A 56,304-nucleotide genomic window follows, 5' to 3' on the forward strand; every position below is an offset into this window, starting at 1 on the left:
GCCGGGGGTCGCGGGTTCGAGTCCCGTCCGCTCCGCCAGTAAATTGAAAGGCCTTCCCCATCGGGAAGGCCTTTTTGCTTTCTGATACCTCAAGTTCATCTGCTCCCATTTCCTCTTTGCCGTATCAATTCGACTTCATTCAAGGGTTCTTGCCGTCCCTTTCTTATCCATCTCAGTAGAACACGCAGAGCCAGACTGTGGTCATGTCGGGGTGAGTCCACTCCACCCTGTGTTTCTGACGGGCGGGAATATTGATGTGATCGCCCGGGCCCAGCTGTACCGATTGTTGCTCCTGGGTCTGCGGATCGATGAACAGCAGGCTGGCCTCTCCCTGCACGACCAGGACCCACTCATGTTCATCCTGATCGTACCACTCTCCCGGCGCCGTCTGATGGCCGTGGGAGAGAATGCGCTCGATCCGCAGGTGGTTGGTGCTGACTAGATCCTGAAAGAGTTCGGTAGGCAGTGGCGAGGGAATATCGTTCAGCAGATTGCGCGTGTGCATGGGGCATCTCCCGTCTGGCAGTGCGAATGGTTCTCTGCAGTATAGAGGCCTGCCTCGTGGACGAAGGTGAGAGCAGCAGCAAGCGGGCATACAGATTTGTGCCCGAACGAGAACGATTCCTGCCATTTTGATGAAAAAGTCAGGGAATTCGCTGCAATTTCGACAAATTCTTGCTATTTTGCGCGCCACAAAAGCAAACGATTTCCTTCACACTTTCAGGATGAGTTATGGCAAAGCAAGATATGGCCGCCCAATCAGGGAACGGCGGCTTTTTGGACTCTTATTTTTCCATTTCTGCGCGCGGCAGTAGTGTGCGCCAGGAGCTGTTGGCCGGGCTGACCACCTTCCTGGCCATGGTCTACAGCATCATAGTGGTGCCGAACATGCTGGGTGCCGCCGGCTTCGAGCAGGGTCCCGTCTTCGTGGCGACCTGCTTGATCGCCGCCTTCGGTTCCCTGCTGATGGGACTCTGGGCCAAGCTGCCCATGGCCATTGGTTGCGCCATCTCCCTCACCGCCTTCACCGCCTTCAGCCTGGTGCTGGGGCAAGGCCTGAGCATCCCGGTGGCCCTCGGCGCCATCTTCCTGATGGGGGTGCTGTTCACCCTGATCAGCGTGACCGGCGTGCGCCAGTGGATCCTGGACAACCTGCCCTCTGGCATCGCCCACGGCACCGGCATAGGTATCGGCCTGTTCCTGCTGCTGATCGCCACCAACGGCGTCGGCATGGTGATCAAGAACGAAGGGGCGGGTCTGCCGGTTCAGCTGGGTGAGGTGACCTCCTTCCCCGTCGTCATGACGGTACTGGGTCTGGCCGCCATCTTCGGCCTGGAGCGTCGCAAGGTGCCGGGCGGCATCCTGATGGTGATCATCGCCATCTCCATCCTCGGCCTCATCTTCGATCCGAACGTGGCCTGGCATGGCTTCTTCGCCATGCCGAGCCTGACTGGCGAGAAGGGCTCTCTGGTTGGCAGCATGGATCTGCTGGGTGCCCTCAACCCAGTGGTCATTCCGACCGTACTGGCGCTGGTGATGACAGCCGTGTTCGACGCCACCGGTACAATCCGTGCCGTAGCGGGTCAGGCGGGTCTCATCAATGAGCGTGGCCACATCATCAGCGGCGGCAAGGCCCTGACTGCCGACTCCGTCAGCAGCATGGTGGCTGGCGTCGTGGGTGGGGCTCCGGCCGCCGTCTACATTGAATCTGCCGCAGGTACCGCGGCCGGTGGCAAGACGGGTCTGACCGCAGCCCTGGTCGGCCTGCTGTTCCTGCTGATGATCTTCCTCTCGCCGCTCAGCTATCTGGTGCCGGCTTACGCCACAGCACCGGCGCTGATGTACGTCGGTCTGCTGATGCTGGGCAACGTCACCAAGCTGGACTTCAGCGACTCTGTCGATGCGTTGGCTGGCATGCTGTGCGCCGTCTTCATCGTGCTCACCTGCAACATAGTGACCGGCATCATGCTGGGCTTCGTGGCGCTGGTCGTGGGTCGCCTGTTTGCCGCCGAGTGGAAGAAACTCAACGTCGGTACCGTCATCATTGCCGTGGCACTGGTGGTCTTCTATGCCGGTGGCTGGGCCATCTAAGGCTGCCGGTTGGCGTGAAGGGCTCCTGCGGGGGCCCTTTTTCATGGTTGTGAGGCCGCCTGCAGTTTCCCTCCCGTTTGCCTCTCGCTGTTTCAGATTGAAACGCCAATGGCCTTTCTCCTGTTTCAAATCCGAACCGAACCGGTCGTCATTTTTATCCCGATTTATCCCGTTAGACTGGCTTCATCAACCATTTGCCCACCCGTGCGGTGGCAAGCCAAGGAGTGAGCCATGAAGAAACTGATCAATGCCGTCGATGCCGTGGTCCGTGAACAACTGATGGGGATGGCAGCCGCCCACCCCGAGCTCAAGGTACGTATCGAACCCCACTACATCACCCGCGCCGACTCTCCCGTGATGGGCAAGGTGGCGCTGGTCTCCGGCGGTGGCAGCGGCCACGAGCCGATGCACGGCGGTCTGGTGGGCAAGGGGATGCTGGATGGCGCCTGCCCCGGCGAAATTTTTACCTCCCCGACCCCGGATCAGATGTACGAGTGTGGTCAGGCGGTCGATGGTGGCGCTGGCGTGCTGTTCCTGGTGAAGAACTACACGGGTGACGTGCTCAACTTCGAAACTGCGGTCGAGCTGCTGCACGGTGACGGGGTCAAGGTCGGCTTCTCGCTGATCGATGACGACGTGGCGGTGAAAGACAGCCTCTACACCGCGGGTCGTCGCGGCGTCGCCACGACTGTGCTGTGCGAGAAGCTGGTCGGTGCCGCCGCCGAGGCGGGCTACGACCTGGCCCGTTGCGAGGCGCTGGCCCGCCGCATCAACAATCAGAGCCGCACCATAGGCGTCGCCATGCACGCCTGTACCGTGCCTGCCGCCGGCAAGCCCTCCTTCACCCTGGCGGACAACGAGATGGAGTTCGGGGTGGGCATCCACGGCGAACCCGGCATAGCGCGCCGCCCCTTCACCGACCTCGACACCCTGGTGGGCGACATGTTCAGCGAGCTGGCGGACAACACCCCCTATGGCCGCACTCTGCGCCACTGGGACAGAGCCTCCGGCAGCTGGCAGGAAGAGCACACCTTCATCGAGGCGCTCAACCGGGGCGATCGTGTCATAGCCCTGGTCAACAGCCTGGGTGGCACCCCGATTTCAGAACTGTATGGCGTCTATGGTCGCCTCGCGGCCCTGTGCGAAGAGGCCGGCATCCATCTGGTGCGCAACCTGATAGGCCCCTACTGCACCGCCCTCGACATGACCGGCATCTCCATCACCTTGCTCAAGGTGGATGACGAGTTGATGACCCTGTGGGATGCCCCCGTTCACACCCCCGCCCTGCGTCGCGGTTGCTAAGGAGCCCTCATTCTCATGCTAAGCAAACATCAAATCGTCAACTGGCTGCTGGATTGCGAGCACATCTTCACCGAGCAGCGTGACTACCTCACGGCACTGGATACCGACATCGGCGATGGCGACCACGGCCTCAACATGCAGCGCGGCTTTACCAAGGTGGCGGAGAAGCTGCCCGCGGTGGCGGACAAGGATATAGGCCAGGTGCTGAAAACCACCGGTATGACGTTGCTCTCCTCGGTCGGCGGCGCCAGCGGCCCGCTCTACGGCACCTTCTTCATTCGGGCGGCGGCCAGCACGGACGCCTGCCAGAGCCTGACCCTGAGCCAGCTTGGCAAGATGCTGGCGGATGGTGTCGAGGGAATCGTCTCTCGCGGCCGCGCCGAGCCGGGCGACAAGACAATGTGCGACGCCTGGTGGCCTGCGCTGGCCGCCCTGCAACAGGCGCAGCAGCAGGAGTTGCCGCTGGCTGAGGCGCTGGACAAGGCGGTGGCTGCCGCGGCGGCCGGCACCGAGGCCACCATACAGATGCAGGCCCGCAAGGGGCGCGCCAGCTATCTGGGCGAGCGCAGCATAGGCCATCAGGATGCCGGAGCCACCTCGACCCTGCTGCTGCTGACCGCCCTGCGTGACAGAGCGAGGTTGTGACATGATAGGTATCGTAGTTGTCTCTCACAGCGCCATGCTGGCGGCCGGATTGAAAGCGCTGGCCGACCAGCTGGGCAGCCCGGCACGGCTGTTGCTGGCGGCCGGGGTCGATGATCCGGACCACCCCATAGGCACAGATGCCATCGCCGTGATGAGTGCGATAGAAGAAGCAGACGACGGCAGCGGCGTGCTGGTGCTGATGGACTTGGGCAGCGCCCTCTTGAGCGCCGAGACCGCCCTCGAGCTGTTGCCCCCTGATTTGAGTTCTCGGGTGCGGCTCTGTCCCGCCCCGCTGGTCGAGGGCACCCTGGCCGCAGTGGTGGCGGCAGGTTCAGGTATGAGCCTCGACGAAGTGGCCGCAGAGGCGCTCGGCGCCCTGGGGCCCAAGCAGGCAATGCTGCCTGGCAGCACTGCGCAGGCCGCCACTGAGACGGCACTGGCAGCCGACGAGGGCTGGCTGCGCTGCGAGGTGGTGGTCGACAACCCCCACGGCCTGCATGTGCGCCCCGCCGCCCGCCTGGTGGCGGCACTCAAGCCCTTTGCCGCCGAACTCAAGCTGCAAAAGGGGGATAAAGAGGCCAATCCCCGCAGCCTGACCCGGCTCACCATGCTCAACGTGCGCCAGGGAGACAGGCTCACCCTGCTGGCACAGGGAGAAGATGCCGAGGCCGCCCTGACCTGCTTCAAGCAACTTGCAGACGAGCGTTTCGGCGACTGATCGCCAACCCGTTTCAAGGCGCAGCGCTGGCTCTGTGTGCCAGTGCTGCGCCACTCAAGACGAAGGACTCCCCGGCATAGCCGCCCCTTCGCCCCGATTCTTAAGAGATAAAAAGAGAGGGATAGAATATGGACCGCATCATCATCAGCCCCAGCAAATATGTGCAAGGCAACGGGGCCCTCGCCAACATAGGCAACTACGTCAAGGCGCTCGGCGCCAAACCGCTCATCCTGGCCGATGCCTTCGTCACCAAGCTGGTTGGTGACACGGTTGCCACCAGCTTCCACGGCGTGGGCATCAAGCCCGAGTTCGACTGCTTCAACGGCGAATGTTCTCGCCCCGAGATCGACCGCCTGCTGGCCCGCTGCAACCAGACGCCGTTCGACGTCATCATCGGCATAGGTGGCGGCAAGACGCTGGATACCGCCAAGTCGGTCGCCTTCTACCAGAAGGTGCCTGTGGTCATAGTGCCGACCATAGCCTCCACCGATGCGCCAACCAGTGCGCTGGCGGTCATCTATACCCCGGAAGGGCAGTTCAGCGAATACCTGATGATCCCGACCAACCCCAACATGGTCATCATGGATACCGGCGTCGTCTCCCGCGCCCCGGTGCGGCTCTTGGTCTCCGGCATGGGGGATGCGCTCTCCACCTATTTCGAGGCGCGTGCCAACAAGGTTTCCGGCTGCAAGACCATGGCCGGTGGTGCCTCTACCCTGGCGGCCCAGGCCATCGCCGAGCTCTGTTACAAGACACTGCTGGCCGATGGCTACAAGGCCAAGCTGGCGGTGGAGCAGGGGCTCTGCACCAAGGCGGTGGAGAACATCATAGAGGCTAACACCTATCTGAGCGGTATCGGCTTCGAGAGCAGCGGTCTGGCCGCCGCCCACGCCATCCACAACGGCCTGACCCAGCTGGCCGAGTGTCACCACCTCTACCACGGTGAGAAAGTCGCATTCGGTACCCTGGTGCAGCTGGTGCTGGAGAACGCGCCCATGGCGGAGATCGAAACCGTGCTGGCCTTCTGCCGCTCGATCGGCCTGCCGACCAACCTGCATATGATGGGGGTCAAGGAGCTGGACATGGCGCGCCTGCTGGAGGTGGCCAAGGCCTCCACCGCCGAGGGGGAGACCATCCACAACATGCCGTTCAAGGTCACCGCCGAGGATGTGCTGGCGGCCATAGTCACCGCCCACCAGCTGGGGCTGTAACCGCGTTGCTCATTACCTTGCCATATAAAACGGCCCCGCAATTGCGGGGCCTTGTTGTTTTATGCCTGACCGGTTTCATCGGGTAACAACAGGATCCCAGTCGTCAGGAGCCGTGGTAGTCCGCGGGATCGATACCGATAAGCTTGAGTCGCCGCCAGAGGGTGGTGCGGCTGATGCCAAGATGCTGGGCCATCTGGCTCACCTGCCCCTTGCAGGCGTGGGCGCAGCGCAAGATGGCCTGGCGCTCCAGTTCGGCCAGGGTGAGCAGCGGCTGCCCCACCACCTCGTCTTCCACCAGCCGATAGCCGTGCCGAATGGCGGCGGGCAGCGCCTCCGGCGGGATCTGCTCACGACTCGAGTGGAGCAGGGCATATTCAACCGCGCTGCGCAGCTCCCCCAGATTGCCGGGCCAGGAGTAGGCGAGCAGGCAGTCGAGGGCCGCCGGACTGAACTGGCGCACCGGCTCGCGCCCCTGCGCCCCTAGTTGCTGGCTGATGAGGGCCGGCAAGTCGGCGCCGCGCTCCCGCAGTCCCGGCAACCAGAGCTCGCACGCCTGCAGGGCGTAGAGCAGCTGGCGACCAAACTGTCCCTCCTGCACCCTCTGTTCCAGCGCCGCGCTGCTGGTCGCTATGATCCGCACCTTGAGCGGCAGTATGCGGGCCGAGTCGAAGCGCTGGATACGGCCTGTCTTGAGCAGTTGCAGCAGCGCCGCCTGCATGGGGGCACAGAGACACTCCACCTGCTCCAGCACCAGCGTGCCGCCATGGGCCAGCTCGAACTTGCCGGCCCGTTCCTGCCCCGCCTCGTCGGAACCCATCAGCTCCAGCGCCATCCGCTCGCTCGGCAGCGCCTGACAGTTGAGGGTGATGAGCGGCCCGGCGGCCTGCTCGCTGCCGAAGTGAATCGCCTCCGCCAGCTGGGCCTTGCCCACCTCTTCCTCCCCGCGCAGCAGCATGGGGCCCTGGCTCCGTGCCGCCTGGCGGGCGTAGCGCAGCAGCTTGCGCATGGCGCTCGATTCGCCCACCAAGGCGGAGAGTTCGGGCACCGCCTGGCGCAGCTGGTTGATGGCCCTGAGCCTGTCCAGCGGGTGCAGCAGGGCGATAAAGCTGACCCCGTCCGGCCCGGGCAGCGGCTTGAGGCTTATCAGCGCATTGATAAACTCCCCGGTCTGCACCCCAATCCGCTCCAGCGTCACCTCCACATGGCTCAGTGGCGTCTGCCCCTTGATGGCGAGCTGCAACCGCTGTGGCAACAGCAAATGCTGCTCCAGCGGCTGACCGAGGCAGAGCGCGGGATCGAGCCGTAGCCGACTGGCCGCCAGCCCGTTGAGGTAGCGCAGCCTGCCCTGGGGGTCCCAGGCCAGCACGCCGTCATCCATGCCGTCGAGCAGGGCGTAGAGCTCGCTCAGATGGTGCTGGGACTCCTGCATCAGGGTTTCCATCTGCAGCAGATGGGCCAGCTCGCGACCGGCGCTGACGGTGAGCGCCAGATCCCCGGCACTCGCCTCTTCCACCTTGCAGATCAGCGCCATGATGGCGACCTGACGGCCATTGCTGTTGTAGACCGGGCTGGCGCAGCAGTGCCAGGGGTGCAGGGTGCGGTTGAAGTGCTGGGGGCCGCTGACGCAGAGTGGCATCCCCTCCAGCGCCGCCAGATTGATGGCATTGGTGCCGATGCGCCCCTCGCTGAAGAAGGCGCCGAGCCCGAAGCCCAGCGCCTCCAGTTCTGCCAGCGTTTCGCGATGGCCGGTGCGGGCCAGCAGGCAGCCGCTCTCGTCGGTGAGCAGCAGAACGCAGGGGCGCCCCTCCATGAACTCGTAGAGATCCTCCAGCGCCATCTCGCCTGTGGTGAGCAGATCCCGTTTGCGCTGGCGCAGGCTCTGCAGGGTTTGCCCCTTGGCGCTGTGGGGCGGGTGCCAGAGGGTCGGGCTGGTCTGGTGGGCGCAGCGCAGCCAGGAGGCCTGCAGATAATCGGGCCAGGGCTGGAGCGGCTGGAGGTCAGATGGCGTGGTCACAGCTATGTCCGGCAAAAGGAGAAGCCGTCATTTAACCACGCTCCCCCCACAGATTCAGTGACCTGCCTCAGAGGGTGGCAATGCCATGCCGTCGAGGTCGGTCGCGGTGCGGGCAAACTGTTGCTCCAGCCAGCAGCAGAAGGCGCGGCACTGAGGGCTGCTCTCGCTCTCCTGATGGACCAGCCAGCTCCACTGTGGCCCCTTGACCGTGCGGGAGGAGAGCGGCAGCAGCAAACCCTGTTGCCGTGCGGGAGCCGACAGCAGCGCGCTCGCCAGCGCCACGCCGAGCCCGGCGCCGGCCGCGTCCAGCAGCAGGCCGGGATCGGAGAAGTTGAGCCCCCGGGTCTGCAACTGCAGATCCTCCCCGCCTTTGAGCGTCCAGTGGTGCCAATCCATTTCCCGCTCTCCATGGAGACTGGTGCGCTCCGCAGGGGGTTGGGCCAGCACGGCCAAAGTGGCAAGGGGGAGCAGAGCGTCCTCCAGCAGTACCCTGTGGTGGCACTCGGCTTGGGGGGCGAGATCCCAGCGCAGGGCGATATCTATGGTCTGCTCGGTCATGACGGGTACCTCGTCGCTGGTAAACAGCCAGAGATCGATATCGGGATGTCGGCGGTGAAAGTCGGCCAGCCGGGGCAGCAGCCAGTGGCGGGCTATGGCTGTGCTGGTATTGAGCACCAGCTGGTTCGGTTTGCGGTACTGCTCCAGCCGCTGGATCCCCACCGCCAGTTGCAACAGCACGCTCTGGGTTGTCTCCAGCAGGTCCTGCCCCGCATCGGTGAGGGCGACCGAGCGCCCCTGCCGATGAAACAGCGGCTGGCCGAGCAGCTCCTCCAGCGAGCGGATCTGCTGGCTGATGGCCGACTGGGTCAGGTGCAGTTCCTGCGCCGCCTGATGAAAGCTGCCGAGTCTGGCCGCCGCCTCGAAGCCCCGCAGCACATTGAGTGGAGGCCAGTGTTTGAACATCATTGATTAGCTCCGCTTATCACTTATACCGAAAATCGATCGTTTGTCCGCCACCATTGCGGCAGCTAGTCTATTACTCAGCGTGATCTGATTAACAGCGCTTGTCATTCATATCCTATTTTTGTCATCAATCCGGAGTCGTTCCGCCTCCGAAGGAGCCATCCCATGTCATCCCGACGCCATGTATTGAAACAGCTGGCCGCCATCGGCGCCCTGGCCGGGCTGGGCAGCCTGCCACGGGCACAGGCTGCCAATGTGGCTACCCCTATTGGCTCCCAGGCCACTGCGGTTGGCCGTTACCAGATGCCGGACGAGGCCGCGCCTCAGACTCGGGTCTGGGTTGCCTTTGCCGCGAGCGCCGATATCTGGGGCCGCAATTACAAGGAGGTGCAAGCCACCATAGGCCAGCTGGTGCAGGCCATGGTGCCTTATACCCAGGTGAACGTGCTCTGCCGCGAAGCCGAACAGGCGCTGGCCCGCAAACTTTGTGGCGAGCAGAACACCCGCTTTATCGTCACCGAGCTGGACGATATCTGGCTGCGGGATACCGGCGGTGTCTTCGTCCAGAATGGCGAGGGAGAGCTGGGGCTGGTGGACTTCAACTTCAACGGCTGGGGTGACAAGCAGGAGCACGAACAGGATGCGGGTGTGGCCGAGCTGGTGAGCAAGCAGGCGGATGTCCACTATCTGCAAAGCAAGCTGACAGGTGAAGGTGGGGGCATAGAGGTGGATGGCAACGGCACCGCCATCCTGACCGAGAGCTGCTGGCTCAACAGCAACCGCAATCCGGGGGTGAGCAAGGCACAACTGGAGACGGAGCTGAAAGCCAATCTGGGGCTGCGCAAGATCATCTGGCTGCCGGGGATCAAGGGCCGTGACATCACTGACGCCCACATCGATTTCTACGCCCGCTTCGTGCGCCCCGGGGTGGTGGTGGTCAATCTGGACAACGACCCGGAGTCCCACGACTATGAGGTGACCCGCCGGCATCTGGCCATCCTCAAGCAGGCCACCGACGCCGATGGCAACAAGCTGGAGCTGCATGTGTTGCCGCCGCCGCTGGACGGGCGGGACAACCGCTTCAGCCGCAGCCGCGACTTTGCCGCCGGCTACATCAACTATCTGCCCATCAATGGCGCCGTGATCGCCCCCGAGTTTGGCGACCAGGCGGCAGACAGCCATTGCCATGATCTGCTGGCCCGCCTCTATCCCGGCCGCAAAATCGTGCAGATCAATATTGACCCGGTAGCCGCCGGTGGCGGTGGCATTCACTGCATCACCCTCCACCAACCTGCCTGACCATAGTTGCCCGCCGAGATGCTTGCATGGGGTGCGCCTGCGCCCCATGTCAACAAGCGTGCCCGATCAGGTGGCGTGCTTGTCAGGTCCCCGAGAACCTCAGATCCCCGTCATGCCCAGCTCATCGAGCTGAACATGGGTGCTCTGACGCAGGGTGTAGAGTACCGCCTCGGCCAGATCCTCGACCTGCAACCAGCCGGGTTTGCGGTCGCCCGGGTAGGCCGGTGGCGGCACCTGCACCAGACCGGGACAGAGGGTATGCACCCGAATGCCCTGATGCTGAACCTCTTCCCGCAGCGCCTTGGCGAACCCTAGGACAGCAAACTTGGCGGCGCAATAGACGCTGGCCCTGGCGTAGCCGTGTCTGGCGGCCTGGGAGGCAATGTTGATGATGGTGCCGTGGCGGTGGGCTAGCATGTCCGGCAGGCAGGCCTGGGTCAGCAGGAAGCTGCCCTTGGCGCAGGTGTTCATCACCCTGTCCCACTCAGATTCCGGCAGATCCTGTATCAGATGGTCGCTGCCGACCCCGCTGTTGTTGACGAGCAGATCGATGGGGCCGAGCAGTGCCCTAGCCTGGGCGTGCTGGGCTCGTACCTGGGCGCCGTCGCACACATCCAGCACCAGCGGCAGGACTCTTATCCCGTATCGCGTAGAGAGGCGGGCCGCCTCTTGTTCCAGCAGGTCGTGGCGACGGGAGGCCAGCACCAGTTCGACCCCCTGACTGGCCAGCGCCTCGGCGATAGCCAGCCCTATACCACTGGCGCCACCGCTGATCAGGGCGCGTCTTGCTCTCAATTCGTTCATGTCGTGTACCTCCTGAGTGAGCCAGCATTGTGTCGGTATGGGTCAGGGGAGAGTAAGGGGGAAGGGGCGGCGGGTTCGAACCTTGGTTCGGATTTTGGCGTTCAGACTCGAACCCTGGTTCGATGATGTGGATGGTGGATGAAAAACGGGTCCCGTCTTGTCAGCCAGAGCGCTTCTGCCGCTCATGGCAGAAGCATGAGGAAACCAATAAAAACGCCGCCCGGTGGGCGGCGTTTTTGGCGGATGAGCTGGTTTAATCCGCCTTGAGGGCCGTGGCAGGAGTCATTGCGGTCGCCGGGTGGTCACCCTCCTTGATCCAGGCATCCAGCAGGGTATAGCCCACCGCCAGCACGACCGGGCCGATAAACAGACCTATGATCCCCATCGCCAGCAGGCCGCCGATGACCCCCACCAGGATGAGGATGAGCGGCAGATCCGCCCCGCGCTTGATAAGGAAGGGGCGCAGGAAGTTGTCCATGGTGCCCGCCAGCAGTGACCAGACCAGCAGGAAGGTGCCCCAGGTGGTGTCGCCGCTCCAGTAGAGGTAGCCGACGCAGGCCAGCAGCACGGGGAAGGGGCCGATCTGGGCCACGATCAGCAGGAACATCACCACCACCAGGATCATGGTGTAGGGGATACCGGCAATCAGCAGGCCGACCCCGGCCACTGAAGATTGCACCAGGGCGGTGACCACCACCCCCATGGCCACGGCGCGGATCGCCTGGGAGGCCAGCACTGTGGCATTGTCACCACGCTCCCCCGCCAGGCGGTGGGCGAAGCGGCGGATCCCGTCGGCTGCCTTCTCACCCGAGTGGTAGAGCAGGCCGCAGATGGCAACGGTCAGCAGGAAGTGGACGAACAGCAAGCCAAGATTGCCGGCCTGGGAGGCGAGCCAGCGGGCAGTCTGGCCAAAATAGGGTGCCAGCTTGGTAAACAGCACCTGACCACCGCTCGCCAGGATCTGCTGCCAGAACTCATACAACTTGGTACCCACCAGCGGGATCTGCTGCAGCCAGAGCAGCTCGGGCGGCGGCGAATGGCTGATGGTGGTGCCGAGCTCGATCAGCATGGGCGCCTTCTCCGCCACGTTGGCCAGCGCCATGAACAGCGGGATGACGAAGATCAGCAGCAGTATGCTGGTCATCACCAGCGCCGCCAGGGCGCGCTTGCCCCACAGCAGGCGCTGGGCCATCCGCATCAGGGGCCAGGTGGCTATGGTGATCATGGTGGCCCACACCAGTGCGGGCAGGAAGGGGCGCAGCACCATGAAGCACGAGATGATGAGGATGCTGAGAAACAGCACCCCCAGGGTTATCTTGGCCAAGTCCACTTTTTTCATATTCATAGCAATCCCTTGTCGGGGCCGGGGCCCTTGGGTAGCGGGTCAGAGTTCATGAGTGAGAGTATCCACCAGAGGCCGGCGCTCAACCAGAGCCCCAGGCAACCATAGAGTAGCCACTGGCCGAGCAGGATGAGCCAGGAGCTGGTCAGCCAGAATGGCAACGCCCACAGCAGCGCCCCGAGGGGCAGGCCGCCGAGCAGGGTGATCGCCAGGGTGTACCAGGGTTTTCGCCGCTCTCGCGGCAATGGCAGCCGCATGCCGAGGGTCAGACCCAGACTGAACATGGCCAGGCCTGCCAGCGCCGAGGATTGGCTCCACCAGGCGGCCAGTGTGCAGATGAGGCTGAGCCCGCCCCAGATCCATGGCCGGGCAGCCATGCCGGACAAACCGGAATGGATCGTCAGCATCAGGGCGCCCAGCAGCAATCCCGCCGCCACATCCGACAGGAAGTGGACGCCGAGCCAGACCCGGGCCAGCCCGGTCAGGACCGCCAGCAGCAGTGCCAGCGAGGTGCCGCGCCAGGGGTTGGCGGGCCAGCACCATCTGAGCAGAAGGCCCCAGAACAGCAGCGCCGAGGCGGCGTGACCGCTCGGCATGCCAAAGCCCTGGGCACTTACGTGCGCCAGCGCGGGATCGAGATGGAAGGGTCTGGGCCAACCTGTGCCCTCTTTGGCTAGCTGAACCAGCAGGGTGAGGGTCAGCATGGCCAGCAACAGCTGACGCAGACGGGGCCAGCCCAGCAGCGGCAGCAGCAAGGGTAGCAGGGCAAGCTGAAAGGCGGCTGAACCAAACAGATTGCTGGCATCGAGCCAGGGCGCACTGGCCCCGATCCAGCCCTGCAAGCGCTGTATCAGCGGGACTTCCGCCCGGTGCAGAGCATTGCCTTCGCCGCTGAAATCCGGCAGCCACAGCACCGGGCTGTCGGGGATGTCGGCCAGCTGGGGGGCCAGCCAGTCGAGCTGCGCCGGAAAGCGGCGCTGCCCGTCAGGCAGCCGGGATGGGGCAATCAGCCTGGCGTTGAGGATCTCGCCACCCAGGTTGGGGGCTCGCAGCAGGGAGACGAAGCCCGAGCCTGTCTGCGCCCGGATGGGTTCCAGCGTCTGGCAGGCAAACAGCACGGCGCGCTGCCATGGTCCCAGCTCGGCGATGATCCGGCCGCGCAGACCTGTCTCTTCAAACAGCTCGCGCAGCGCCGCCTGTTGCGGCGTCTCGCCCGCGTCTATGTAACCGCCGGTCAGGCTGTAACGGGAGGAGACCCTGTCCTGCACCAGCAGCAGCTGTTGTTGATGTTTGACCACGCAGACGGCGGCCGTGGGGGCGGCCGAGACAGGCAGTGTCAGCAGCAGGGCGCAGAGCAGTAAAAAACAGGAGCGGAACATGGTGCCTGAGCGTTGGGGGACTATGGGCGCAAGGGTCACAGAAATCAGATAGTTGGGCAATGGTTTCCTGCCTGGGGCCCACCGGATGGCGGGTTTGGCTCTGGCCCTGCCTGCGCACAAGGATTGCCCTGTGGTGAGGCAGTCCCTAGTATTGGCAGCTATGTTATTTTCATGCAGCAAACCTTGGGACCTTCCATGAAACAGTTTGGTTTTTTTCTGGGCATCGCCATCGGCGTCATTCTGATACTGTTCGGCAGCATAGTCATCTTCCAGGCCTTGCCCGCCGCCCTGGACGTGCTGGAGATGCCGAGCCGTATCCCCTTCGTGCGCGAGGTCTACACCTGGCTGATGACCAGTGCCAACGGCCTCACCGGCCAGCTGGAGCAGAATTTCCTGGAGGCGTTCCAGACGGTACTCAAGCTGATACTGCTCATCACCTTCATGTGGGTCTGCGTCAAGCTGGTCAACATGGGCGTGCTGATCATCCGTGCCGGGGTGGACCTCATCCGCACCGCCATCGAGCACAGCGAAGGTACCCAGGCCAAGAAGTCCGAGCACGACAGCCACTTCCAGTAAGCAGGCGACACCATGAAACAGGCCACCTTCGGGTGGCCTGTTTGCATCTTGTGTTCACTCGATCGTGGGCAGGTGATCCGCCGGCGGTGACTGCACCACATCCTGATAGCGGGCGATCAGCCGCTTGAAGGCCTCCCCCTGTCTGACCTTGTCGAGCGCCTGTTGCAGACGGGCAACCTGCTGTTTGTCGGCGGCGGGGTTGAAGGCAAAGCAGTTGTCCTGCTCCGCCAAGGTGGCGACCGTGACGAAGGTGTCCGATGGAAAGCCCAATTGTCTGGCCTGATGGAACAGCATCACCTCGTTGCCGGCCACCAGATCAGTACGGGCCATGATGAGCTGGCGCACCACCTGATCCATCCGCTCCACCGCCATCAGGTTGGCGGGGCTGATGCCCCGGTTGAGCAGCAGTTGTTCCCCCACATCCGCCTGCATGACGCCGATTTGCAGCCTGGCGAGATCGGCCTTGCTGGCCACCCTGGGGGCATCCCGCTTGCGGCCCACCAGCGACACCCGGGAGTGGCTGATGGGGCAGACCCAGAGGAAGTGGGGATCCCGCGCCTGGGTGCGGGCCGTGGTGAACAGCACTGCATCCGGCTGCTGGGTCAGCAGATACCAGGCCTTGGCCCAGGGCATGAAGTGGATGGGTTGTGCCGGTTCCCCCATCTCCTGCCACATCAGCCGCAGCAGCTCGACCGCCAGGCCGGTGCTCTTGCCCTGCTCATCCTGGCCGTTGAACGGCATGTTCTGCTCGGAGTAATAGGTGAACGCCGAGGCGGGCAGTGCTGTGCCGAGACAGCAGCAGATCATCAGGCTGAGCAGACGCGACATGGCAGCACTCCTTGCAACAAATCGTCCTTCCAGTTTAGGGGGCTATGTCGAGAAGTTCATGATTTCACGCACCCGGTAGAGTGGATGGCGAGCAGCTGTGACGGGGAGCTAGGGGGGAGGAAAACAGCCAGGCCATCTTGCGATGGCCTGGGGAGGGACTTACTTGAGCAGGGCTTCCATCTCGGCTTCGGCAGCGGCGCGCGCGGCCTCGGCGGCCGCATCCGCCGCCGTCGTTGCGGTCGCACTGGCGCTGCTGACCGCCTGCTTGGCGGGGCCGGTCACGGTCTTGCTGGCCTGCTGCTGTACCGTGGCAGTGGCGCTGCTGACCGCCTGCTTGGCGGGCTCGGTCACAGCCTTGCTGGCCTGTTGCTGCACCGTGGCAGTGGCGTTGCTGACGGCCTGCTTGGCGGGCTCGGTCACGGTCTTGCTGGCCTGCTGCTGTACGGTGGCAGTGGCGTTGCTGACGGCCTGCTTGGCGGGCTCGGTCTTGCTGGCCTGCTGCTGTGCCGTGGCAGTGGCGCTGCTGACGGCTTGCTTGGCGGGCTCGGTCACGGTCTTGGCGGCCTGCTGCTGTACCGTGGCAGTTGCGCTGCTGACCGCCTGCTTGGCGGGTTCGGTCACGGCCTTGCTGGCCTGCTTCTGTACCGTGGTGCTGGCGGCTTGCTTGGCGGGCTCTGTCACGGCCTTGGTGGCATGTTGCTGGGCCGAGGTGGTGGCGCTGTTTACTACCTGCTTGGTGGTGTCAGCCATGGTTTTGCTGGCGCCCTGCTGCAGGGAACCCAGCACGCTGCCGAAGACCGAGCTGGTCGTGGCGGCGCCGGTCAGGCTCTTGGTCGCAGAGCCGGTCAGACTGTTGGTGGCGCCGGAGAGTGCTGTGGCCGTCGGGTTGCCCTGCGCCTGCCAGTTCTGCATCTCGCTTGGCCAGCTCGGTGCGCCTGCGGCCAGGTTCTCGCCAAATACCTGGGGTGTGCCATCGCCCTTGAGCAGCATGACGGACATCTGGTTGGTCTGTGAGTTCCACACCATGCCGGCCTGCTTGGCAACGTCCGGCACGGGGGCGTAGCGGGAGACCACGTAGAACAGCGGGCCCTCCTGCTGCAGCTCGTTGGCTGTCTTGAGCAACTGCATGGTGCTGTCGTAATTGGGACCCAGAATGCCGGTCATTCGATCCTTGATCATGGGCTGTTCGAACAGGTTGGCTTCGTTGGGGTCGAAACCGACCAGCGGCTTGAGCAGGGCCCACATCAGTTGACTGGTAGGGCTCATCAGCAAGAGGGGGGCGACGCAGGCGGACAACATCAGGCTCAGGCAGGCCGCCTGGAGCAACGGCATGATACGCATTGGGATAATATCCAAATAACGATTTGATTAATAAGGTTATATTCGTCGAGAACCGACAAATCCACCGGGGTTTTCCTGCGCCGGTTTTGACGGGCGTGAGCAGGCGCTGGCAGGCTATCATATTGGCTTGGGAATGCCAGTCGGCGTGCGGCTTATTAATCAAGTTTGCGCCGTTTCCGGTCGCCTGAACCTTCTATCGAGCAAGGAGTAACATCATGTATCTGGACAAGAGGGTAGGTGGCTGGTTGTTGCTGACACTGCTGGGCGGTACGGCCGGCACTGGCGTGGCGGCAGAGCCGAAGCGGGCGGAAGTGGGAACCGAACTGGTGCTGCCGCTGGGGTCGCTGCCGGAGCGGGTCTGCTGGTATCAGGATCAGAAATATTCGCCGGGTGCCCGCATTCAACAGGGCGACAGTTGGTTGGAGTGCGGCCCGCAAAACGCGCTGGAGAGCAACGGGCCACTGGCCTGGCGCGAGCCGGAAAGGGCGTCGCATGCAGCCGACAAGGCGGCGAATAGCAGCATCATCAGCGTGGGTCAGTGAGGCTTTTCTTGATCCAGCTAAAGACATGGACGTGACCTCTATCGCATAATGCGGCTCTTTTCCTCTCTTGGCTGGAACCTAAGAAATGGCTCGTCGCTCTTCCAATGCACAACGTCGTCGCAGTAGCTGGTGGTACAAACGCTTGTTGGCAAGGGAGCGGGAAGAGCGCGAAGCGCGTTCCGTCCGGGATTGATACCGCAGTGAAAACGGAGCCTCGGGCTCCGTTTTTTATTCATCACCGCAGGCGGATCACGGTGGCGCTGCGTCCGGGATTGATACCGTAATGAAAGCAGAGCCCTGGGCTCCGTTTTTTATTTATCATGCACCGTCATGACGAGAACGGGGGCCATCAGGCCCCCGTTTTGCTTTTGCAGATGTTGGCTGCCTGCGACTTAGCGCTGCAGGGCGGCCAGTGCCAGTTCGACCCGCTTGGCGTACTCGGGGTCGGCCTGCTCGAAGTGCCTGAGCTGGGCCGCGACTATGGCGTCATCCTCCACGTTGATGAGGGATCGCGCCAGGTTGGCGGCGAGGCGCGAACGCTGGCCCTCGTCCATGATGCGGAACAGGTTGCCCGGCTGGCTGTAGTAGTCGCTGTCGTAGTCGCGAAAATCGTAGTGCAGGGCGGCTCCTTCCAGGCTCAATGCCGGCTCGTGCTGCTCGCTCGGTTGCTGGGTACCGAAGCGGTTCGGCTGGTAGTTGGGGCTGGCGCCGCCATTGCTGTCGGCCCGCATGGCACCATCACGGTGGGCGCCGTGGTGGAACGGGCAGCGCGGGGCGTTGACCGGCAACAGACCGTGGTTGACGCCGAGGCGGTAGCGCTGGGTGTCACCGTAGGAGAAGAGCCGGCCCTGCAGCATGCGGTCCGGCGAGAAGCCGATGCCGGGCACCACGTTGGCCGGGGTGAAGGCAGCCTGCTCCACGTGGGCGAAGTAGTTGTCCGGGTTCTGGTTGAGCTCCAGTACGCCGACCGGGATCAGCGGGTAGTCGCTGTGCGGCCACACCTTGGTGAGGTCGAACGGGTGGATCTGGTAGGTCTGGGCCTCGGCCTCCGGCATCACCTGCACATAGACCTTCCAGCGCGGGAAGTCGCCCCGCTCGATGGCGTTGAACAGATCGGCCTGACTGGTCTCCCGATCCTGGCCGACGGCATTGGCCGCCTCTTCATCTGTGTAGAAGCTGTGGCCCTGCTCTGTCTTGAAGTGGAACTTGACCCAGAAGCGCTCGTTGGCATCGTTGATGAAGCTGAAGGTGTGGCTGCCGTAGCCGTTCATCTCCCGCAGGCTCTTGGGGATGCCGCGATCGCTGAAGAGAATGGTGACCTGGTGCAGGGATTCCGGATGACGGGACCAGAAATCCCAAGCGGCGGTGGCGCTGCGCAGGTTGGTGCGCGGATCCCGCTTCTGGGTGTGGATGAAGTCCGGGAATTTCAGCGGATCGCGGATAAAGAAGACCGGGGTGTTGTTGCCCACCAGATCCCAGTTGCCCTGCTCTGTGTAGAACTTGAGGGCGAAGCCGCGCACGTCGCGCTCGGCGTCGGCCGCCCCCTTCTCACCGGCCACGGTGGAGAAGCGCAGGAACACGGGGGTCTGCTTGCCGACGGCATTGAACAGATCCGCCTTGCTGAACTGACTGATGTCATGGGTCACGGTAAAGGTGCCGTAAGCGCCCGAGCCCTTAGCGTGAACCACCCGCTCCGGGATCCGTTCCCGATCGAAATGAGCCAACTTTTCCATCAACCAGATGTCTTGCATCAGCACTGGGCCACGGGGGCCGGCGGTGAGGCTGTTGTTGTTGTCGACAACGGGGGCGCCATTGGCACTGTGCAGGGTCTTGTCGTTCATGGTGCTTCTCCTTGTTGGTGAGCCTTGAGTCTATAACAAGGAAAAACCCCGGAACCAATGGGCCTTCCCTCGCCCTTTGATAGGCATCACAAATGGGTGGGGCTGGGGGGATGACCGGACCCTTCTGATGCTGCATGATGAGGTTTTCGAGAAGGAGCCTCAGATGCAGATCACCATTCGTCACGCCGAACCGGCCGATGCTCCCGCCTTGCGGGATCTCTATGCCATGCCCAACGCCCAGGCGGGCACCCTGCAACTGCCCTATCCGACCCTGAGCGTCTGGCAGAAGCGGTTGGAGAACGGCAGCGTGGTGGCGCTGGTGGCCGAGGTCGATGGACTGCTGGTGGGCCAGCTCTCGCTGCATATCGAGCCCAATCCCAGGCGCAAACACGTGGCCTGCATCGGCATGGGGGTGCGAGATGACTGGGCCGGCAAGGGCATAGGCTCGGCCCTGCTGGGGGCCGCGCTGGAGATGGCCGACAACTGGCTCAACCTGCAACGTGTCGAGCTCACCGTCTACACCGACAACCCGGGGGCGCAGGCGCTCTATCGCAAGTTCGGCTTCGTCGAGGAGGGGCTGGCCCGCGGCTTCGCTTTTCGGCAGGGTGAATACGTGGATGCCCTCTACATGGCGAGGATCCGGCCATGATCGACTACCGCCGGCGGCTCATCCCTGTGCTGCGGGCGCTGGAGCGAGATCCCGATCTCTCCATCGAGGCGCTGGCGGATCGGGCCTGCCTCTCCCTCTACCATTTTCACCGGGTGTTCACCGCAGTGGCGGGCGAGGCGCCGGGGGAGATGTGTCGGCGCTTGCGCATGCAGCGGGCAGCCTGGCAGCTCTGCTACACGGACGCCAGCGTCACCGCCATCGCGCTGGGGGCGGGCCTTGCCAGTTCCCAGGCGTTCGCCAAGGCGTTTCGCCGCCATTACGGTTGCACCCCTGGCGAGTTTCGCCGCGACAAGCGCAAGAATGGACACCTGGAGAGCAAGGATGGACACGCATGGGAGGGTTCGTCCCCTTATGCTGAAGGCCACTCATCAGCAAGGAGCAACACCATGAAAACTGTCGAGATGGACGCCCGTACCTTGGCCTATATCCGGGTCACAGGCCCCTATGGCGAGGGGTATGACGCCGTCTGCGGCCGCCTGTACCAGTGGGCGGCCACCCGCGGACTCGAGCAGGGGGAGTGGATCTTCATCTACCACGACAACCCTGAGGTGACGCCACCGGCCCAGTGCCGCACCGATATCGGCGTCACTGTGCCTGCCCAGACCCGGGGCGAGGGGGAGGTGGAAACCCAGCTCATTCCCGCCGGGCGTTATGCCCAGTCCCGCTACCTCATCACGGATCGCAGCCAGTACGGGCCGCGCTGGCAGGAGCATGTGGGCGACATAGTCGCGGCCGGGCTGGAATTTGGCAGCGGCCCCTGTTTCGAGCTCTACCACAGCGTGAGCAACGATCCCCTGCGCGACGATGTCAGCTTCTGCTCCAGCGTGCGTTAGGCATCAATCAATGACAAGAAAACGAGGCGCCCATGGGCGCCTCGTTTTCTTGTGAGATGGGTGACGCCGTCTCGGCACAGCCGCACCCGTGAGAGCAAGATGTCCGCCCGCATCAAGGCTGGCTCGACACCTTGTCCCGACGCGACTTCCACCACCAGCGCAGGCGGATCTGGGAGATCAACATGCCTGCCAGCATCAGGGCGCAGCCCACCATGGCGCGTTCATCCAGGGTCTCGCCGAGCAGCAGCACACCGCCGATGGCGGCGAACACTGTCTCCAGACTGAGGATGATGGCGGCGTGGGCCGGATGGGCGCCGCGCTGCCCCACCACCTGCAGCGTGTAGCCGATACCGACCGAGACCAGACCGGCATAGAGCAGCGCCTGCCAGCCCGCCACGGCGCCGCTCATGGTCGGCGTCTCCATGGTGAAGGCAACCCCCAGGCTGAGCAGGCCGCACACCAGGAACTGGACGCCGGCCAGGCGGATCGGCGCGACCCGGCTCGAGTAGTGATCCAGCACCAGCAGATGGATGGCCCAGAACAGGGCACCGATCACCTGCAACAGGTCGCCGTAGCCTATGGTGAACTCCTCGGTCACGCTCAGGTAATAGAGCCCGGCCATGGCGATGAGGGCGCCGATCCAGGTGTTGGCCCCGGTCTTGTGGCGCAGGGCCAGGCCGATGACGGGCACCAGTATGATGTAGAGGCCTGTGATGAAGCCCGCCTTGGCGGCCGTGGTATAGAGCAGCCCCACCTGCTGCAGGGAGGCGGCGCTGAACAGCACGACACCGGCGAGCAGGCCTCCGGTCAGCAGCAGGCGGCGATCACCGGACTGACCGGTGGGCTGGCGTGACTTGAGCCACCACAGCAGCGGCAGCAGGGAGGCGGCACCGAGCAGAAAGCGCAGGCCGTTGAAGGTATAAGGCCCCATGTGATCCATCCCCAGCCGCTGGGCGACGAAGCCCAGCCCCCAGATGGCGGCGGCCATCAGTAACATCATGTTCGAACGCATACGAATTCATCCCTGAAAAGGTGGCGGGCAGGCACCCGTCCGCAAAGCTCCAGCCACCAAGATAACCGTGCTCGGGGGGATTTGTCTTTAGCTACTGGCGAGTCTGGCCAGCAGGGGGATCAGGGTGAGCTGCAAGTGTCTTGCTACCCAGGCTCAGGATCAGCCGTTATTGCGGTTTTATGGCGGCTGCTTTCAGCTGTTGGCAAGTCTGGCCAGCAGGGGGATCAGGGCGAGCAGCAAGAGGTTGCTACGCAGGATCCATATCACCCAGAACTGCTGCTGGATGGAGACCATGGGGGCCCGACCCTGGCGCAGGGAGCGGCGCCAGCGATAGAAGAGGCGGCTGGGGTAGCCAAAGCTGATGGCCATCACGAAGAACAGCAGCAGCTTGGTGCGATAGCCGGGGTTGGCGAGCAGCACGGCGGGCTCGTCGGGGTGGGCGAGCACCTGCAACACGCCCGTGATGAAGATGAGCAGCAGGGCCAGCGCCGCGAGGCCATCGGCCAGCAGCAGCTTGCGCACCTGTTCGATGGACATGCCGCGCCGGAACAGAAAATACTCTGAGGTGATGGCCCCGGTCAGGGTGATCACGGCGCAATAGTGCAGCGCCATCAGCAGATCAGGGTTCAACATCCGTGTCGATTACCTCTTGTTGAGCACATAACCAGCTTCATTTTGGACGCCATCCCGTGGTGCTGATATTCTGACACTACATCATGTCTGACGGTAGCAGGAGTCCGGGTTGGATAAGCGTGTTGTCTCCAAGAAAACCTGGTCCCTGGTTGCCCGGATGCGGCTGGGGCTGCTGCTGCTGTTCATTCCCGTGCTGATGCTGGGCGGCATCTACTATCTGCACATGGAACGCAGCCTGCAAAACGAGTTGCAGCAGCGTCTGCTCGCCACCAATCACCAGTTGCGTCACGTCTTCATCGAGCCCTATCTCCAGGAGATGGAACGGCAGTTTACGCTTATCTACGACCAAGTGAAGGTGGAAGATATCAGCGGCCCCCGCCTGTACAATACCGAGACCTATCTGAAGGAGTGGCGGCTCTACAAGGGGGTCATGGCCGATCTCATCTACATCTATGTCGGCACGGCCGAGCGCCAGATGCTGATTTACCCCAAGTGGGAGGCGGATGCCAACTTCGATCCCAGGGTACGCCCCTGGTATCAGCTGGCCAGCCAGCATCTGGGCAAGATAGTCTGGACCGAGCCCTACTACGACTACACCAATGGCAACCTGGTCATCGCCCTGGCGCGGGCCCTGACCGATGCCAGCGGCAAGGTGCGGGGGGTGTTTGCGGTCGATGCCATCCTGGCGCCCTTCTCGGCCCAGCTGAACCGCCAGGCTGACAACGGGTACCAGATGATAGTCAACCAGTCCGGCAAGGTGCTGGTGCACCCGGATCCCGCCCAGTTGCTCAAGCCCATGACCCATCCCCAGTGGCTCTCCCGCTTCAAGCAGGGGGATGGCATCTTCCTGGACAAGGCCTCCCAGCTGTTCGTGGCCTACAGCAAGTTGCCTGAACGCAACTGGGTGCTCATCAGCGTGCAACCGGCGGCCAGCGTCCAGGCCGCGATCGACAGGGTCTCCCTCAACGTGCTGCTGATGGTGGCGCTGGCCTGCGTGCTCTATTTCGTGCTGGCACTGGTGTGGTCCCGCTATTTCCGCCGCATGCTCGACGAGATCTCCTCCATGATCCGGGCCAGCCGGACCCAACCCGATGACGTGCCCCAGGGCGGGATGCGTGAGCTCAAGGACGTCTACGCCGAGCTGGCCGAGGTGGGCAAGGATTATCACGAGGCGCGCCAGCAGGCCCATCTGGACAAGCTGACCGGCCTCTACAATCGCCGCTTCTTCGACGAACGCCTGACCCGGCTGTTGCTCGAACACCAGCCCTTCTGCCTGGCCATGGTCGATCTCGATGACTTCAAGCGGGTCAACGACAACTATGGCCACCAGACCGGGGACGTGGTGCTCAAGCGGGTGTCCAAGCTGGCCATGCGGCTGCTGGGGGATCATGGCTGGGTCTGCCGTTACGGCGGGGAGGAGCTGGTGGTGCTGATGGTCAACCCGGACACCCACTTCTGCCTGATGCTGATGGAGCAGTTTCGCAAGGGGGTGGAGTCACTGGACTGGCGCGAGCCTGGCCTCAGACTCACCTTGAGTGGCGGGCTGGTGGCCAGCCATGGGGTGACGCACGGCCAGACGCTGCTGGAGGTGGCCGATGCCGAGGTCTATCGTGCCAAGCGCGATGGCAAGAACCGCATCTACCTGGGCAAGCCGCAGGAACTGGTGGCCGGAGAGGGGAGCTTGCCAAAAGGCAGCCTGTTGAGCAACGAAGAGGCCTGAGGGCCTCTTCTTCATTATTCAGCCGATCAGCCGATCAGCCGACCAACTGCCAGTCCAGGGTGGGCCAGGCCTGCTCGACGGCGACCTGACGCAGGCCGGGAGCCGGATTGACCGCATGGGGATGGGTCACAGCCCGCAGCAGTGGCAGGTCGTTGTGGGAGTCGCTGTAACCGTGGCTCTCCTGCCAGAGGTTGTCGTTCCCGACGAAGAGCTGGTTGATGCGGGCCACCTTGCCTTCCCGAAAGCTGAGAGTGCCGCGAGTCTGGCCGGTCAGCATGCCCTCTTCCTCATCCAGCAGTATGGCGACGCAGTGATCCATCCCCAGCATCTGCGCCATGGGCGCCACCAGATGCTCGCCGGAGGCGGAGATCAGCACCAGCTCGTCGCCGCGCTCCCTGTGCCACTCGATGCGCGCCAGCCCTTCCGGATAGATGCGCGCCCTCAGCACCTGCTCGGCGAAGTGCTGGCACTGCTGGCCGAGCCACTGGCGCGACTTGCCGGCCAGCGGCCGCAGGGTGAAGGCCATGTACTGATGCATGTCCATCTTGCCCTGATGGTAGAGGGACATCATGGCCTGCTCCTCGGCAATCATGTCCGCCGGGGCCAGCTCCTGGGCTACCATGTACTCCAGCCAGAGGCTGGCGGAATCCCCGGCAATCAGGGTCTCGTCCAGATCAAACAGTGCCAGTGCCATGACGGCTCCTTGGGTTGGTGGCCGGCATCTTGATGCCGGCTGAAAACAGAATGGGATACATGGCCTTATGCTACCTCACACAGCTGATCCCGGGCCACCGCCAGAGTGACACTTGTGCCTGCCGGCAGCAAATCCCGGGCCGAGCGGTTGAGGCAGTCCACCGTCAAGAGCCCCGCCTCGCACGCCACCTGATAGCGGATGACGTTGCCGAGCAGCTGCTGCTGGCGAACTATGCCGGGCAGGCTGGGTTCGCTACTGGTCGCCCCTGCGGGCAGCAGTGTGATGGACTCCGGCCTCAGCGCCAGCTTGCCCTGAAAACGGGGGCCGAACAGCGACTTGCCCTGCTCTGCGTTCAGCAGGTTGTAGTTGCCGATAAAGCTCGCCACAAACTCGCTGGCGGGGCGGGTGTAGATCTGCTCAGGCGTGCCGCTCTGGACTATGGATCCCTTGTTCATCAGGAAGATCCGGTCCGACATGGTCAGCGCTTCTTCCTGATCGTGGGTGACGAAGATGGTGGTGAGCTCGAGCCGCTGCTGGATCTCGCGGATCTGCAAGCGCAGGCTGCGGCGGATGCGGGCATCCAGCGCAGATAGCGGCTCGTCCAGCAACAGGATCCTTGGCCGAACCACCAGGGCGCGGGCCAGGGCGACCCGCTGGCGCTGGCCACCGGAGAGCTCGCTCGGATAGCGGCGCTCTAAGCCATCCAGCTCCACCAGACTCAAGGCCTCCTGCACGCTGGCCGCCAGCTCCCGTCCCGGCTGGGGCTTCATCTTGAGGCCGAAGGCCACGTTGTCCCACACAGTCATGTTGGGGAAGAGGGCATAGCTCTGGAACACCATGCCGATGCCCCGTTTCTGGGGTGCCTGCCAGGTGATCTCTTCACCGGCCACCCGTACCTGACCGCCATCGACCGGGGTGAGCCCGGCCAGCGCCCGCAACAGGGTGGATTTGCCGCAGCCTGAGGGGCCGAGCAGGGTGACCAGCTCCCCCTTGCGGATGCCGAACTCTATCCCCTCGAACACCTTGGTCTCGCCGTAGGATTTGTGCAGTTGGGTTACTTCTAGATGGAACATGGTTAGTCACCGATGAAAGCGAATAATGGGCTGCCCAGGCTGGGGGTGGGCGGTATGGAGTCGGTCGGTGTGGTGCGGGTTGTCCGGTGGATCATGGCGCGTCACCGATGGAATTTGTTTGCCGCCCAGGTGAGCAGCAGGGTCAGCAGGAAGTAGCTCATCACCAGCGCACTGGTGAAGTGGCCCGAGGTGGCGCGCATGTTGTAGAGGTAGACCTGCAGGGTCTCGTAACGGGTGCCCACCAGCATGTTGGCAAACACGAACTCCCCGAGCAGGAAGGAGAGCGACAGGAACAGCGCCGCCAGCAGCCCCTTGCGCAGGCAGGGGATCACCACCAGCGCGAAGGCGCGGGTACTGCTGGCCCCCAGCAGGTGGGCGGCATCCATCAGATCTTTCAGCGGTACACCCTGCAGGCTGTTGGCCAGTGCCCGGTACATGAAGGGCAGCACGACTGTGAACCAGGTGCCGATCAGGATCCAGGGCGTGCCGACTATGGGCAGCGGGCCGTCGGCGTAGATCTGCAGCAGCCCCACAGAGGAGACCACGGGCGGCACCGCGAAGGGGAGCAGGATCAGCAGGTTCATCCAGGGATCCAGCCTGGGGAAGTAGTAGGCCACCACCAGCACGGTCGGCACCAGCACCAGGGTTCCGAGCAGCAGGGTGGCGAAGCAGACCAATAGGCTTCGGCCAAACGCCGCCAGAAAGCGCGGGTCGCCCCACAGCTGCAGATACCAGTCGAGGGTGAAGCCGTCCGGCAGCAGGGTCGCCCCCCAGCGGGTGGAGATGGAATAGAGAAAGGTGGCCAGCAGCGGCAGCAGCAGGGTGGCGACCAGCGCCCCCAGCACCCACCTTGGCCAGCGTGGTGTCAGGTCATGCATCTTGTCGTCTCCCGCCATGATGTGGGCCAACTGCACCCAGCTTGTTCGATCCAAAACAGGGTGTCAGGTCATGCATGGGATTGCCCCTTGTTCACATAGCTCTTCTTCAGCAGCCACTGGTTGGCGGCCGTCACCACTCCCAGCAGCACCATCAGGATCACCGCCAGCGCCGCCGCCAGATTGGGCTCGAGGAAGATGTCGCCTGAGACCAGGCTGGCCACCCTGATGGTCACCAGGTTGAAGTTGCCCGTGGTGAGGGCGTAGGCGGAGGCATAGGCCCCCACCGCGTTGGCAAACAGGATGATGAGGGTGCCTAGCAGGGCGGGGGTGAGCACAGGCAGCGCCACGTGCCACACGTATTGCCCCTTGCTCGCCCCCAGCAGGGCGGCGGCCTGGGGCCAGTCATCCTGCAGCGCATCGAACGCCGGATAGAGCAGCAGCAAGGCGAGCGGGATCTGGAAATAGGTGTAGATGAGGATGAGGCCCGACCCCGAGTAGAGGTTGAAGCCGTCGATCCAGCCCCAGGATTTGAGCAGCAGGGTGACGGCGCCGTTGATGCCGAGAATGATGATGAAGGCGAACGCCAGGGGCACGCCGCTGAAGTTGCTGGTCATGGTGACAAAGGCCAGCAGCAGCCGCTTCACCCGCTCGCCGCTGTGGCGCAGCGCAGCGGCGCCCAGGGTGCCGATGACGAGCCCCGCCAGGCTGGCGATGCCGGCGATGCGCAGGGAGTTGGTGAAGGATTGCAGGTAGAAGGGGGAGCCCAAAATTTCCCGGTAGTAGTCGATGCCCCAGCCATCCGGGGTCTGGAAGCTGCCCACCAGCACCCACACCATGGGGGCGAGCTGGAACAACATCATCAGCAGGATAAAGGGGAGCAGCACCAGGGCGGGCAGCCAGTGGCGGCGGGCTCCGTGCAGGATCTTCACGGGTTGATCCGCCGCGATCCTCGTGGTGGCAGGCATCATCAGTGCACCTCGCGCATAAAGGCCGCCTTGAGCAGCTGTGGTGCGGCTGGCTTGTCGTGGGGAATGCCCAGCAAGTCGGCCATCAGGGCGCAGAGCTGGGTCTGGGCGATCGTCGCGCCCTCCGGCCACTGGGCCACAAAGGCATCGCCAAACAGCCAGAGTGGCACGCTGCGCTCTTCTGGCAGGGTGCCGCCGTGGCTGAGATCCTCGTTCATGCCGTGATCCGAGGTGATCACCAGCTGATACCCTTCCGCCAGCCACTGGGGCAGCAGATCGGCCAGCAGGCTGTCCATGCGGCGCGCCTGGTTGCGGTACTGGCGGGAATCCAGGCCAAACTTGTGGCCCGCATCGTCCACACCCATGGGGTGGATCAGCAGAAAATCTGGGTCATGCTGGGTTCGCAGCCACTCGCCATCCATCAGCAGATGGCTGTCGGGGTAGTTGTCATCCCAGTAGAAGCAGCCGTGCTGGATCGGCAACTGCTCGTCATGGGTGTAACGATCCCGCAGCGCCAGCCAGGGGCTGCGGTTATAGAGTTCGCTTACCCAGTGATAGGCAGCGGCGGCGGTGCTTTTGCCCGCGGCCCGGGCCAAATGGAAGATGGAGTCGTGCTGGCTCAGGCGACTCACCCCGTTGTGGGTGATGCCGCTGGCCACCGGCGGTACGCCGGTCAGGATGCACTCGTAGAGGGGCCGGGAGAGAGAGGGCAGGGCGCAGCTCAGGGTCGTATACAGGCCGCGCTCTGCCTCCACCATGCCTGTGAGGTAGCCCATGGTGTGGGCTACCTCGGCAGACAGGCCATCCACAAGTACCACTATCACCTTGTGTTGCACTGGCACTCCTTACTGCATGTTGATCATGACGGTTTCCTGCCACTGGCGCGGCAGGGCTTTGGAGCTCTGCTCCCAGGCGGCATGGTCGCTGACCGGCTTGGCATTGGCATATTGCTCGGCCGGCAGCAGCTTGGCTTTCACGTCGTCCGGCAGGGTCACGTTGCTGCGGATCGGGCGGGCATAGCCTCGGGCCAGGTTGATCTGACCGGCATCGGAGAGTATGTATTCCCGCGCCAGCTTGGCGGCGTTGGGGTTCTTGGCCCACTTGTTGATGATGGTGGTGTAGCCGGCGATGACGGAGCCGTCGCTCGGGATCACCACATCAAACTTCTTGGGGTCTATCTTGTCGCGGTAGTTCAGCGCGTTGAAGTCCCACAGCACGCCCACTTCCACCTCGCCCTTCTCGATATTGGCGATGGAGGGGTCGTTCAGCGACAGGCGACCCTGCTTGGCCAGCTGGCCGAACAATTCCAAGGCGGGCTTGAGATTCTTCTCGCTGCCGCCGGTGGCATAGGCCGCCGCCAGCACGCCGTTGTTGGCCTGGGAGGCAACACCCACGTCACCCAGCGTCACCTTGTAGTCGCCGCCCAGCAGGGATTGCCAGCTGGTGGGGGCGGCCTTGACCAGATCCTTGTTGATCAGGAAGGCGATGGTGCCGGTATAGGCCAGCATCCAGTGGCCGTCCGCGTCCTTGGCCCAGTTCGGAATGTCTGCCCAGGTGGAGGGCTTGTAGGGCTGGGTGACCCCCTGCTTGACCGCGACCGGGCCGAAGGCGCCGCCCACGTCGCCGATGTCGGCGGTGGCGTTGGCCTTCTCGGCGGCGAACTTGGCGATCTCCTGGGCCGAGCTCATGTCGGTATCCTGATGCTTGATGCCGTAGATGTTGCCCAGCTGCTGCCAGGTGTCCTTCCAGTTGGCCCAGCTGTCGGGCATGCCAATGCTGCTGAGCTGGCCTTCACCGCGGGCGGCTTTCTCAAGATCCGCGATGTTCTCGGCGGCAAACAGTGGCTGACTGATGGCCACCAGGGCCAGTGCACTTGCGATCACGCTTTTCATCATCCCATCCCTCTGGACTAGGTCAGTTAAGGTTCGAGAGGGATGCTAGAGGGGAAATATGACGGTGGCGGGGCGCTTTGATGGCAGTTTGATGACAATCGCCCTGTCACGGCACTGTCATCCACAGCGGTTACAACTCAGGGCCGACAGCCGCTGGTCTACTCCAGACGGACGCAAACCGGAATGACCGACAGGGATGTGACAGTGACAGAGCGATTGAGCGAACAGGGGGTGGCCGCTGGCCGCAGCCCCTCCAAGTGTGAACAGATTTGCCAGACTCTGCGCCGCTATATCGGCAGCGGCCAGCTGGGGGCGGGGCAACAGCTGCCCGCCGAACGGGCCTTGAGCGAGCGTTTCGCCACCACCCGCATCACCATCAAGGAGGCGCTCTCCAGCCTGGAAGCGGACGGCCTTATCTACCGGGCCGAGCGGCGCGGCTGGTTTGTGGCGCCGCCCCGGCTCACCTACGACCCCGCCATCCACACCCATTTTCACCAGTGGATCGGCGAGCAGCAGCGCATTGCCGAGACCCGGGTGCTGGCCCACGGCAGCGCCCTGGCCAGCAGCGAGCTGTGCCGCTGGATGGGGCTGGATCCCTTCACCCCGCTCTACGAGATCCGCCGCCAGCGGTTGATCGACGGTCGACCCGTGCTCCACGTCAGCCACCACCTGCTGGCGAGCCGCTTCCCCGATATCGCCAGCGCGCCGCTGGCCAGCTCACTCACCGAGCTCTATCAGCAGCACTATGGCATAGGCCAGGGCGGTGCCAGCCTGGAGATCACCCCCTCGGCGGCGCGGGGCGCCATAGCCCGTGCCCTCAATCTGGCGGAAGGGAGCGCAGTGCTGCGGCTGGTGCGGGTCAACTATGACGAGCGAGGGGGGCTGGTGGATTGCGATATCGAGCACTGGCGGCCGGATGCCATACGAATTCATCTCGACACCCGGGCGCTGTCGCCTGCATTCAGCCCCTCAAAATGTCCCCATATGGCGGAGTCACAATGAATCAGCGCGCACTGGCGGGCACAGTGGCGACAGGTATCTGTCGGGGGATGCGGACGCTGCGGCCAATGGCTGCAAGACGGTCTGAATTGCCGCTATCGAGCTGACTAAAGCAGACGGATCCCGCAGGATCCGCCGGGATCAGTTGTCGATATTGGGGATCAGGTCGTCGAAGCTCTGGTAGCCGCAGTCCGCCAGCTGCAGCGACATTGTGTAGGTCTTGCTGCCCTCGCGCTGGCCGATGGCAGGGCGGTTGAGCTTGAGCTCCTGGTGCCAGTACTCCTTCATCCGCTCGATCAGCGCCATGGCCTCGCTCTCGCCCAGATGGAGCTGGCACAGCGCCATGTAGTTGTTGGACTTGTGCATGTTCTCCACCAGATAGTCCCCCAGCACGGACATGGCCTGGCGCGCCTGCTGGCGGGCGAAGCGGCTGTGCTGCTCGAAGCTGATGCGCTCGCTGATGAGGAAGTGGTAGCTGTTGTCTATGCCGAGCTGCAGGATGCCGAGCTTCTCCAGCTTGCGCAGGTAGAGGTAGCAGGAGGCGTCGGTCAGGCCGTACTCCCGCTTGAGATCGATCAGCGTCTTGTCGCGCCAGAAGATGTTGGCGAGAAAGGCGTAGAGCCCCGGCTCCTTATGGAATGCCTCGTCCTGCTCCTGGGTGAAGACGGCGCGGCGGCTCTGGGCATCCTGGGTGCGGTCCAGCAGCTCCTCGAACGAGAGCCCCACCAGGTGGCAGATTTCCAGCAGGGTATCGAACGGCAGGGAGGGTTTGTTCATCATCCGCTTGACGGTGGCGATGGAGACCCCCATGGCTTCTGCCAGGGTCTGATAGCGGATCCCCTTGTCGGTCAGGGTCTTCTTCAGGGTGTCGAGAATATTGTTGGCCAGGGTCTGGCTGTAGGTCATGCAACTATTCCTTTATCTGCATCTTTATGTTGTGTCAGAAACTGGGTTCTTTTTTAGTTATGGGCTCAGATACTGACACTTAAAAAAACCAGAGGAAATAAACCCGTCGTAATCGGTTGAAATGGCCAGACCAGTCAAGGGTGAAGGTTGCAGATAGTGATACTCTGCGGTGCATATCCTTCAACCATTCAACATTTTGCTGGTGGCGCATAAAACATCGCGCATAATTCAAAACGAATCGGATTCAAGACCTTCCTGGTTGAGAAATCGATTGTTTGCTTCCAATTTAAGGGTTTTTTAAACCGCAAGGTTTTTATTCTTTCCTGGCATTGAGCGGAACTCGCAAGAGGTCCGCTTTTTTCTTTTCCCCGAATTTGCGCCCGCCGTCAAGCGAAGGCGAGCGCCGTCTCCATCCATCATGGTTAAGGCTTCCCGGCCTCACTCCCCCTTGCAGGGAAACAGCTTGGGGATCTCCCGCACCAGCCAGCTCTTGGCCTTGCCCATGGTATCGCGCCGCCAGGCCAGTACAACCTGGATCTGGTGACGATACTCGGGGCTGATCACCTTGAGGCGGCCCGCCTTGATGTCCTCTTCTATCCAGCTCAGCGGCATGGTGCCGACGCCTATCCCCGCCAGCAGGGCATCGCGTTTCTCCGCCATGGTACTGACGGTGAGGCGCGGCTGCTTGTCGAGCAGGCGATAGGTGAGCACCGGCTTGCGCAGCGCAGAGTCCGCCACTGCGATGGCGCGGTAGCGGCGCAGCGTTTCGTCCGCCAGGGGCTCGGGCTCCTGATGCAGCGGGTGATCCGGGTGGGCGACGTAGAGCATCACCTCCTCCTGCAGCGCCTGATGCTTGATGCCGGTCAGCATGATGTCGGGGTTGAGGGAGGAGATGAGCAGGTCGGCCCGGCCATCTTCCAGACACTCCCAGCTGCCCGCCAGCACCTCGGCGCGAAACCTGAGCCGGGTATCCGTCAGCTCCGCCAGCCTTTCGACCAGGGGATAGAGCGCCTGCAGCGGCACCAGGGCATCGACGGCTATGGTGATGTCTGTCTCCCAGCCACGGGCCAGCGCCCGGGTCTCGCCCACCAGATGCTCGGCCGCCTCCAGCAGCACCCGGCCCCGCTCCAGCAGCATGCGGCCGGCCGGGGTGAACTTGGTTCTGTGGCCGCTGCGGTCGAACAGCATGGCGTCGAGCTCGTCTTCAAGCTTCTGCACCGTGTAGCTCAGCGCCGAGGGGACCTTGCCCAGCTCGTCGGCGGCCGCCGCGAAGCTGCCACGGCGATCGATGGCGTCCAGCACCCGTATGGCTTCCAGGGTCAGTGCCCGTTCCTTGTTCGATTCCTTGGCCATTTCATACCTTCAATTTTTTTGAACATGTTTGCCAGTTTATCTCGCTAACAACTTAGGCCAAGTGTCTTTAATATTCAATCAACGCTTAGGCAGGAAGGCCAAGCGGCCAAATAAACAGTAGTTCCGGGCTGCGACATCACAAAGAGTGATGTCTGATGTCGGTAAAAGAACAACACACTATTTGAATAACCTCTTGCATGGATGCATTGATTCTGGCCGAACCGGCCTTGGCAATGACATAAAAACCAAGAGAGTGAATGAACATGAAAAACGTAATCAAGATGCTGGCCGTTGCAGGCCTGATGACAGCCGGCTTTGCTCAGGCTTCCGTCCCCGCTGACCNAGCCGGCTTTGCTCAGGCTTCCGTCCCCGCTGACCTCAACGCCGCCCCGGGTGTGCTGTTCGTCAACTGGCATGCGACCGCCGCGGTGGAAGGCAAGGGCAACCCCATGTTGGAAGTGCGTGACGAGTCTGGCGATCTGGTTGCCTCCGTGCATGCCAACCTGATGGGCAGCCAGCAGGTACAGATCCCGAGCCGCACCCAGGGCAACCTGACCGTGAGCCTGGGTGAGCAGAGCAGCGACTACCGCATTCCGTTCGGCATCGGTAGCGGCAAGCAGCGTTAATCAACCGTATCGGTACGTGAGGAGCACACCATGATGAAATTGAGAGCCGCAGAAGCGCGCGGCAAGGCCAACTTCGGCTGGCTGGATGCGCGCCACAGCTTTTCCTTCGGGCACTACTACGACCCGGACTGGATGGGGCATTCGGTGCTGCGGGTCATCAATCAGGATCTGGTTGCACCGGGTGGCGGATTCGCCACTCACCCTCACGCCAACATGGAGATCCTGACCTGCGTGCTGCAAGGCACCATAGAGCACAAGGACAGCCTCGGCCACGCCGAGCAGATCCCGGCAGGGGATTTCCAGCTGATGAGCGCAGGGTCCGGCATTCGGCACAGCGAGTACAACCCCTCGCAGACCGAGCCGCTCTCCCTGTTGCAAATCTGGATCGAGCCGAACGAACACGGCACGCCCCCCGGCTATCAGCAGAAGAAGATTGAAGCCAACCCGGGATTGACGCTGGTGGCATCACCGGATGGCGAAGCGGGATCCTTCAGGATCCGCCAACAGGCCCGCGTATGGCGGTTGCAGCTTGAACCCGGTGAGAGCCTCGCCTGGGTGCTGGCCGGCCGACACGGTTACCTGCAGATGATTTCAGGGGAGCTGACCGCCAACGGTCTGGCTGCCCGACCCGGCGACGGGGTACTCAGTCGTGATGAACCCAAATGGGATCTGGTGGCAATGAGTGCCAGCCAAGCCCTGTTATTTGACCTACCCTGAAGCAGTCAGCGGTGATTTGACATACAACGAGGAGTTTGAAATGGACAAGATGAAAGATGTGGCACTGCTGGTGGGTCGCGTACTGCTGGCACTGATGTTTGTGATTGCAGGCTGGGGCAAGATCGGCGGCTATGCCGGTACCCAGGGTTACATGGAAGCCATGGGCGTGCCCGGATTCATTCTGCCGCTGGTGATACTGCTGGAGCTGGGTGGTGGCCTCGCCATCATGCTGGGTCTGTTCAGCCGCAGCATCTCTGTGCTGATGGCCGGTTTCACCCTGATGGCCGCCTTTATTTTCCACTATCAGCCTGCGGATCAGATGCAGATGCTGATGTTCATGAAGAACGTCTCCGTGGCCGGTGGTTTCCTGGCCCTGGCGGCGGCCGGTGCAGGGGCCTTCAGTCTGGATGCCCGCCTCGGCAAGAACTGGTAATACCCGGATAGTGAGAGTTTTCCAACGCCTTTTGGCCGGTGCAGCAGCACCGGCTTTTTTATGTCCGCCATTGACCCTTTCCTGCCCCGCATGATGGCGACGTGATCTGCGGCAACAAGCGCCTTTTGCATCTTACCCTTCGATCCCCGACAATCCCATTTCGTGTGAAGTGACGGGAATGACTCACCTTTTCTCGCACCCACCCCTCATTTGAATTGGCGGGAGTCGTCCATGTTTACCCTCTACCACTCCAATCAGCTGGATCTGCTCAAGGAGCTGCTGGTGAGCCGCATCCGGCAGGCTCCTCTCTCTCACCCCTTCGATCGGGAGCAGATCCTGGTGCAGAGTCCGGGCATGGCCCAGTGGCTCAAGCTGGAGCTGGCCAAGGCCTTCGGCATCGCCGCCAATATCGACTTCCCGCTGCCCGCCAGTTTCATCTGGGATATGTTCACCCGGGTGCTGGCGGACGTGCCGCGCCAGAGTCCCTACAACAAGGGCGCCATGAGCTGGCAACTGATGACCATTTTGCCCGCCCTGCTGGGCAGGCCCGCCTTCGCACCGCTCGCCGCCTATCTGGGGGGCGGGGATGACGAAGATCCTGCCAAAGATCCCGAGCAGGTGCGACTGTGGCAGCTCTGCCAGAAGGTGGCGGATCTGTTCGACCAGTATCTGGTCTACCGGTCGGACTGGATCGCCCGCTGGGAAGAGGGGGAAGGATTGGGGTTGGAGCTGGCCGGGGTGAGTGGGCAGGATTGGCAGCCCGAACTGTGGCGCGAGCTGGTGGCCCGCACCCTGGCGCTGAGCCCGAGCGGCTACCACAGAGCCAACCTCTACGAGGAGTTTATCCACGAGCTGGCGCGCACCTTGGATCTGCCGGGCAAGCTGCCGCAGCGGGTGTTCGTGTTCGGCATCTCGGCGCTGCCGCCGCGCTATGTGGAGGCGCTGCTGGCCCTCGGCAGCCGACCCGAGGTGGAGGTGCACCTGTTCGTCACCAACCCCTGCCGCTACTACTGGGGCGATCTGCTCGATCGCAAAACCCTGGCGCGCCTCGAGAACAAGCTCAAGCCCGGCACGGATATCGAGACCTTGCAGGGCCCCGCCAACCCGCTGCTCGCCTCCATGGGCAAGCTGGGGCGCGACTACCTGCATCAGCTGATGGAGCTGGAGGTGCCGCAAATCGAGGCCTTTGTCGACATCGACGAGCTGGATGCCAGGGGCAACGTCAGCCTGCTGCGCGCCATCCAGAAGGATGTGCTGGAGCTGGCCGAACGGGGGGCGGGGCAGTTCGATCTCGACAGCAGCCACCACAAGAGCCCGATCGATCCAACGGATGGATCCTTGCAGATCCACGCCTGTCACGGCCCGATGCGGGAACTCGAGGTGCTGCACGACCGGCTGCTGGCGCTGTTCGAGCAGGACCCGTCCCTCAACCCGAAAGACGTAGTGGTGATGATGCCGGACGTGAACAGCTACGGCCCCTACATTCAGGCGGTGTTCGGTGCGCGCGGCCAGATCCCCTTCGCGGTATCGGATCGGGCGGCGAGCCAGGAGAGCCCGCTGCTGCAAAGCTTCCTCGCTTTGCTCAAGCTGCCCAACGCCCGCTTCGGCGCCGGCGAGCTGCTCGCCATTCTCGAGGTGCCCGCCGTGCTGCGCCGCTTCGAGCTGGATGACGACGAGTTCAACCAGCTGAGGGTCTGGGTGCAGGAGACCGGCATCCGCTGGGGGCTGGACGATGGCTATCCCGCCCGTTTCGATCTGCCGCCCATGTCCGGCAACAGCTGGCTGTTCGGCCTGCGCCGAATGCTGCTCGGTTTTGCCATGGGGGATGGCGAGCCGGTGGCGGGCATCCTGCCCTGTGCCGACAGTATGGGGGGGCAGCAGGGGCCCTTGACCAGCATATTGCCCTATGCAGAGATCGAGGGTCAGCAGGGGCTGGCGCTCGGCAAGCTCGCCTGGTTCGTCGACTCGCTGGCCGAATTCCTGCCACGCTTGCAACAGGCGCAGCCGCTGGCACAGTGGAACGCCTGCCTGCTGGCGCTGCTGGAGCGCTTCTATCTGGCCGACGAGGAGGAAGAGCGTCAGCTCCAGCTCATTCGCAGCCAGCTGGCCGACTGGCAGACCCAGCTCGGCGAGGCTCGCTTCGATCAGCCCATCACCGCCTCCCTGCTGCAGGATTACCTCGGCAGCGTGCTGGGGGAGTCCCGCTCCAGCCAGCGCTTCCTCGCCGGTCAGGTCAACTTCTGCACCCTGATGCCGATGCGCTCCATCCCCTTCAAACAGGTTTGCCTGCTCGGCATGAACGACGGCGTCTACCCGCGCACTTTGGCCCCCATGGGCTTCGATCTGATGGCGGTGGCTTCGCGGCGCGGGGATCGCTCCCGCCGGGATGACGACCGCTACCTCTTCCTCGAGGCGCTGCTCAGCGCCCAGCAGGGGCTCTATATCAGCTATCAGGGCTTCAGCGCCCAGGACAACAGCGACAAGGTGCCATCCGTGCTGCTGGCCGAGCTGATCGACTATGTGCGTCAGGGCTTCGTGCTGGCGGGGGATGAGAATCTCGACGATGAAACTTCCGGCAAGCGGCTGCTAAAGCACCTGATGGTGCCGCACCCGCTCACCCCCTACAGCCGCCACTACTTCCATCCGGAGGCGGGTTCACGCCTCTTTACCTATGCCGCCGACTGGCTGCCTGCCCTCAATCCTGTGCGCGGCGCCGCCAACTTCCAGAGCGGCGAGCTGCCGCTGCCCCCCGAATGGGGCAAGGAGCAGGGGCTGGAGCTGGCCGAGTTGCTGCGCTTCTATCGTCAACCCACCAAGTATTTCCTCAACCGCCGCCTCAAGGTGTGGTTCGAGTTGAACGAAGCCAACATAGAGGACAGCGAGCCGTTCGAGCTGGACGGTCTGCAACATTATCAGCTTAAAGATCTGCTGCTCGGTGCTCACTTGGCTGAGGGTGATAGTGCGGTGCGCCGCGAGCGGTTGCAGCTCACAGGCCTGCTGCCGCAAGGCTGGTTCGGCAGCCTGCTGCTGGACGATCTGGATGCCGAGATGGGCAAGCTGGCGGAGCGTCTGCGCCCCTGGGTCAGTGAAAAACAGGCGGTGGAGATCGATATCTCGCTGGCACAGGGCCAGCTGCAGGGGTGGATCGACACCCAGAAGGGGCGCTTGCTGGTGGTGAAACCCGGCAGCTTCAACGGCAAGGATCTGCTGCTTGGCTGGATCCAGCACCTCTGCCTCTGCCTGAGCAGTGCCCCCGGCGACACCCTGCTGTTCGATGCCAAGCAGAGTCTGCGGCTGCCCAAGCTCTCGGCCGACGAGGCGCGCCCCAAACTGGCGGCCCTGGTGGCGCTCTGGGCCCAGGGGATGAAGCGGCCGCTGCCGTTTTTCCCCAACACAGCCTGGGATTGGCTCAAGGCGATGGAGAAGGATCCGGAGAAGCCGGAGGCAGCCGACAAGGCGGCCCTCACCCGCTTCAACGGCGGCTATATGGTCAACGGCGAAGGGGAGGACGTTTATGTCGCCCGCTGCTTCCCCGAACTGGATGAGGCCGTGCTGGCCCAGCTACAGGCGCTAGCCCGCGAACACCTGACCCCGCTGCACCAGACCCTGGAGGAGTTGCAATAATGGCCAACCCGCTCAATACCCTGCGTTTTCCCCTCCACGGTGAACGACTGATCGAGGCCTCCGCCGGCACCGGCAAGACCTACACCATAGCCGGTCTCTACCTGCGCCTGCTGCTGGGCCACGGCCCGATTATTGAACAAGACAGTGGCGAAGAGGGGGCCGATGCCGGTCAGCCCAGCGCCCACGAGCGGCCGCTGTCGGTGACCGAAATCCTGGTGGTGACCTTTACCGAGGCGGCCACTGCCGAGCTGCGGGGGCGGATCCGCGCCCGCATCCACGAGGCGCGCCTTGCCTTTATGCGCGGGCAAAGCCGCGATGATCTGCTGGCCCAGCTGCTGGTGGAGGTGGAGGATCATGAATTGGCGGCCCGCCGCCTGCTGGCCGCCGAGCGGCAGATGGACGAGGCGGCGGTCTTCACCATCCACGGCTTCTGCCAGCGGATGCTCAAGCAGAACGCCTTCGAGTCGGGCGCCCTGTTCGAGACAGAATTTTTGACCGACGACAGCCAGCTCAGGCTGCAGGCGGTGAGCGACTACTGGCGCGCCGAGTTCTATCCGGTGGACAAGACCCTGGCCGGCTCGGTGCGCGCGCTCTGGCCTAGCCCCGCCGCCCTGCTGCGGGAGATGAGCAGCTGGCTCGACAACAGCGAGCTGGAGATCCACCCGGCCTTGGGGGATGAGACCCTCGCCGCCCGCCATCAGGCGGCCATGGCCCGTGTCGATGCGGTGAAAGATGCCTGGCTGGCGCAGATGGACGAGATACGCCGCCAGACCGAGGGGCAGATGAAGCTCTATACCGGCAAGAACTACGAAGGCTGGCTTGCCAAGATAAGCGACTGGGCGCAGGACGAGGGGAGCGGCTACGCGCTGCCCAAGGATCTCGAGCGCTTTGGCCAGGAGACACTGGAAGCCAAGCTGAACAAGGGGAAGGCGCCACCGACCTTGCCGCTGTTCAACCAGATCGACGAACTGCTGGCGAGCCGCCCCGGTATTCGGGATCTGATCCTGCAACGGGCCGCCAAAGTGGTGCGTAGCCGGATGCAGGCGAGCAAGCGGCAGGCCCATCAGCTCTCGTTCGATGACCTGCTCAAAGACCTCGACGGGGCGCTCGGCTCCAGCTTGGGCGAGCGGCTCTGCGAGCGCATTCGCGCCACCTATCGGGTCGCGATGATCGATGAATTCCAGGATACAGACCCCCAGCAGTACCGTATCTTCCACCGGCTTTATGGCGGTCACCAAGACACGGCGCTCTTGATGATCGGTGACCCCAAGCAGGCCATCTACGGCTTTCGCGGCGCCGATATCTTTACCTACATTCAGGCGCGGCGAAATGTGAGCGCCCACTACACCCTGGGGCGCAACTGGCGCTCCAGCAGTGCGCTGGTGGGGGCGGTCAACGGCCTGTTCGAGCGGGCAAAAGATCCCTTTATCTACGAGGCGGATATCCCCTTCCTGCCGGTGGAGGCGCAGGGCAAGAGCAAGGCGCTGCTGCTGGGTGGCGCCACCGCGCCCGTGCTCCACTGCTGGCAGCTGACCGGCCAGCCCACCTTCAATCGGGGGGATTACCAGAGCAAGATGGCCCGCGCCACGGCCGCCGAGATCCACCGCCTGCTGACCCAGGCCCGCGAGGGCAAGGCGCAGATAGGCGACAAGGCGGTGAAGGCGGGGGATATCGCCGTGCTGGTGCGTACCGGCGCCGAGGGCAAGCTGGTGCAGCAGGAGCTGGCGCGGCTCGCCATCGCCTCCGTCTATCTGTCGAACCGCGAGAGCGTGCTGGAGCAGGTGGAGGCGCGGGAGATACTGCTGATTTTGCACGCCTGCCAGAACCCGAGCGAAGAGCGCAGCCTGCGGGCGGCGCTGGCGACCGGCCTGTTCGATCTGGATGCCAGGGCGCTCGATGGGCTGGCCAGCGACGAGCGGGCCTGGGAGAGCGCGGTGCAGGAGTTTATGGAGTACCGCAAGATCTGGCACCGCCGTGGCGTGCTGGCCATGTTGCGGGCCCTGCTGCACAGGCGCAACCTCGCCTCCTCCCTGTTGGCGAGCCCCTACGGCGAGCGGCGGTTGACCAACTTCCTCCATCTCGGCGAACTGCTGCAACAGGTGAGCAGCGAGCTGGACGGGGAATATGCCCTGCTGCGCTGGCTGGGGGAGGCGGTGAGCCGCCCCAACGGCCAGGATGCTGAGCAGGTACTGCGCCTCGAATCCGAGCGCAAGCTGGTGCAGATAGTCACCATCCACAAATCCAAGGGGCTGGAGTACCCGCTGGTATTCCTGCCCTTCATCTGCAGCCACAGAACCGCCGAGACCCCGCTCTATCACGAGGCGGACGAGGGGGGCAATCGCACCATACTCGACTTGACCGGTGCCGAGGGATCCTTGGCGGAAGCCGACAAGGAGCGCCTCGCCGAAGATCTGCGGCTGCTCTATGTGGCGCTGACCCGGGGCGTCTACGCCACCTGGCTGGGGCTGGCCCCTGTGCGCTCGGGCAACGGCAAGTCGGAGAAGACGGACCTGCACCACACCGCCATCGGCTATCTGCTGCAAAAGGGCGAAGAGGGGGATGCCGAAACCCTGGCGACCGCCCTCACCGAGCTGTCGCAGGCGCTGCCCGGGGTTGTGGTCTGTGAGCCCTCGCTCACCCGTCCGGCCCCGCTGCCGCCTGAAGAGGAGCAGTTGGGTGAGCCGCAGGTGCGCCGCTTTACCGGTTCCCTCGAGCGGGATTGGTGGATCAGCTCCTACTCCGGGCTGGCGGCGCAAGGAAATGGTCACAGCAAGGGTGTGCTGGCCAATCCCGGCTTCGATGACGAGGTAGTGACCGAGGCGGCGAGCGCGGCCTTGCTGGCCGAACCGGGGGAGGTGGCAGCGCCTGAGCCCTCCATCTTCACCTTCCCGAAAGGGGCGCGCCCCGGCACCCTGCTGCACAGCCTGTTCGAGACCATCGACTTCCAGAGCGCGGGCGGCGAGTCGCTGGCGCACCATATCGCCAGCCTGCTGGTGCAGGATGGCTTCGACGAGAGCTGGGCACCCGTGTTGCAACAGCAGGTGGAGGCTGTGCTCGATACCCCGCTGGATACCGGCTTTGGCGAGCCGGTGCGACTGCGGGATCTGGCGCCCGAGCGCAAACAGGTGGAGCTGGAGTTCTTCCTGCCCATGGGGCGGGTGACGGCACCGGCGCTGACCGCGCTCTGCCAGCAGCACGACCCGCTATCGCGGGGCAACAAGCCGCTGAGCTTTGCCACAGTGCAGGGGATGCTCAAAGGCTTTATCGATCTGGTGTTCGAGTGGCAGGGGCGCTGGTATCTGCTCGACTACAAATCAAACCATCTCGGCATGAGCCCCGCCGATTACAGCCGTCCGGCGCTGGAGCGGGCCATGTGTGATCATCGCTACGACCTGCAATACCAGCTCTACTCGCTGGCGCTGCACCGGCTGCTCACCCTGCGCCTGCCGGGCTACGACTTCGAGCAGCACTTTGGCGGCGTCTTCTATCTGTTCCTGCGCGGCATGCCGCAGGGGGGCATTTTCCATACCCGCCCGAGCCGTGAACTGGTGTCGGGGCTGGATCGGTTGTTTAGCGCAGGCAGTGAGCTGCCAGCAGCGGGATCCCAAGCATTGAACGAGGTAGAGGCATGAGCGACACCATGATCAGCACGGCGACCAGCGCCATCATGATCGAACGGTTGAAAGCACTGGCGCTGGCGGGGCGTATCCGCCAGCTGGATCTGCAATTTGCCAAGCTGGTGGCCGACCTGGGCGGCAGCCCCGAGCTGGTGCTGGGAGCTGCACTTGCCTGCTTCGAGCTGGGGCGCGGCCATGTCTGTTTGCCCCTTGAGATGTTGGCGAGTGGAGCTTTACGCCCGTTCGGGCTGGATCCCCAGCAGAGCCGGGATCTGCTGGGGGATCTGGCGGATCCTTCCCGCTGGCCCGCCCTGTTTGCGGCAAGCCCCCTGGTTGGGTCCGAACAGGATGAGGGGCTCGCCCCGCGCTGGCCGCTGCGGCTGTGGCACGGGCGGCTCTACCTCACCCGCTACCACGATCATGAGCAGGGAGTAGCCCGCCATCTGCGCGCCTTGAGTGACCGAGCCGAATGGCCGGAAATTGCCCCGGCCCTGTCGCGGCTGTTTGCCCGCGACTATGGGTTGGTGTTCGGGGCGCTACTCAAGGCCCGCCTCGCCCCCGACTTCTCGGCCCGCCACTTTATCGAGAAGTATCTCGATCTGGTGTTCCCGAGCGAGGTGGATTGGCCCGCCATCGAAGGGCTGCTCGCCAGCGCCCAGGCGGCGAGCGACTTGAGCAAGCTGGATGCGCTGGTGCCCGAAGCGCTCTGCTGCAACGGCCAGAAGCTGGCGGCGGCCACCGCGGCGGCGCGCCCCTTTGCGGTCATCTCCGGCGGCCCCGGCACCGGCAAGACCACGACTGTGGCCAAACTGCTCGCCATTCTGGTGGAGACTGGCCTGCAAGCAGGCAAGGCGCCGGCGATCCGGCTGGTGGCCCCCACCGGCAAGGCGGCGGCACGCCTGACCGAGAGTATCGGCTCTGCCCTTCAGGCGCTGGACTTGCCCCCTGAGTGGGTCGAAGCGATCCCCACCGAAGCGGGCACCTTGCACCGGCTGCTCGGTGTGATCCCGGGGCGCAGCCAGTTCCGCCACCACGCAGGCAACCCGCTGCACCTGGATCTGCTGGTGGTGGATGAGGCCTCCATGGTCGACTTGCCCATGATGGCGCGCCTGCTCGATGCGCTGCCAAGCCACGCCCGTCTTATCCTGCTCGGCGACAAGGATCAGCTCGCCTCTGTGGAGGCGGGGGCCGTGCTCGGCGATATCTGCAGCTTTATCGAACAGGGCATCAGCCCGGCGCAGGCGGATTGGCTCTCCCGCCAGACCGGCTACCGCTTGCAGGGCACGCCCGCAGGGGCACCCGTGCGCGACAGCCTCTGTTTGCTGGCCAAGAGCTGGCGCTTCGATCAGCACTCCGGCATAGGCCAGCTGGCGCGCGCCTGCAACAGCGGCGATGCCACTGCGGTGGAGGCTGTCTGGGGCGCAGGATTCGCCGATATCAGCCTGCACCCCTGGGCCGGGGAGGCTTACGACGCCCTGATTGCCCAGGGGGTCGCCGGTTACGGCAGTTACCTGAAGGCGGCCCGCGCGGGGGAGGAGCCCGCCGCTGTGTTCAAGGCATTCAACAGCTTCCAGATCCTCTGCGCCCTGCGTGACGGCCCCTTCGGGGTGCTGGGGCTTAACGAGCGACTCGAACTGGCCTTGTCACGTGCTGGCCTGATTGCCCGCGATGGCGACTGGTATGCCGGTCGCCCCGTGATGGTGGTGCGCAACGACCACGGGGTCGGCCTCTACAACGGCGATATGGGGCTCTGCCTGCCCGATGAAAGCGGGCGGCTCAAGGTATGGTTTGAGCAACCGGACGGCACCCTGCGGGCGCTCTTGCCCAGCCGGCTGCCACCTCACGAGACGGTCTACGCCATGACGATCCACAAATCCCAGGGCTCGGAGTTTGCCCATACGGTGCTGGTGCTGCCCGACAGCCCCAGCCCGCTGTTGACCCGCGAGCTGGTCTATACCGGCATCACCCGCGCCAAGGCGCGGCTCGATCTCTATGGCGATCGCGCCCTGCTGGCACAAGCGGTACGGAAGAAGACCGAGCGTTATTCCGGATTGGCGGAGAGGTTGGGGGAGTGATTGATGGCGGTGGTGAAGAGATTCGCCGCCGTCAACGTATAATTTTTTAGGAATGAAATATTATTTCTCATTTATTTCTTTAATAAGACGTCCCCAAAGAGGCTTTAATTGCTTTCTGATCGCATTAGATCCCATTATATTCGCCGCCTTATGGCCATAGGTGATGAAATTTCTCTTGCTTAAATGAGAGTAACGTTCATAAATTTTCTTTTTAAATAGTGGTGTTTTAGCCACGCCATCTTTTTCTTCAATGAGGTTGGCTTTTTGGTGTGTCTTTTTAGCTAACCTTACCCCAGCTTTCATTCTGCCTGAAAACCTAGCTAGGGCTGCTGATCTGATTAATTTTCTTTCGCCATCATAAATAAAGCCTAAGTACTGCAGTGGCTTGTCGCATTTTTGAACTCCACGGTATGTATGGAAAGTTCTAATTTCTGTTTTTTTATCATTTATCTCTATTTTTAGCTCGGAGATACTTTGTGTCACTAGAGACATTAACTCGCTAGTTTTATCACTGTCGATGATAAAAAGCATATCGTCACAGTAGCGATAGTATTCTCCTGAAATAGATTTAACTATGTCTCTTATTTTCTTGTCGAAATCTAGCATATATATATTGGAAAGAAGGGCGCTTATAGATGTTCCTTGTGGTATTCCTCTCCCAGTCGAGTTGGTTTTTATTAACTCAAGGCCTCGCACTTTCTCTCTGAAGGTTTTTATATCACAAAGCCTTAATCCTGCAGCTTTGGGGTTGTTTTTCGATATTTTAAGTGCTGTATACAATAGGTCTCTATTGACCACGGAAGATTTAGTTAGAGACCTATATATATTAAAATGATCATTGGGTAATGAGTTTTTTTGGAGTAGTTTGCACCACATTGATTTGAGTATCTCATGGTCTAAATTATCAAAAAAACCAGAGATATCCATGGCGATTGCAGTGCAATCGCTATGAGCCTTTATTTTTTCAAAGGCTATGTTAGCAAAATCAATATTACTTTTTCCAAGAGTTCTAAAAGCAAGTACGGAGTCTTGCAGTTGCGATTTATCGAGAGCTTTTTCATATAAATCAGATAATAACTCTGCATAGTAAGAATAAATGTGAGAGTCGATATGTGATGCGTATGAGATTGGTCTTGTTTTTATTTTTTTTAGAACATTGCCATCCTTGTCTATTGATATTTTAAGACTTTGTATATCGTACTTGATTAGCGGGAAGAAAGCATGCTGGGCGACATTAAGGGGAGATTTGACTATTTGACATGCTTTCCGTAATTTTACTGGAGAATCAAAATGTAAGTAGCCACGACTCCGAAACCATTTATTTTCTGAGTTCATCATGTAAGCCTTAAATTGCAAAACCCGGAAAGGTAAAGGACTGTGGCCATCCGATTCCCAATCCGGGCTTAACAAACGTACTTAAATACGCATTCACAACATCGATATGATGTCGGCCACGAATGTCAGATATGATATATGATACCATCATCGCAGGAGTGTTCGACGTGAGTCTACTAGCCATCTGCGGCCATGCAAGTCGTCTGCTAGCCAGTGTACTGGTGAGCTTTCTACTTGACAGCTTGTGATACACCTTACTTCCTAAATAAGTAAGCGAAGCCATAATAAAATGCGATGAGAGAAAACACAATAAAATATTGACTATGTATTGCGCTTTTTACTCCACATCATAAAACAATTTTTATATTTTAAACTTTCGTATATTGGCGGTGCATTTATTTTCTCAAAAACGGCAGCAATACTGTCATCAGCTGTTCCGGGCACTCTTCCGTTACGAAGTGACCGCACTCGCTGAGCATTGCGCCCTGCAAATTCACCGCTCTTCCCTGCATCGTCTGCTGTGGTGCATCACGGGTGGCATGATCTGCACCTATGGCCAGAACCGGCATCATCAATTTCTTCTCAGCCCGCTGTTTATTCTGCTGGATGGTTTGCGGAATCGCCCGGTAATACGAAAATCCTGCACGCAGTCCGCCAGGTGAAGAATAAGCATCAATATAGGTTTGTGCGGCGACGCGATCACGACGATAAGACCAGTGGTCAAAGATAAAATTCAGATATTCCCGTTCTTTGCCGGCCGTCAGCATTTCCGGCAAATCCTGCACCTGATTAAACATAAAGTGCCAGAGGAAAATATTCTCCTGTGGATCGACAAAGATGGACGGTGCCGGCGCCAGGCCCGGAATGACTGCCTCGGTCAGCGCTATTTTTTTAATGTCTGCGGGATAGTCACTTGCCAGCGCATAACCAACCCACATGCCGATGTCGTGACCGACAACCGAATATTGCTTATGGCCCAGCTGATTCATCATCCTGTGCAATGTGGTTGCCACCGCCCCGGTATCATAACCCGTAGTCGGCCGTGCGGAATAACCGGTTCCCGGCGGATCAACCGCTATCGCCATATAGCCTTCGGCAGCGAGTCTGGTCATCACATGACGCCATGCATACCAAGTTTGCGGCCAGCCCGGGATCAGTAACACAGGTTCCCCCTTTCCCGCCGTCACGTAATGCATCTTCTGTCCTGCAACGTCGACATACTGATGCTGGAAATCTGCCTCATTAACCTGCGTTGTCACTGCCGCGCTTTGTGCATTTGCCGCGACGGCAGTGCCATGCAATGGGAACAGCATGACCAGTGTCAGCAATGCCCTGATGAATGATGTGTTCATACTTTTTCCGTCTGAATGATTGATAAAAAATACCCGCAGCAGGCCATAGACAGAGCCCGTGTCAGCTGCGATGGCACCTATTGTTTGTCGATCAACAGCGAATAGGTTAAGAGGGCCTTACAATCTTTGTCAATCAACAAAAAATAATTCTTTGTTAGTCGACAATGAACTGGTAGCCTTTGTCTGAAATGACTGATGCGGAGAGTGTGTTGTGGCCGGAAGACCAAGAGAGTTCGATCGTGAAGAGGCATTGCGCAAAGCAAAGGAGGTGTTCTGGCAGCGTGGCTATGAAGGGATATCCCTGTCTGACCTGGTTGCTGCACTGGGGATTGCTTCTGCCCGTATTTATGCCGCCTTCGGCTCAAAGGAGAATCTTTTCCGTGAGGCGATAGCGCTTTATCTGGCCGAAGAAGGTGCTTTTGCTGACACCGCCCTGTCACAGCCGGATACCCGCCTGGCTGTCAGGCAACTGCTTGTGAACGCGGTTGAAAACTACACCCGAGACGATCGGCCGCACGGCTGTATGGTGGTGTTGTCGCTGACCAACTATGGCCGTGACAACGAAGAGGTCATGGCATGGCTGGCCGGTTACCGCCGGGAGCGGATTGACGGCATAGTACAGCGCATCCGGCAAGGCGTTCAGTCCGGTGATCTGCCGGAAAACACCGATATACAAGCGCTCGGAGATTATGTGGCGACCCTGTTTCACGGGATCTCCATCCAGGCCCGGGATGGCGTCAGCCGGGCGCGTCTGATGGCAATGACAGATATCGCCATGCACACCTTTGATGTCATGACGGCCCCGCCGGACGCGCACTAAATCCGTTATTCATTTCAGGAGAGTTTCTGATGTCATATTCAGTGCCTTCAGCCCCGTCAATGCGCGACAAGTGGATATGCACCTGGCTTTCCACCTCTCAGCCTGCATCGGGAGACGCTTTTCCGTTTCCATCGGATATACCGGTAATTCATGGGGCGCAGACACTCAGGCAGACACTGCGCATCAGCCTGGGCGGCCAAAAGCTGCGGCTGATCTTTTCCAATCGCTATGGCGCACAGCCGCTGATAACAGGCGAGAGCTATATTTCCGTGTCTGATCTGTGCGGTGCACTGCCTGTCACCTTTAATGGGCAAACCGGCGCGATAATTCCTGCGGGGGGCACTCTGTGCAGTGATGAAATTCCACTGGATATTCCATCACTATCGGTGATCAATCTGCGGACATATCTGCCGGAGCAGATCCCGGTCAATACCTTCCACTGGGATGCCCGTCATTTTTCGTTGCTTGAACCGGGTAATCAGGCCATCAGGGAAGCAGCCGGCGATGGTCAGAAAATCAGTTCCCGTCTTCTGGTTGAAAGTGTCCAGGTTCAGCCGGAATCTGCGTGCCGCACTCTGGTCGTCATCGGTGACTCTATGGTGGATGGTAACGGCGTGGAGATGGACACCTATGGCCGTTGGACCGATTTTTTGGCAGAGCGCCTTGTTCCCGAAAATATTGCGGTGGTGAATGCCGGGCAGTCGGGTTCCCGGCTACTGAAAGACGGCGTCGGCATCGCTACCTTGTCGCGTTTTGAGCTGGATGTGGTGCAGCAACCCGGTGTCACTGCCTGTATCGTGCAGGTCGGACTGAATGATATCGGGTTGGCGGGTACGGCACTGGATCCGGAAAATCCGGTGCCGGCGGCAACCGTGCTGATCAACGCCTATCGGCAATTGCTGAAGATTGCGCGGGAATACCGTATCCGCATGACAGGCGTAACCCTGGTACCGCTGCGGGGAACCGGTGAATATGGTATTGAGCACTTTTATCAGCCTGAGAAAGAGGTTGTCCGGCAGGCAGTGAATCACTGGATGCGAACAAGCGGGGAGTTTGATGCTGTTATTGACTGCGACCTGCTGGTACGGGATCCGAAATGCATTCAACAGCTCAGCGCGCAATATGATTCCGGGGATCATCTTCATCTCAATCATGAAGGGCATCTGCGGGTCGCGCAGTCAGTTCCGCTGGCCGTTATCCGGGCTGATTGACTGCTTATTTCCCCGGCAATATCAAAAGCCCCGCTATTTAGCGGGGCGTTACAATTCAAAAATAATCCGTTATATCCATCTACACAGGCCGTGTCATTTTTCAATCAAGGCTTATGCCATCCGGAAATAGCGCCAAGGATCAAGGATCTATCCAAGCAGTTACCTGTACTTAGGTCGCGCATACATGGAGCGCTTTGCTGAACCTGTGTCTGCAAATGCAGGAGGTGATGAACACCCACACTGCGGATGAGCCGAAAGAGCCCGGATCGCCAGTCTGTTCTTTGGCCAACTTGTATCGATCCCCATGGGCTAGAGGGTCAGTTCCAGCCGGTTGCCTTCGGGATCCAGAAAGGTGCTCTCGTAATAGCCGTCGCCGGTCCAGCGGGGGCCGTCCAGGTGTTTGACCTCGGCGCCCTTGAGCAGTTTGAGGCGCGCCGTCATCTTGTCTACCGCCTCCACACTGCCGAGGGAAAAGGCGAGATGGGCCAGCCCCTGCAGTGGGTGCGGCAGGCTGAGATCCGCCGGAAACAGGATAGGGCTGTGCATCAGCTCCAGACTGGCGCCCCCTTCGAAGCACACGAAGTAGGACGAAAACTGTTTGGCCGGGTTGTGGTAGCGCTCATTGGTCTGCCCGCCAAACAGAGAACAGTAGAACGTCTTGAGCGCCTCCAGATCCTGCGCCCAGATGGCGACGTGATGTATGTGCATGGCTGGTCTCCTGTGACTTGATACCGACCATGCTATGCTGGGCCTTGAATGTTCGACATGGCTGAGCCCGTCCTGATGATGTCTGAAACTGCCAATCCTGAAGTCATTGAAGTCTCCCCCGACTGCCGCGAACAGATCTGCTGTGACAGCCTGTTGCCCGCCCTTGCCCAAGAGCAGGTGTGGCTGGCTGGCCATTCCCACCTGCGCAGCCACTACCGGATCGAGCGCCGCCTGGCGGACGTGCACTGTTTTCTGCTGACCCTGGGGGGCGAGGGGGAGGTGCTGATCGGCGATCGTCTAGAGCGACTCAAGATTGGGGAGTGGGCCCTGATCCCGGCCGGGGAACCGCTCTGCTATCAATTGCCTGAGCTGCAGCTGCCGGACAGATCGTCGTCAGAGCCGCGCGGCGACTGGGATCTGGTGTGGCTGCTGCTGCACAAGGACTCCCCCTGGGATGCCTTCGCCAGCCACCCCAGGCTGGGTTGTACCTCCCAGCAGGCCAGCTTGCTGCACACCCTGGAGAACCTTTACGCGGAGCAGGAGCGCCACCAGGACCCGCTGCTCAGTGCGCTGCTGGTAGAACAGCTCGGCTTTTATCTGCGCCGCCTGCTGCAAAAGGGGGAGGGGCAGAGTCGCGGTGAGCGGCTGGCGCTGCGTCTCGAGCTGATGCTGAAAGAGTCGCTGGCCGAGTGCTGGGACATAGGGCGGATGGCCGATGCCCTGCACCTCTCGCAGCGCCAGCTCTATCGCCTCTGCCAGCAGCACTTCGCGCTGGCTCCCATGGCCTTGCTGCAACGGCTGCGCTTGCAACGGGCGGCTCTGCTGCTGGCCAGTCGCGGCGAGCCGGTGAAGCAGCTGGCCCAGCTGTGCGGCTTCAAGAACGAGTACCACTTCTCCACCGCCTTCAAACGCCAGCATGGCCTGGCTCCCAGCCATTATCGCAGCCTGCATCATCCCGGATTTAAAACCGGACAAGGGTGAGATCCTGAGCCACACTGGTTGCTACTGTTGTTGTTCATACGAACCCGATAGCGGCCGATAACCCTGTTAACCAGAGGTGGATCGTGCGCCGGCAGGCAGATATTGGGTTGCGCTTCATAGTTGTCGTCTCTTCGTTGTCGTTTTCCACCAATCAGGTTTGAATCCCCCGCGTCGGCGGGGTTAGAGGGCAAGGATGGTCTCTATGCTGCAAGACAGTGACACGATCAGGATCTCGGACGTCAGCGAAGCCGTGGTGCACGGCATTCTGGAGGTGGTGAGCGACGGGATCTGGGACTGGAACGCCAACACGGGTTTCGTCTATCGCAATCCAGGCTGGTATCAGATGCTGGGCTACGAGCCTCACTCCCTTGGCAACAACGTCTTCACTTGGGAGAGCGTGATCCACCCGGATGACATTGATCGAGTGATGGCCTGCTTCGATGCCTATCTGAGCGGCACGGCCGCCGACTATCGGGTCGAGTATCGTTGCCGCAGCCGGGAGGGCCTCTTCATCTGGATTGAGGATTGTGGCCGCGTCATAGCCCGCAATCCGGATGGCTCTGTGGCCCGCATGATAGGCGCCCATCGCAACATACATGCCCAGAAGCTGTTGTATGAACAGCTGGAATCGCGCAACCAGTCGCTGGAGCAGCAGATCGCCGAACGTACCGCCGAGCTGGTGCGGCTCAACGGGGTGTTGCAGCAGAAGGCGGAGGAGAACCGCCAGCTGGCGGAGACGGATGCCCTGACCGGGGCCGCCAGCCGCTACCGGCTGGAGCGGGTCATCAAGCAGGAGTGCGAGCGCTCCAGGCGCTTTCATCAGTCCTTCTCCGTCATCGCCATGGATGTGGATGACTTCAAGCAGATCAATGACAACCATGGCCACAGCGCCGGGGATCAGACCCTGATCAACATAGTGGCGCTGGTGCGGACTCACATTCGCGAAATTGACCTCATAGCGCGCTGGGGTGGCGACGAGTTCATGGTGGTGCTGCCCAATACCTGTCTGGCCGATGGCAGGCTGGTTGCCGACAAGCTGCGAGAGCTGATCGTGCTGTCGCGGGTCTGCGAACAGCTCGACATCACCATGAGTTTCGGGCTGGCCGAATACCTGCCGGACGAGCCCATGAGCCAGCTGATGGTGCGGGTGGATAGGGCGCTCTATCAGGCCAAGCTGGCGGGCAAGAACCAGATCTGCGAATAGTCGGATCCAGGGGGCCATAGGGTTGCCCCCCGCCTACCGGCCGTCGGATTTTTCTCTTTTCCCCCCCGAATGCGTATTGACCGATCGATTGCCTTGACTCCGCCTGAGGGCACTGGTCTGATGCGCGCTCTTTAATCCCCCACGAGACATGAATCGATGAAAAAGCGCATCCTGATTGCCCTGACTGCACTGCCCCTGTTCGCCCACGCCGGCCTGATGGATTCCCTGACCGATACAGTGACCAGCAGCGTCACCAGCAGTGCCAAAGAGATGGCCGGTACCGCCATGGACAGCGCCTCCAACGAAGCGATCAAGAAGGCACTGGACATCAAGGAAGGCGGCTCCAACAAGCAGGCCATCAAGGACAAGCTGGGCGCCCCGGCCAGCACCAAGACCGAAGCCGGTCTGGAAGTGTGGACCTATGACCTGAGCGCCCTGAACAAGGTATCTCCCATGCTGGCAGAGACCTCCAAGACCCTGTTCAAGGATGCCGAAGCCGCTCAGAAGAGCGTCGTCATCAAGTTCGAAGGCGAAACCGTCAAGACCCTGAACCTGGCCGACAAAGCCAAGGCCTGAGTCTGAACGACGTGCATGAAAAAGGGGCCCTCGGGCCCCTTTTTGCTGGCTGGAATTCCTCATCACACCTTGAAGCGGCGCACCAGGGCCAGCAGCTGACGATTGGAGCTGAGCAGTGACTCCGCGCTCTGCTCCGTGTTGCGGCCATTCTCCACCAGCAGGTTGAGCATGTCGCGAATGCTCACCATGTTGCGGTTTATCTCCTCGGTTACCCGGCTCTGCTCCTCGGCGGCGGTGGCGATCTGGCTGCTGAGATCGTGGATCTGCACCACAGAATCGGCCATGTTGTCGAGCCCTCCCGTCACCTGGCCCGTGGTATCTGCCGCCGCCTGGCAACTGTGCTTGGTCTGCTCCATGGCGACCACGGCTTCGGCCACCCCCTGAGTGAGGCGCGACAGCATGCTGCCCACCTCGGCCGTGCTGTTCTGGGTGCGGGCTGCCAGGGCGCGCACCTCGTCCGCCACCACGGCGAAACCACGGCCCTGCTCACCGGCTCGCGCCGCCTCTATGGCGGCATTGAGCGCCAGCAGGTTGGTCTGGGCGGCTATGCCACCTATCACCCCGAGCACGCTGCCGATCTGCTTGGCATCTTCCTGCATCTCCAGCACCTTGGCGGCGGCGAGATCCACCTCGTCGATCAGCGCCACCACGCTGGCGGAGGCCGATCCCACCACCTTGCGGGAGTTGGCGGCCTGGCGGTTGGCGGTCTCGGTGAAGCTCGCCGAGTCGCTGGCATGTTGTGCCACGCTGTCGGCGGTGGAGCTGAGCTCGGTGAGGGCCGTGACCACCTGATCCGTCTCGGCGGCGTGCTCGCTCAGGATCCGCCGCGCCTGACCCGTCTGTTGATCGAGCTGCGCCAGTTCGCGGGTGATGAGGTCGGTGGCGTCTGTCACCTGCACCATCATCTGCTGCAGATAGGCGATGAAGCGGTTCACCGACAGGGCGATATGATCCAGCTCGTCGTGGCCCTTCACCTGGATGCGGGCGGTCAGGTCCGCATCGCCGGCGGAGAGGGCGTCGATATTCTGCTTGAGGGTCTGCAGCCGGCTGCCGAGCTGGGTGATGGCCAGCAGCATCAGCACGAACAACAGTCCCACCAGGGGCAGCTGGATCGCGGCCAAGGTGGTGAGCACGTCCTGGCTGTCCTGGGTCAGGGTACTGGTCGGCAGGGCCGTGGCCAGCAACCAGGGGGTGCCCTCTATGGCTTGCAGCAGCAGGGTCTGCTCTTCTCCCTGATCCTGGAAGCTGGTGCGCAGCAGCCCCTTGCCCTGGCTCTGGCCGAGCAGGCTGGCGATGGCGCCGGCGAAGGGGTAATCGGTGTGGGCGGAGAGGTTGCCGAGCACAACGTCACCGCTCAGGCGGGCATTTCGGCTCAGGATCTTGCCGTCAGCCTCGACGATCATCACCTGACCACCGATCTCCTGCTCCTTCCTGGCCACCAGATCGTTGAAGAAGCCCAGGGTCACATCTATGGTCGATACCCCGAACAGGGCGCCATTGCGGTAGATCCCCATGGCGCAGTTGGTTCTCGGCTGCTGACTGGCACCATCCTTGTAGGCGGCGGCCCAGACGCACATGCCCTGCGGCGCCTGCTGGCCGGCCTTGTGCCACGGCTGCTCGAAGTAGTTTGGGGCCTCGGCCGAGTTCCAGTAGGTATTGGGGATCAGCTTGTTGGCCGCATCCCTGTGGTAGAAGGTGCTGAACTTGGCGCGGCCCGCTTCCCGCTGATCCGGCAGTGGCCAGATGCCGCCGCCAAACACCATGGCATTGCCGTATTGATCGATAAGCGCCGGCAGCAGGGCATCGATCTGCTCGCTCGGCAGTTGGGACACCAGTTGCGTGATGCTGCGGGACTGGCTCTGCACCCCGTTGAGCTGATCGCGGATGTCGGTCGCTATCTCGCTGACCCGCAGCGCCACGTTCTGTTCACCGGCCTTCTGCAACGCCGGTTTGATCCAGATCTGGATGCCAAATACCGTCAGGGCACACACCAGCGCCATGAATCCCACAAAAACGGCGCTATAGCGCCCCTTGATTGTCCCCAGACTCCACCCCATAACGACTCCTGTCTATTGTTGGCACTGTCTTGCATGGCCTTGTTATTTGAGTCGCCATTATTAGCTATTTCGAACATAAAACGTTTGTTATCGCTCACAGAACCCGGAGCAGAGGCGAAGGGAAATGAGGGGGGCCGGGGGATCGCAGAGGGCGAGCGGCCGAGCGGGAGAGGGAAACGAAAAAGGGTGGCCTAGGCCACCCTGTTGCAGGTCGAGATGCGTTTACTGGTGCGCTTCGGCGAACTGCTTCATCGCCTCGGCGTGCTTGGTCATGCCGTCGGCACGCAGCGTCAGGTTCTTCACAAACTCGGCCTTCTTGGCCGGGTCTTCGATCTTGTCGTAGCGCTGTTGCAGGTTGGTCTGGATCTGCTCCGGGGTCATGTTCTGCATGCGGGCCATCTTGTCATGGCGGCTACCGTGGTGCTTGCCACCCATCATGCCGCTGCCATCCATGGGGCAGTCGGTCATCATGCCGGCCTGGGTGGTGGCGACGGCTTCGCTGGCGGCATAGGCGCCGAGCGGCAGGCCAAGGATCAGGGTGGCGGTCAGCAGGGTTTTGGTCAGGGTTTTCATGGTCTATCTCCTCGCGGATTGAGTTCGGGTTCGGCTTGCTCGCCTTGACCCTAAGTAAACACCAGACTGGTGTCTGAACTTTGCCAGTTGAAGCCTATTTTGTAGCAGAGTGTGACACTGTGAGGCTGTGCTGTGGGTTAACGAAAACCGGGTCTGTCACAGTGTTCGAGGATAGGCCTGTCACCCTGAAAAGCCAGCGCCAATCCGCCTGGCAAAATACGCGCCGGCCTGGGGCCGGAATAGCGTTCTCAGGGGCGGAAAATGAAATACCCCGCCGGACAGCGTCTCTGGCGGGGTATTTCATGTCACCGGTCAGGCAACATGGTTATCGTGAGAAAACCACAGGGTGAATGGCTCGGCTCAGCGCTGGCGGCCGCTGCCAACGCTGTAAGGCATGCGATAGCTGTCGCTCTCACCGTCCAGGCTGAGGGTGAGATTGCCCTGGGCTCTCATCGGCAGTCGTACCTGCTGCATCCCTTTCAACTCGGCGGGCACCCGCTTGAGCACGTCGCCGGAGGCGTTGCGGATCATCAGGGTCGGGTTGGCGTTGCTGCTGCTGGCGTCATCGTGCCAGTTGACGAACAGCAGGCCGGGGGCGGCGCTGACGTCAGCCGGAATGGCTGCTTGTGCCATGCCGATCTGGGCCAGTCCGGCCAGTGCGAACAGGGTCAGGGTCTTTTTCATCATCATTGTCTCCTTGGTATGGCTCGCCGAAGGATGCCGGCGTTGTGTGTCATGGTGCCAGGCGCCGCCCTAACAATCGGGCGCTGCCTGTCATCATGGGGAAGGGAAGTGTGTCTCGCCGGGCGGGCAGAGGCCGGCCTCATCGTCATCCAGGGGGGAAGCTTGCGTCAGGCTGCTGGCCTGTGCGGGCTGATGCGGTTTGGCCGCCGCTCTGGCAAGGGCCTCGCTGGCGGCATAAGCCAGCATGAAGGGCGTGGTAAGGGCGAGCATGGCCTGTCTCCTGCAATGGACGAGTTTGGTGTGCCCTCAGTAAACCCTCGCCTTGTGTCTCAACTTTGCCGAGTGACCGCTTTTTTGTAGCAGAGTGTGGCATCTTGCTGATCTGGCACACTTTGACACAAACCGTCCGACAGATTTCCGTATACTCGTGCCAGCTCTAACAGGAGAGGCCCTCATGAACCAAAGCAGCACCCACATTCTGGTCGTCGACGATCACGGCGAGATCCGCGATCTGCTGAAACGCTTTCTGGAGCAGCATGGCCTGCGGGTCAGCTGTGCCCGGGATGGCAAGGAGATGAAGCGGCTGCTGGAGGAGCGGGAGTTCGATCTGCTGGTGCTGGATCTGATGATGCCGGGAGAAGACGGCCTGACCCTGTGCCGCGAGCTGAGGGCCAAATCCAGCCTGCCCATCATAATGCTCACCGCCATGGGGGAGGAGACGGACCGCATCATAGGACTGGAGATGGGCGCCGATGACTATCTCGCCAAGCCGTTCAATCCGCGCGAGCTGTTGGCCCGCATCAAGGCGGTGATGCGCCGCACCCAGGTCGAGCCGCAACCCGCCCCCGAGACCCTGACCCGGGATCTGCGTTTCGATCGCTGGCTGCTCGACATCAATCGCCGCGAACTGGTGGATGAGGAAGGGGTGGGGCTGAGCCTCTCCACCGCCGAATTCGACCTGCTGCGGGTGTTTCTGGAGCGCCCCCAGCGGGTGCTGAGCCGGGATCAACTGCTGGATCTGGCCCGGGGCCGCGAGGCGGTGGCCTTCGATCGGGCCATCGATACCCTGGTGAGCCGGTTGCGGCGCAAGCTGGAGCGGGATCCCAAGAATCCCGAGCTCATCAAGACCATCTGGGGCGGCGGTTATCTGTTCGCCGCCGACGTGACCCAGGTGTGACGCCGTGGTC

The 56,304-nt window shown here is 62.0% G+C and carries 50 protein-coding genes; 24 read left to right on the forward strand and 26 right to left on the reverse strand.

The annotated features are described in order from the left end of the window. Positions 1-172 precede the first annotated feature (172 nt). Complete coding sequence (locus ACM3N8_RS20515; protein WP_043142538.1) at positions 173-505, reverse strand: cupin domain-containing protein; 333 nt, start codon at positions 503-505, stop codon at positions 173-175. Between the two features lie 227 nt (positions 506-732). On the opposite strand from ACM3N8_RS20515, the gene ACM3N8_RS20520 reads away from it, so the two are divergent. The 5 genes from ACM3N8_RS20520 to ACM3N8_RS20540 all read left to right on the forward strand — a co-directional run bounded on the left by ACM3N8_RS20520 (position 733) and on the right by ACM3N8_RS20540 (position 5,967). Then, the gene (locus ACM3N8_RS20520; protein WP_241326551.1) at positions 733-2,091 is read left to right on the forward strand and encodes an NCS2 family permease; all 1,359 of its coding nucleotides are present in this window, start codon (positions 733-735) and stop codon (positions 2,089-2,091) included. Between the two features lie 231 nt (positions 2,092-2,322). Then, complete coding sequence (gene dhaK / locus ACM3N8_RS20525; protein ID WP_241326552.1) at positions 2,323-3,393, forward strand: dihydroxyacetone kinase subunit DhaK; 1,071 nt, start codon at positions 2,323-2,325, stop codon at positions 3,391-3,393. Between the two features lie 15 nt (positions 3,394-3,408). Next, the gene (dhaL, locus tag ACM3N8_RS20530; RefSeq protein WP_098981669.1) at positions 3,409-4,038 is read left to right on the forward strand and encodes a dihydroxyacetone kinase subunit DhaL; all 630 of its coding nucleotides are present in this window, start codon (positions 3,409-3,411) and stop codon (positions 4,036-4,038) included. Position 4,039: 1 nt separating this feature from the next. After that, positions 4,040-4,756 (forward strand): dihydroxyacetone kinase phosphoryl donor subunit DhaM, encoded by a 717-nt coding sequence (gene dhaM, locus ACM3N8_RS20535; RefSeq protein WP_290019751.1) that lies wholly within the window; start codon positions 4,040-4,042, stop codon positions 4,754-4,756. 128 nt (positions 4,757-4,884) lie between these two features. Then, positions 4,885-5,967 carry a glycerol dehydrogenase gene (locus ACM3N8_RS20540; protein ID WP_043141519.1) on the forward strand — a complete coding sequence of 361 codons (1,083 nt, stop codon included), beginning with the start codon at positions 4,885-4,887 and terminating at the stop codon, positions 5,965-5,967. Between the two features lie 103 nt (positions 5,968-6,070). On the opposite strand, the gene dhaR is transcribed toward ACM3N8_RS20540, so the two are convergent. Further along, positions 6,071-7,981 carry a dihydroxyacetone kinase operon transcriptional regulator DhaR gene (dhaR, locus tag ACM3N8_RS20545; protein ID WP_274452943.1) on the reverse strand — a complete coding sequence of 637 codons (1,911 nt, stop codon included), beginning with the start codon at positions 7,979-7,981 and terminating at the stop codon, positions 6,071-6,073. Positions 7,982-8,035: 54 nt separating this feature from the next. Beyond that, complete coding sequence (locus ACM3N8_RS20550) at positions 8,036-8,947, reverse strand: LysR family transcriptional regulator (RefSeq protein WP_416016545.1); 912 nt, start codon at positions 8,945-8,947, stop codon at positions 8,036-8,038. A gap of 162 nt (positions 8,948-9,109) precedes the next feature. Between ACM3N8_RS20550 and ACM3N8_RS20555 the strand changes: the two genes are divergently transcribed. After that, entirely contained in the window at positions 9,110-10,243 is a 1,134-nt protein-coding gene (locus ACM3N8_RS20555; RefSeq protein ID WP_290019749.1) for an agmatine deiminase family protein, read from the forward strand. A 99-nt stretch (positions 10,244-10,342) separates the two neighbouring features. Here the strand turns inward: ACM3N8_RS20555 and ACM3N8_RS20560 are convergent, their stop codons facing one another. The 3 genes from ACM3N8_RS20560 to ACM3N8_RS20570 all read right to left on the reverse strand — a co-directional run bounded on the left by ACM3N8_RS20560 (position 10,343) and on the right by ACM3N8_RS20570 (position 13,768). Beyond that, positions 10,343-11,047 (reverse strand): SDR family oxidoreductase, encoded by a 705-nt coding sequence (locus ACM3N8_RS20560; RefSeq protein ID WP_290019748.1) that lies wholly within the window; start codon positions 11,045-11,047, stop codon positions 10,343-10,345. A 253-nt stretch (positions 11,048-11,300) separates the two neighbouring features. Then, positions 11,301-12,392 (reverse strand): AI-2E family transporter YdiK, encoded by a 1,092-nt coding sequence (gene ydiK, locus ACM3N8_RS20565; protein WP_290019747.1) that lies wholly within the window; start codon positions 12,390-12,392, stop codon positions 11,301-11,303. After that, positions 12,389-13,768 (reverse strand): bifunctional NUDIX hydrolase/phosphatase PAP2 family protein, encoded by a 1,380-nt coding sequence (locus ACM3N8_RS20570; protein WP_290019753.1) that lies wholly within the window; start codon positions 13,766-13,768, stop codon positions 12,389-12,391. Before ACM3N8_RS20570 ends, ydiK begins: the two co-directional genes overlap by 4 nt. A gap of 195 nt (positions 13,769-13,963) precedes the next feature. Here ACM3N8_RS20570 and ACM3N8_RS20575 point away from each other — a divergent pair, with 195 nt between their 5' ends. Next, positions 13,964-14,344, forward strand: a complete 381-nt coding sequence (locus tag ACM3N8_RS20575) for a hypothetical protein (RefSeq protein WP_290019746.1) — start codon at positions 13,964-13,966, stop codon at positions 14,342-14,344. A 54-nt stretch (positions 14,345-14,398) separates the two neighbouring features. On the opposite strand, the gene ACM3N8_RS20580 is transcribed toward ACM3N8_RS20575, so the two are convergent. Next, positions 14,399-15,172 carry a substrate-binding periplasmic protein gene (locus ACM3N8_RS20580; protein ID WP_290019745.1) on the reverse strand — a complete coding sequence of 258 codons (774 nt, stop codon included), beginning with the start codon at positions 15,170-15,172 and terminating at the stop codon, positions 14,399-14,401. 159 nt (positions 15,173-15,331) lie between these two features. Next, positions 15,332-16,513: a hypothetical protein gene (locus ACM3N8_RS20585; protein WP_416016546.1), complete on the reverse strand. Its 1,182-nt coding sequence runs from the start codon at positions 16,511-16,513 to the stop codon at positions 15,332-15,334. Positions 16,514-16,728: 215 nt separating this feature from the next. Here ACM3N8_RS20585 and ACM3N8_RS20590 point away from each other — a divergent pair, with 215 nt between their 5' ends. Next, the gene (locus tag ACM3N8_RS20590; protein WP_274452940.1) at positions 16,729-17,055 is read left to right on the forward strand and encodes a YnjH family protein; all 327 of its coding nucleotides are present in this window, start codon (positions 16,729-16,731) and stop codon (positions 17,053-17,055) included. Between the two features lie 392 nt (positions 17,056-17,447). Here the strand turns inward: ACM3N8_RS20590 and ACM3N8_RS20595 are convergent, their stop codons facing one another. Next, the gene (locus tag ACM3N8_RS20595) at positions 17,448-18,896 is read right to left on the reverse strand and encodes a catalase (protein WP_416016547.1); all 1,449 of its coding nucleotides are present in this window, start codon (positions 18,894-18,896) and stop codon (positions 17,448-17,450) included. A 163-nt stretch (positions 18,897-19,059) separates the two neighbouring features. Here ACM3N8_RS20595 and ACM3N8_RS20600 point away from each other — a divergent pair, with 163 nt between their 5' ends. Next, a complete protein-coding gene (locus tag ACM3N8_RS20600; RefSeq protein ID WP_043556093.1) occupies positions 19,060-19,545 on the forward strand; it encodes a GNAT family N-acetyltransferase in 486 nt (161 codons plus the stop codon). Next, complete coding sequence (locus ACM3N8_RS20605) at positions 19,542-20,399, forward strand: AraC family transcriptional regulator (protein ID WP_043556037.1); 858 nt, start codon at positions 19,542-19,544, stop codon at positions 20,397-20,399. Before ACM3N8_RS20600 ends, ACM3N8_RS20605 begins: the two co-directional genes overlap by 4 nt. A gap of 112 nt (positions 20,400-20,511) precedes the next feature. Here ACM3N8_RS20605 and ACM3N8_RS20610 read toward each other — a convergent pair whose 3' ends face one another. Together ACM3N8_RS20610 and ACM3N8_RS20615 are read right to left on the reverse strand one after the other, a co-directional pair. Continuing rightward, a complete protein-coding gene (locus ACM3N8_RS20610; RefSeq protein WP_290019741.1) occupies positions 20,512-21,411 on the reverse strand; it encodes a DMT family transporter in 900 nt (299 codons plus the stop codon). A 192-nt stretch (positions 21,412-21,603) separates the two neighbouring features. Further along, on the reverse strand, positions 21,604-22,044 hold the full coding sequence (locus ACM3N8_RS20615; RefSeq protein WP_290019740.1) for a DUF2214 family protein: 441 nt from the start codon (positions 22,042-22,044) through the stop codon (positions 21,604-21,606). 109 nt (positions 22,045-22,153) lie between these two features. Between ACM3N8_RS20615 and ACM3N8_RS20620 the strand changes: the two genes are divergently transcribed. Continuing rightward, positions 22,154-23,764, forward strand: coding sequence for a sensor domain-containing diguanylate cyclase (locus tag ACM3N8_RS20620; RefSeq protein ID WP_290019739.1), 1,611 nt, complete (start codon positions 22,154-22,156; stop codon positions 23,762-23,764). 34 nt (positions 23,765-23,798) lie between these two features. On the opposite strand, the gene ACM3N8_RS20625 is transcribed toward ACM3N8_RS20620, so the two are convergent. The 6 genes from ACM3N8_RS20625 to ACM3N8_RS20650 form a co-directional block, all read right to left on the reverse strand. Beyond that, the gene (locus tag ACM3N8_RS20625; protein WP_103472889.1) at positions 23,799-24,458 is read right to left on the reverse strand and encodes an HAD family hydrolase; all 660 of its coding nucleotides are present in this window, start codon (positions 24,456-24,458) and stop codon (positions 23,799-23,801) included. 65 nt (positions 24,459-24,523) lie between these two features. After that, a complete protein-coding gene (locus tag ACM3N8_RS20630; RefSeq protein ID WP_043556044.1) occupies positions 24,524-25,531 on the reverse strand; it encodes an ABC transporter ATP-binding protein in 1,008 nt (335 codons plus the stop codon). A gap of 101 nt (positions 25,532-25,632) precedes the next feature. Further along, entirely contained in the window at positions 25,633-26,409 is a 777-nt protein-coding gene (locus tag ACM3N8_RS20635; RefSeq protein ID WP_290019738.1) for an ABC transporter permease, read from the reverse strand. 68 nt (positions 26,410-26,477) lie between these two features. Then, positions 26,478-27,377, reverse strand: coding sequence for an ABC transporter permease (locus ACM3N8_RS20640; RefSeq protein ID WP_416016548.1), 900 nt, complete (start codon positions 27,375-27,377; stop codon positions 26,478-26,480). Next, positions 27,377-28,210, reverse strand: a complete 834-nt coding sequence (locus ACM3N8_RS20645; protein WP_290019736.1) for an alkaline phosphatase family protein — start codon at positions 28,208-28,210, stop codon at positions 27,377-27,379. Before ACM3N8_RS20645 ends, ACM3N8_RS20640 begins: the two co-directional genes overlap by 1 nt. Before the next feature lie 9 nt (positions 28,211-28,219). Continuing rightward, a complete protein-coding gene (locus tag ACM3N8_RS20650; RefSeq protein ID WP_290019735.1) occupies positions 28,220-29,266 on the reverse strand; it encodes an ABC transporter substrate-binding protein in 1,047 nt (348 codons plus the stop codon). A gap of 183 nt (positions 29,267-29,449) precedes the next feature. On the opposite strand from ACM3N8_RS20650, the gene ACM3N8_RS20655 reads away from it, so the two are divergent. Beyond that, positions 29,450-30,268, forward strand: a complete 819-nt coding sequence (locus ACM3N8_RS20655) for a UTRA domain-containing protein (RefSeq protein ID WP_181003729.1) — start codon at positions 29,450-29,452, stop codon at positions 30,266-30,268. A 138-nt stretch (positions 30,269-30,406) separates the two neighbouring features. On the opposite strand, the gene ACM3N8_RS20660 is transcribed toward ACM3N8_RS20655, so the two are convergent. Next, the gene (locus ACM3N8_RS20660; protein WP_043556049.1) at positions 30,407-31,171 is read right to left on the reverse strand and encodes a helix-turn-helix domain-containing protein; all 765 of its coding nucleotides are present in this window, start codon (positions 31,169-31,171) and stop codon (positions 30,407-30,409) included. A gap of 438 nt (positions 31,172-31,609) precedes the next feature. Then, entirely contained in the window at positions 31,610-32,524 is a 915-nt protein-coding gene (locus ACM3N8_RS20665) for a LysR family transcriptional regulator (protein WP_043556051.1), read from the reverse strand. Between the two features lie 257 nt (positions 32,525-32,781). Between ACM3N8_RS20665 and ACM3N8_RS20670 the strand changes: the two genes are divergently transcribed. The 6 genes from ACM3N8_RS20670 to recD all read left to right on the forward strand — a co-directional run bounded on the left by ACM3N8_RS20670 (position 32,782) and on the right by recD (position 43,616). Continuing rightward, the gene (locus ACM3N8_RS20670; RefSeq protein WP_416016549.1) at positions 32,782-33,150 is read left to right on the forward strand and encodes a hypothetical protein; all 369 of its coding nucleotides are present in this window, start codon (positions 32,782-32,784) and stop codon (positions 33,148-33,150) included. 30 nt (positions 33,151-33,180) lie between these two features. Continuing rightward, the gene (locus tag ACM3N8_RS20675; RefSeq protein ID WP_290019734.1) at positions 33,181-33,867 is read left to right on the forward strand and encodes a pirin family protein; all 687 of its coding nucleotides are present in this window, start codon (positions 33,181-33,183) and stop codon (positions 33,865-33,867) included. 40 nt (positions 33,868-33,907) lie between these two features. Beyond that, a complete protein-coding gene (locus ACM3N8_RS20680; RefSeq protein ID WP_043141457.1) occupies positions 33,908-34,300 on the forward strand; it encodes a DoxX family protein in 393 nt (130 codons plus the stop codon). A 231-nt stretch (positions 34,301-34,531) separates the two neighbouring features. Continuing rightward, the gene (gene recC, locus ACM3N8_RS20685; RefSeq protein WP_416016550.1) at positions 34,532-37,924 is read left to right on the forward strand and encodes an exodeoxyribonuclease V subunit gamma; all 3,393 of its coding nucleotides are present in this window, start codon (positions 34,532-34,534) and stop codon (positions 37,922-37,924) included. Continuing rightward, the gene (gene recB, locus ACM3N8_RS20690; protein WP_416016551.1) at positions 37,924-41,556 is read left to right on the forward strand and encodes an exodeoxyribonuclease V subunit beta; all 3,633 of its coding nucleotides are present in this window, start codon (positions 37,924-37,926) and stop codon (positions 41,554-41,556) included. The genes recC and recB overlap by 1 nt, the downstream gene beginning before the upstream one ends. Continuing rightward, positions 41,553-43,616, forward strand: a complete 2,064-nt coding sequence (recD, locus tag ACM3N8_RS20695; RefSeq protein WP_290019731.1) for an exodeoxyribonuclease V subunit alpha — start codon at positions 41,553-41,555, stop codon at positions 43,614-43,616. Before recB ends, recD begins: the two co-directional genes overlap by 4 nt. Before the next feature lie 60 nt (positions 43,617-43,676). Here recD and drt2 read toward each other — a convergent pair whose 3' ends face one another. Continuing rightward, positions 43,677-44,951 (reverse strand): antiviral reverse transcriptase Drt2, encoded by a 1,275-nt coding sequence (gene drt2 / locus ACM3N8_RS20700; RefSeq protein WP_290019730.1) that lies wholly within the window; start codon positions 44,949-44,951, stop codon positions 43,677-43,679. Positions 44,952-45,346: 395 nt separating this feature from the next. Further along, positions 45,347-46,303 (reverse strand): alpha/beta fold hydrolase, encoded by a 957-nt coding sequence (locus ACM3N8_RS20705; RefSeq protein ID WP_290019729.1) that lies wholly within the window; start codon positions 46,301-46,303, stop codon positions 45,347-45,349. A 211-nt stretch (positions 46,304-46,514) separates the two neighbouring features. Between ACM3N8_RS20705 and ACM3N8_RS20710 the strand changes: the two genes are divergently transcribed. Together ACM3N8_RS20710 and ACM3N8_RS20715 are read left to right on the forward strand one after the other, a co-directional pair. Continuing rightward, positions 46,515-47,123: a TetR/AcrR family transcriptional regulator gene (locus ACM3N8_RS20710; RefSeq protein ID WP_290019728.1), complete on the forward strand. Its 609-nt coding sequence runs from the start codon at positions 46,515-46,517 to the stop codon at positions 47,121-47,123. A gap of 29 nt (positions 47,124-47,152) precedes the next feature. Beyond that, positions 47,153-48,334, forward strand: a complete 1,182-nt coding sequence (locus ACM3N8_RS20715) for a GDSL-type esterase/lipase family protein (RefSeq protein WP_290019727.1) — start codon at positions 47,153-47,155, stop codon at positions 48,332-48,334. A 309-nt stretch (positions 48,335-48,643) separates the two neighbouring features. On the opposite strand, the gene ACM3N8_RS20720 is transcribed toward ACM3N8_RS20715, so the two are convergent. Next, complete coding sequence (locus ACM3N8_RS20720; RefSeq protein ID WP_290019726.1) at positions 48,644-49,042, reverse strand: VOC family protein; 399 nt, start codon at positions 49,040-49,042, stop codon at positions 48,644-48,646. Between the two features lie 57 nt (positions 49,043-49,099). Between ACM3N8_RS20720 and ACM3N8_RS20725 the strand changes: the two genes are divergently transcribed. The 3 genes from ACM3N8_RS20725 (at position 49,100) to ACM3N8_RS20735 (ending at position 51,803) form a co-directional block, all read left to right on the forward strand. Next, a complete protein-coding gene (locus ACM3N8_RS20725; RefSeq protein ID WP_416016552.1) occupies positions 49,100-50,023 on the forward strand; it encodes a helix-turn-helix transcriptional regulator in 924 nt (307 codons plus the stop codon). A 202-nt stretch (positions 50,024-50,225) separates the two neighbouring features. Beyond that, entirely contained in the window at positions 50,226-51,227 is a 1,002-nt protein-coding gene (locus ACM3N8_RS20730) for a sensor domain-containing diguanylate cyclase (RefSeq protein WP_103472900.1), read from the forward strand. Positions 51,228-51,383: 156 nt separating this feature from the next. Then, positions 51,384-51,803: a hypothetical protein gene (locus ACM3N8_RS20735; RefSeq protein ID WP_043141437.1), complete on the forward strand. Its 420-nt coding sequence runs from the start codon at positions 51,384-51,386 to the stop codon at positions 51,801-51,803. 62 nt (positions 51,804-51,865) lie between these two features. Here the strand turns inward: ACM3N8_RS20735 and ACM3N8_RS20740 are convergent, their stop codons facing one another. The 4 genes from ACM3N8_RS20740 to ACM3N8_RS20755 all read right to left on the reverse strand — a co-directional run bounded on the left by ACM3N8_RS20740 (position 51,866) and on the right by ACM3N8_RS20755 (position 55,387). Continuing rightward, the gene (locus ACM3N8_RS20740; RefSeq protein WP_290019724.1) at positions 51,866-53,860 is read right to left on the reverse strand and encodes a methyl-accepting chemotaxis protein; all 1,995 of its coding nucleotides are present in this window, start codon (positions 53,858-53,860) and stop codon (positions 51,866-51,868) included. A 222-nt stretch (positions 53,861-54,082) separates the two neighbouring features. Continuing rightward, positions 54,083-54,433, reverse strand: coding sequence for a hypothetical protein (locus ACM3N8_RS20745; protein WP_043141431.1), 351 nt, complete (start codon positions 54,431-54,433; stop codon positions 54,083-54,085). A 360-nt stretch (positions 54,434-54,793) separates the two neighbouring features. Continuing rightward, positions 54,794-55,120: a hypothetical protein gene (locus ACM3N8_RS20750; protein ID WP_080741176.1), complete on the reverse strand. Its 327-nt coding sequence runs from the start codon at positions 55,118-55,120 to the stop codon at positions 54,794-54,796. Between the two features lie 90 nt (positions 55,121-55,210). Continuing rightward, entirely contained in the window at positions 55,211-55,387 is a 177-nt protein-coding gene (locus ACM3N8_RS20755; RefSeq protein ID WP_274452918.1) for a hypothetical protein, read from the reverse strand. A 184-nt stretch (positions 55,388-55,571) separates the two neighbouring features. Between ACM3N8_RS20755 and ACM3N8_RS20760 the strand changes: the two genes are divergently transcribed. Beyond that, entirely contained in the window at positions 55,572-56,294 is a 723-nt protein-coding gene (locus ACM3N8_RS20760) for a response regulator (protein ID WP_042873218.1), read from the forward strand. The last annotated feature ends 10 nt before the right edge of the window (positions 56,295-56,304 follow it).

This window comes from Aeromonas sp. A04, from assembly GCF_047780465.1.
GTDB classification, from domain to species: domain Bacteria; phylum Pseudomonadota; class Gammaproteobacteria; order Enterobacterales; family Aeromonadaceae; genus Aeromonas; species Aeromonas bestiarum.

Coding starts and splice junctions, on each gene's coding strand:
- ACM3N8_RS20515 (WP_043142538.1), bottom strand. CDS start 505: ATGCACACGCGCAATCTGCTGAACGATATTCCCTCGCCACTGCCTACC.
- ACM3N8_RS20520 (WP_241326551.1), top strand. CDS start 733: ATGGCAAAGCAAGATATGGCCGCCCAATCAGGGAACGGCGGCTTTTTG.
- dhaK (WP_241326552.1), top strand. CDS start 2,323: ATGAAGAAACTGATCAATGCCGTCGATGCCGTGGTCCGTGAACAACTG.
- dhaL (WP_098981669.1), top strand. CDS start 3,409: ATGCTAAGCAAACATCAAATCGTCAACTGGCTGCTGGATTGCGAGCAC.
- dhaM (WP_290019751.1), top strand. CDS start 4,040: ATGATAGGTATCGTAGTTGTCTCTCACAGCGCCATGCTGGCGGCCGGA.
- ACM3N8_RS20540 (WP_043141519.1), top strand. CDS start 4,885: ATGGACCGCATCATCATCAGCCCCAGCAAATATGTGCAAGGCAACGGG.
- ACM3N8_RS20550 (WP_416016545.1), bottom strand. CDS start 8,947: ATGATGTTCAAACACTGGCCTCCACTCAATGTGCTGCGGGGCTTCGAG.
- ACM3N8_RS20555 (WP_290019749.1), top strand. CDS start 9,110: ATGTCATCCCGACGCCATGTATTGAAACAGCTGGCCGCCATCGGCGCC.
- ACM3N8_RS20560 (WP_290019748.1), bottom strand. CDS start 11,047: ATGAACGAATTGAGAGCAAGACGCGCCCTGATCAGCGGTGGCGCCAGT.
- ydiK (WP_290019747.1), bottom strand. CDS start 12,392: ATGAATATGAAAAAAGTGGACTTGGCCAAGATAACCCTGGGGGTGCTG.
- ACM3N8_RS20570 (WP_290019753.1), bottom strand. CDS start 13,768: ATGTTCCGCTCCTGTTTTTTACTGCTCTGCGCCCTGCTGCTGACACTG.
- ACM3N8_RS20575 (WP_290019746.1), top strand. CDS start 13,964: ATGAAACAGTTTGGTTTTTTTCTGGGCATCGCCATCGGCGTCATTCTG.
- ACM3N8_RS20580 (WP_290019745.1), bottom strand. CDS start 15,172: ATGTCGCGTCTGCTCAGCCTGATGATCTGCTGCTGTCTCGGCACAGCA.
- ACM3N8_RS20585 (WP_416016546.1), bottom strand. CDS start 16,513: ATGCGTATCATGCCGTTGCTCCAGGCGGCCTGCCTGAGCCTGATGTTG.
- ACM3N8_RS20590 (WP_274452940.1), top strand. CDS start 16,729: ATGTATCTGGACAAGAGGGTAGGTGGCTGGTTGTTGCTGACACTGCTG.
- ACM3N8_RS20595 (WP_416016547.1), bottom strand. CDS start 18,896: ATGAACGACAAGACCCTGCACAGTGCCAATGGCGCCCCCGTTGTCGAC.
- ACM3N8_RS20600 (WP_043556093.1), top strand. CDS start 19,060: ATGCAGATCACCATTCGTCACGCCGAACCGGCCGATGCTCCCGCCTTG.
- ACM3N8_RS20605 (WP_043556037.1), top strand. CDS start 19,542: ATGATCGACTACCGCCGGCGGCTCATCCCTGTGCTGCGGGCGCTGGAG.
- ACM3N8_RS20610 (WP_290019741.1), bottom strand. CDS start 21,411: ATGCGTTCGAACATGATGTTACTGATGGCCGCCGCCATCTGGGGGCTG.
- ACM3N8_RS20615 (WP_290019740.1), bottom strand. CDS start 22,044: ATGTTGAACCCTGATCTGCTGATGGCGCTGCACTATTGCGCCGTGATC.
- ACM3N8_RS20625 (WP_103472889.1), bottom strand. CDS start 24,458: ATGGCACTGGCACTGTTTGATCTGGACGAGACCCTGATTGCCGGGGAT.
- ACM3N8_RS20630 (WP_043556044.1), bottom strand. CDS start 25,531: ATGTTCCATCTAGAAGTAACCCAACTGCACAAATCCTACGGCGAGACC.
- ACM3N8_RS20635 (WP_290019738.1), bottom strand. CDS start 26,409: ATGCATGACCTGACACCACGCTGGCCAAGGTGGGTGCTGGGGGCGCTG.
- ACM3N8_RS20640 (WP_416016548.1), bottom strand. CDS start 27,377: ATGATGCCTGCCACCACGAGGATCGCGGCGGATCAACCCGTGAAGATC.
- ACM3N8_RS20650 (WP_290019735.1), bottom strand. CDS start 29,266: ATGAAAAGCGTGATCGCAAGTGCACTGGCCCTGGTGGCCATCAGTCAG.
- ACM3N8_RS20655 (WP_181003729.1), top strand. CDS start 29,450: ATGACCGACAGGGATGTGACAGTGACAGAGCGATTGAGCGAACAGGGG.
- ACM3N8_RS20660 (WP_043556049.1), bottom strand. CDS start 31,171: ATGACCTACAGCCAGACCCTGGCCAACAATATTCTCGACACCCTGAAG.
- ACM3N8_RS20665 (WP_043556051.1), bottom strand. CDS start 32,524: ATGGCCAAGGAATCGAACAAGGAACGGGCACTGACCCTGGAAGCCATA.
- ACM3N8_RS20675 (WP_290019734.1), top strand. CDS start 33,181: ATGATGAAATTGAGAGCCGCAGAAGCGCGCGGCAAGGCCAACTTCGGC.
- ACM3N8_RS20680 (WP_043141457.1), top strand. CDS start 33,908: ATGGACAAGATGAAAGATGTGGCACTGCTGGTGGGTCGCGTACTGCTG.
- recC (WP_416016550.1), top strand. CDS start 34,532: ATGTTTACCCTCTACCACTCCAATCAGCTGGATCTGCTCAAGGAGCTG.
- recB (WP_416016551.1), top strand. CDS start 37,924: ATGGCCAACCCGCTCAATACCCTGCGTTTTCCCCTCCACGGTGAACGA.
- recD (WP_290019731.1), top strand. CDS start 41,553: ATGAGCGACACCATGATCAGCACGGCGACCAGCGCCATCATGATCGAA.
- drt2 (WP_290019730.1), bottom strand. CDS start 44,951: ATGAACTCAGAAAATAAATGGTTTCGGAGTCGTGGCTACTTACATTTT.
- ACM3N8_RS20705 (WP_290019729.1), bottom strand. CDS start 46,303: ATGAACACATCATTCATCAGGGCATTGCTGACACTGGTCATGCTGTTC.
- ACM3N8_RS20715 (WP_290019727.1), top strand. CDS start 47,153: ATGTCATATTCAGTGCCTTCAGCCCCGTCAATGCGCGACAAGTGGATA.
- ACM3N8_RS20720 (WP_290019726.1), bottom strand. CDS start 49,042: ATGCACATACATCACGTCGCCATCTGGGCGCAGGATCTGGAGGCGCTC.
- ACM3N8_RS20725 (WP_416016552.1), top strand. CDS start 49,100: ATGGCTGAGCCCGTCCTGATGATGTCTGAAACTGCCAATCCTGAAGTC.
- ACM3N8_RS20730 (WP_103472900.1), top strand. CDS start 50,226: ATGCTGCAAGACAGTGACACGATCAGGATCTCGGACGTCAGCGAAGCC.
- ACM3N8_RS20735 (WP_043141437.1), top strand. CDS start 51,384: ATGAAAAAGCGCATCCTGATTGCCCTGACTGCACTGCCCCTGTTCGCC.
- ACM3N8_RS20740 (WP_290019724.1), bottom strand. CDS start 53,860: ATGGGGTGGAGTCTGGGGACAATCAAGGGGCGCTATAGCGCCGTTTTT.
- ACM3N8_RS20745 (WP_043141431.1), bottom strand. CDS start 54,433: ATGAAAACCCTGACCAAAACCCTGCTGACCGCCACCCTGATCCTTGGC.
- ACM3N8_RS20750 (WP_080741176.1), bottom strand. CDS start 55,120: ATGATGAAAAAGACCCTGACCCTGTTCGCACTGGCCGGACTGGCCCAG.
- ACM3N8_RS20755 (WP_274452918.1), bottom strand. CDS start 55,387: ATGCTCGCCCTTACCACGCCCTTCATGCTGGCTTATGCCGCCAGCGAG.
- ACM3N8_RS20760 (WP_042873218.1), top strand. CDS start 55,572: ATGAACCAAAGCAGCACCCACATTCTGGTCGTCGACGATCACGGCGAG.